Genomic DNA, 55,686 nt, shown 5'->3' on the forward strand with positions numbered 1-55,686 from the left:
AGAAGGCCGTCGCCGCCTACTACGTCATCGCCATGTCCGAAGCGTCTTCGAACCTCGCACGCTTCGACGGCGTCCGCTACGGCAAATCCGGCGGCTACGAGGGCAACTGGAACGAGGCGTTCGCCCGCGCCCGCGAGGAAGGCTTCGGCTCCGAGGTCAAACGGCGCGTCCTCCTCGGCACCTACGCCCTCTCCGCTGGCTACCACGACAAGTACTACGCGAAGGCGCAGGACGCCCGCGCGTGGGTTAAACAGGACTTCGACGCCGCTTTCGAGGACGTCGACGTGCTCGCATCACCGACGATGCCCGTGCCGCCGTTCAAACTCGGCGAGAGCCTCGACGACCCGCTACAGATGTATCTCGCCGACGCCAACACCGTTCCGGTGAACCTTGCAAACCTCCCCGCTATTTCCGTCCCAGCGGGCGAGACCGAGGGCCTGCCGGTCGGTCTCCAACTCATCGGTCCGAAGTTCGGCGAAGAGACTATCGTCCGCGCCGCCTCGGCGGTCGAAAACTGAGCGACCTCGGCTATTTTTCGCGGGGGTTTACGACGGTGGTTCGACCGATAGCTCGACCGACTTCGAACCATCGCGCCAGTCGAAGTAGTACTGCATCCCGCCCGCGTGCTCCGGGTCGTCGAGGGTGGGCGTGTACGTGTGGGTCCACGTCTCCGACTCTCCGGGCGCGAGGTCGATTGAAATTGCTTTGACCGGCGTGTGTGCGACGTACGGCCCCGACCGGTTGAGCGCACCCACGAACGTCCCCTCGACCGACCCGGTGTTTTCGATGGTTACGGAGAGAGTCAACTCCGTGCCGCTTTCGACGCTTTCCGGCACGTCGAGTCCGCCGACTCGGAAGTCGGTCGGCGGGCGTGTAAGGGCCGAGACAACGTCGTTTTCGAACTCGTATTCGCCGCCGGGCCACCGGAGGCTCACTGAGTCGGTCTCCAGCGGGTTCGAAAGCGAGTAGAGCAGGTAGCCAGTACCTGCGCCTTCGTATGGATTAGTGCGGTCGAACGGATTCCCGTGCGAAGCTATATCTCGGATATCCTTTGGAGCGGTAGTCCCGGCGTCGGTCGAGAGCGTGAAATCAGCGGACGCGGGGCTGGGCTGCCCGGACGGCGCGACGTTCAAAATGAGAAACTGCTCGTCGCGGTCGCCGAACACGGCGACGGAGTCCGGCGTGTTGGGCGCGACTATCCCGGGAACGACAGTGACGTTCGAGACGCTCACGTCGACTGGTTCGCTCGTCGTCGTGCTCGTCGGGGACGAGTCGGACGTGTCGGACGTGTTGGACGAGGTGGTTGGGTCTTTCCCGTTCGCCTGCTTCCGTTGGTCGAGACACCCGGCGAGGAGTGCGAGCGTCCCGCCACCGAGACGGAGCACGTCGCGGCGGGAGGTAGTTGCTTTGGAGGTCCACATAGTTCAGACAGTTATCACGTCTGTAATAAGCCTTCAGGTGGGCAGTGGGGAGCCGAATAGCTCAGCGGAAGGCCGGACAGAGAGTTCCACACTCACGAAGCAGGCTCATCAGGTTGTCCGAAACACTCTGCGCCAGAGTTGGACGGATAGTCACCTCTGTTATCGAATACGAAATATTGTGCGCCTCTATTCGTCATTCAGCAGAATTCTGTTCAGCAATTCAGGCTTCGAAAGACCGACCGAGATGCCGATAGTTTTTCCACGAACCGACGCGCACGGCGGAACGTCATGTATATCATCGTCGTCGGCGCCGGCAACATCGGGACGCCGCTCATCGAAATCGCCACGGAGGGCGGTAACGAGGTGGTCGTCGTCGAGCGCGACGAGGCAAAAGCCGAGGCCGCAGCGGCAACGTTCGACTGCCTCGTGCTCAACGACGACGCCACGGTCAAACAGACGCTCGAAGAGGCCGGCGCGGACCGCGCCGACGCCATCATCACGACGACCGACAAGGACGCGACCAACATCATGGTCTGTCTCTTGGCGAAGGAACTCGAAATTCCGGACATCGTCTCTGTCGTCCACAACCCCGAGCACATGAGCCTCTACCGGCAAATCGGCGTCAACACGATGGAAAACCCCCAGCGACTCATCGCGGAGTACCTCTACCGGGCGGTCAAACGCCCCTCTATCGTCGACTACATGCGCATCGGCGACCGCGCCGAGGTGTTCGAAATTCGCGTCGACGAAGAGGCACCAATCGTGGGGCGGACTATTCAGGAAACCGCACAGGATGGCCTCCTCGACGACGATACACTCATCGTCGCCATCGAGCGCGAGCCTAACGACGACCCCGTCACGCCGCGCGGCAACACGACCGTCGGCGCGGGCGACCTCTTGACCGTCTACTCCGCGAAAGGTGCGACACCTGAAGTGACAGACGTGTTCGGCCATTACGAGGACCACTGATGCCGCGCCGCGGACGGATGGTTGCGGGGTGGCCCGCCGACCTTGCGGTCATCGGTCGCGACGTCGGGTCGCTCCTCGCCATGGAATCACTGTTGATGGCCGTCTCAGTCCTCGTTGCGATTGGATTCGGCGAGTGGTACGCCGCACTCGCATTCTTCATCGCCGCGGGCGCGACTGCTGGTGTCGGCTTGGGTGCGCGGAAGGCGTTCGACGAAGCGCCCGCACCGCGCATGAAACACGGGATGATAATCGCCGCTGCGGGATGGTTTGCAACAGCCGCCTTCGGGTCGCTGCCGTTTTTCCTCACGGCGCATTTCGCTCCTGATTCGGTGTTCACGGCGCTCGTCCCCGCTGGTGTCGAGTACACCCAGTCGAGTCTCGTCTACTTCCGCAACCCGCTGCACGCCCTCTTCGAGAGCATGAGCGGCTGGACCGGAAGCGGCCTCACGATGGGGATTCACGAACCGTCGCTTCCGCGGACGATTCAGTGGTGGCGCTCTCTCATCCAATGGGTCGGCGGCGTGGGCGTCATCGTCCTCACCGTCTCGATTCTCTCGCGGCCAGGAAGCGGTAGTTACGCGCTCTACCGCGGTGAGGCCCGTGAGGAGAAGATTCATCCGAGCGTCGTCTCGACGGTTCGGACAGTCTGGAAGATTTTCGTCGGCTACACGGTGCTTTCGGTAGTCGTGCTCTTCGTCGCCATCCGCGCGAGCAATTACGGCTCGGCCCTTCCCCTCTGGGAGGCTGGCTGGCAGGCGCTCAATCACGCGATGACTGGTCTCTCGACCGGCGGGTTCGCCGTCACCGACAACTCAATCGGGACGTACAACTCGCCGCTCATCGAGACGGTACTGCTGCCCATCATGGCGCTCGGCGCAATCGCCTTCCCCATCCACTACACTATCCTCCGGAACCGCGAGGTCGACAAGTTGTGGACGGACCTCCAGACCCGGTGGTTGCTCGCCATATTTGCCGTCGGCGTGGCAGGACTCACAATCCAGAATCTCGTCTCTCTCCCGACGACTGCGGGGTCTGCATTCGTCGAAACAGCGGACTACTTCGGTCTCTCGGGCATTATCGGCGGCCCGGAGACCGATGCCATCCGCGACTCGGCGTTCCACTGGGTGAGTGCGCTCTCGTGTACTGGCTTTCAGGCCGCGCCGCTCGGCCAGTGGTCCGACGGCGGAAAACTGCTGCTCTCCGGCGCGATGACCCTCGGCGGCGCTGCCGGGTCGACCGTCGGCGGCATCAAAATCATCCGCGGGTACACGATTTCCCGTGGCATCCAGTGGCAGTTCTCCCGCGTCTTCCTGCCCGAAAGCACCGTCGTGAACATCGAAATGAACGGTCGCCGTCTCTCCCGGAGCGAGATGGACCGCGAGTTCTCCGAGGCAGCCATCGTCTCGATGCTCTGGGTGCTCTTGCTCGTCGCGTCGAGCGTCCTCCTCGTGAACCTCGCCGGACCGGAGTTCACCTATGCGGACGCACTGTTCGAAGTCGCGAGCGCGCAGGGGAACGTCGGCATCTCGACGGGCATCACCGGACCGTCGATGAACCCCTACGCGGAGGCGATGTTTCTCTTCAACATGTGGATTGGACGGCTCGAAATTATCCCCGTGTTAGTGTTCTTCCGGTCGGTTCTCTACGGGCTGAATCCGTAGCGTTCCGACACTCCTTCGCCCAATTTTCCGTTCACCGCCGCCAGTACTCCGGCGTGAAGATGACGAGCACCGGTAGAATCTCCAGACGGCCGACCCACATCAGGAGGACCATGTACAGTTTCGAACTGTTGGAGAAGTCGAGATAACTCCCCATCGGGCCGACGACGCCGAAGCCCGGGCCAACGTTCCCGAGGGTCGCAGCGACGGCGCTCATCGTTTCGAGGATACTCACGTCGAAGCCGGCGCGCGCGGCATCGAGGTGGAGCAGGCCCGTCGAGACGAAGAACAACACGAGATACAGGAGCGTGAAGGCGTAGATGCCGCGGATGGCGCGTTCATCGACCGTGCGGCCGGCGAGTCTGACGGGGCGAACTGCCTCGGGGTGGGCCGTCGTAAATAGCTCGCGGCGGAGCGATTTCAGGATGACGTACCAGCGAACGATTTTAATCGCACCGCCGGTCGAACCGCCGGAGCCACCGATGAACATCGCGAACAGGAGGCCGTACTGCGTCGGCGCGCTCCACGCGTTGAAGTCCATGCTCGCATAGCCCGTCGTCGTGACGATGGAGACGACCTGAAACACCGACTGGCGAATCGCCGGTTCGACGTTACCGATGATGGCTGTCCGAATGCCTTCGAGGTACACTTGGTCGTAGGTCTCGCCCGCTGGCGCGACGGACATCAGGCCGTCGCCGAAAAAGAGGACGCCCGCAAGGATGGCCGAGATGACGCCCATAATTCCGAGGTAGGATTTGAACTCGGTGTCGCGGACGAGTCGCTTCGGCTCGCCCGTGAGGACGTGCCAGAAGAGCGCGAAGTTGGTCCCCGCAGCGACCATGAAGGGGATAATCACCCACTGCGCCGCGGCGGAAAACGCCTCGATACTCTTTGCTTCCGGCGAGAACCCGCCGGTCGGCATCGTCGTCAACCCGTGGGCGATGGCGTTGTAGACGCCCATCCCTGGGGCGTGGCCGGTGACGTTGAGTCCGTGGAGAAGGACGATTTCGAGGACCGTGAGGCCGAGGTACGCGCCCCAGAGCGCGCGCGCCGTCTCGGCGATTCGGGGGGTGAGCTTTTCGATGCCGGGACCGGGCGCTTCCGCGTCCATCAGTTGTGCGCCACCGACCGACAGTTCAGGAAGAATCGCTACCGCGAGGACGACGATACCCATCCCCCCGAGCCACTGGGTGAGTTGTCGCCACATCATGATGCCGCGGGTGTGCGAGTCGAAAGAAATGTCGCCGAGGACCGTCGCTCCGGTCGTGGTAAACCCGCTCATCGTCTCGAAGAGGGCGTTCGCCGGATTTCCGAGGGTTGATTCGGGGTGAATCGGCTGCGCAATGAAGGGGATACCGTGCGCCTCGATAAGGTACGGAATCGCACCGACGAAAGCCACAGCCAGCCACGTCATCGCGACCATCAGGAATCCCTCGCGGGCCCCGATGTCGGGTTCTTCTGCGAGGCGTTCGAGCCCCGTCCCGATGAGAACCGTGACGGCCATCGTGACGACGAACGGGAGCACCGACTCACCGTAGTACAGCGCGACGACGAGCGGGAACAAAAGCGGGACTGTGAGATATTTCAGTACTGTCCCGACGAGACGAAGGCTGGCTCTATAGTCGACCCGCAATTTCATCCGTGGACTAACGTACCGCGCGCCGGGTTCTTCCGTGTTCGGGTTCGCTCGCGTGTGCGAGAATCAGTGGCGCGGTGGCTGTTCGCTCGTGGCGCGTGCGGTTAGGACCCTCAGAACAGCAGTTCCGAACGCTGTAGCTGACTACAGTTTGGGAGACACGTCGTCGATGGCGCAGCTATCGACGAAGACGACCACGTGGTCCCCCGGTTTGATGACGGTGTCACCTCGCGGCGTGATGAACTCGCGCCGTCGCGTGATGGCACCGATGACGACGCCTTCGGGGAGAGATGCAATCGACTCCTGAATGGGTTTGCCGGCGAGGACGCTGTCGGCGTCGACTTCGATTTCGAGGACTTCGGCCTTGTCCGACTCGATGAGCGCGACGTTCTCCGCGCCGCCATCACGAGTGAATCGCGTGATTTCTTCGGCGACGACCTCGCGCGGACTCACGCCAACGTCGACGCCGACGGCCTCGAAGAGGTCGACGTACGGCGTCGTGTCGATGACGGCGACGGTTCGTTCGACGCCGAGGCGCGCCGCGAGCAACGAGACGAGCAGGTTCTTCTCGTCGGAGTCGAGTGCAGAGACGAGCAGGTCGGCGTCGCCGATGTACTCGCGTTCGAGGAAGTCGATATCGGTCGCGTCGCTCTCCATGACGATTGTTCCGGGCAACTCCTCTGCGAGTTCACGGGCGCGGTCGGCGTCTTGCTCGATGAGTCGCGGTTTGAAGCCGCGTTCTTCGAGCAGTCGGGCGACGTGGTAGCCGATTTCGCTCCCGCCGACGATGACCACCTCTTCAGCGGTTCCCGGCGGTTCGTCGGGCGAGACCGAACTCGCAAATCCCTGAACGCTCTGGGGACTGCCGATAACGACAATCCGGTCTCCCGGTCCGATAACCGTATCACCGCGAGGAATCGTCACCTCGCCGTCGCGGAGGATGGCCGCGAACGTGAGCGAGTCGAATCGGTCCGCTTCGCTTACGGTCTGGTTCGCAACGGGACTTTCCGCGTCGACTTCGAACTCGGCCATCTGGACCTTCCCGCCCGCGAAGGAGTCAACGTCCCGCGCGGCAGGAAGCCCGACGACGCGGACGATAGACTCCGCGGCGAGCAGGTTCGTACAGACCATGAAGTCGATGCCGAAGGCTTTCTCGGAGCGCTGCCACGTTCGAAGGTACTCCGTGTTCTTCACGCGGGCGATGGTGAACGCCTCAGAGATGGCCTTGGCCGTCGCGCACGTGACGATATTCGTCTCGTCGTTGTCGGTCGAAGCGATGACCATGTCCGCACGCTCGACGCCTGCCTCTTCGAGCGTCTCGACGGAGGTGCCGTCGCCGTGGAGTGCCAACACGTCGAGCGAGTAGTTCAGTTCGTCCACTCGCTCTGGGTCGCAGTCGATAATGACGACTTCGTGGGTGTCGTCCAGGTCGGCCGCGATGGACGACCCGACCTGCCCGGCGCCGATGATAATCACGCGCACGAGGAACCAGCCCCTATCATACCTCTTCGTTGGACCGCCTGCGCGTATGTGCATTTCCCTTCGGCGCTCGTGTACGCTTCGGTCGGGAATGCGGTTCTGAGTACTGAAAGCGTCACGACGCGGCCCTGTGTGCGGTCAGAGTCACGACGTGGGCTTCGTGTGTATCGTGAGGTCGACCTTCCGGGGCCGCCCTTCGATGTCGGCGACGATGCGCTCGACGATACGCTCTGCTTCCTTCTGGAGGACGGGTTTTACCTTGTCGACGACCCAGCCGAGAGAGACGAAGCGTGGAAGGTCGATATCACCGGCCGAAACGGTTTGTGTGTCGTATTCGACTTCGAAAAAGACGTTGCAGGCAGTGTCGGCATCCGAGGGCGCGTCGTCCGGTAGGTCATCGAGTGCTTCGACGCGCCAGCGACCCACTGCGTGGATGTCCTTGGTGATTGTCCAGTCGATGCGCGTCGGTGGCGTCACGTCTGTTACCTTCGATTCCGCGGTGTAGGTGAGCTTCCACCAAGCGAAGTTGAGGGCGTATTTCGTTCCCGGCGACCCGTCGCCGAACTGCTGTACATCCTGGAGATGTTTCGAGTAGTTGGCGTACCGCGGGAAGTCCACGAGGAACTCGTAGACCTCCTCGGGTGGTAGGTAGACGACGGTGCTGACGGCTATCTCGTCCACGAACCAGCATTCACCCGGTGGAAACTAAGCCTTGTGGGCTGGCGTCCCGCGACACTTGGAGAGCGCCATCGCAATCGCAACCTATAATCGCCCCGTGTCGAGACCTACTGCTGAATGGTTGGGGGGACGCTGCGGGACATTAGAGCTGAGATTCGGTCTCTCTCGTGTCCCAGTGGCGATTACGTAGTGGTGTGTGGCCGGACAGGGGTCGAACCCGGGGCGGTGCTTGGACAACAGTTTCCTGACCGGCACGCCGCCGGTGAGGCCGCGGAACTCGTGAGCGAGTACCGGTCTGTACTCCGGCGATACGACCCGGGCGTACCGTACTACGACCCGCTGGTCCACGAGTTATCGGAGCGACCGATGCAACCGCTCGCAACCGAGCCCGAAGATAACCACACGCGGTATCGCGCCTTCTGTCACGACGTTTCCGGGTCGCTGTTCGAAGCACTGGCGGAGACGGGCCACCGAGTAGTCGAAACGGCAGTCATGGAGACGTATCTCACGCTGGCCGAAGTCGTCGAGGACCACGACGACTTCTGTCTCACTCTGCTGTGGAGCATGATGAGCGAACTCGATGTTCGTCTGTCGCCGTCGGAACAGAACACTATCGTGGAGACGGCTGCGGAACTGTTCTCTCCGACAACGACACCGAATCCCGTAGGCTCGACGCTCCGAACGCTCGAAGCGGTCGCGTTCATCGACGGGTACTCGCTGCGCCCGATTTGTGACCCCGAGTCCGGGTGTTCCGATGGACACACACCCAAAAATGCCATTCGGACGTGGGAACTCACGTTCGGAGACTACGCGCTCGCGGAGCGAACCGGTCGCATTCCGACGCTCCCCATCGCGGTCGACCTCCTTCGACGCACGCCCGAGCGGGCCGTTCGGTTCATCGACGGCGAGGCGCTGTCGGATGGCCGGTGGCGTGTTCGACTCCAGACTATCCCCGACGGCGAATCGAGGGGACTCGTCAGCGTCGAAGCAGTCGAAAACCGGTGGCTCAACGATTCATAAGGACTGTTGTAGTCTCTTACCGGTGTCACCGGAACCGGGACGGCGGTTCCCGGTAAATAGTTACAACAGTCCTTATCAGGCGCGTCGACTCACCTGTGACGAGAACGCGGGAGCACCCGGTTCCGGCACCGCGTCATCGGTGATTTGGTTCGCTCGAAATCCGGCGGTTTTGACCATCAGCAGCTATCCGTACGCCTTTACTGACTGCTTGGCTACCGTCCAGTATGAGCGAGCCAAATTCGTGGGACGCCCTCGTCGTCGGTGGCGGCGTCGCGGGTCTCACCGCAGCGACCTTCCTCGCACGCGCCGGACTCGACACCCTCGTCGTGAACGAAGGCGAGTCCATCGTCCGCCGAAACGCACACCTCGAAAACGTCCCCGGGTTTCCGGCGGGCGTCAACAGTCGACTGTTTACCGACCTCTTGACCGAACAGGCGGAGCGAAGCGGTGCGGACAGACGGACTGGCCGAGTTATCGCCCTCGATGTACTCGGTGACGAGGACGACCCCCTGTTCTGGGCGACTGTCGAGACCGAAGACGGCGAAGAGACGATTCCCACCGCTCGGGTCGTCGCAGCCTCTTGGGCCGACGCGTCGTATCTCGAAGGTACCGGCGTCGAACGCAGAGACGCCGGGTCGAAAACGTACGTCGAGGTCGACGACCTCGGTCGAACCGCCGTCCCCGGACTGTACGCCGCGGGACGACTCACCGAAATCTACCACCAGGCGGTCGTCGCCGCCGGTGACGCCGCGGAGACGGCTATCACGCTCGTACACGACTCCGGAACGCCGTTTTACAACGACTGGGTCGCGCCGACCGGTTACTTCACAGACCGGGGACGCGAGGTCCCACCGGCGTGTGAGGAAATCGACGCTGACGAGCGCGAACGCCGCGAGGCAGAATCCCGGGCGGTCATGCAGGAGTTCTTCGCCGAGCCACACGAGGAACCACAGCGCACGCATCCGAGTCTCGTCGACGACGACCTCGGGCGACTGGACGAGTAGTTCGGCGGACCTGCCGACCCCGCCGAATCGCCTCCGAAGACGCGAATCCTTTTAACCGATAGCGGGCGCAGAGACGAGTGAATGCTCGAAGGTGTGAACGTCGCGCTCGGGGTGACGGGAAGTATCGCGGCCGTGAAAGTCGTCGAGTTGGCGCACGAACTTCGCCGACAGGGAGCCTCCGTACGCGCGGTGATGACCGGCGCGTCGACGGGAATCATCCACCCGTGGGCCGTCGAATTCGCCACCGAACACGACGTGGTCACGGAGATAACCGGCCGCGTCGAACACGTCGAACTCTGCGGCCGCGACGGCTGGGCAGACGTGTTTCTCGTCGCACCCGCGACGGCCAACACGGTCGGAAAGATAGCCGCCGCTATCGACGACTCCCCCGTCACGACCTGTGCGACGACCGCTCTCGGTGCCGGAGTGCCGGTCGTCGTCACACCTGCAATGCACGAACCCATGTACGACCATCCGGGTGTCATGGATGCCATCGAGCGCGTAAAGTCGTGGGGCGTCGAATTCGTCGACCCGCGAATCGAAGAGGGGAAGGCAAAAATCGCGACCGAGGAGGCCATCATCACCGGCGTGGCGACGGCCACGACGGCGCAGACGCTCGCCGGGAAATCTATCGTCGTCACCTCCGGAGCGACGACCGAGTCGGTCGACCCGATTCGAACCCTCTCGAACCGCGCATCGGGTCGGACGGGACGCGCCGTCGCCCGCGCGCTCGCTATCCGCGGTGCGGACGTAACGCTCGTCCACGACGACGGAGACGTTCACTACGCGGACGTACTGCCCGTCGAATCGGCGGCAGAGATGCTCGAAGCCGTCGAGGCGGCGGTCGACGCCGGTGCCGACGCACTCGTCTCCGCGGCGGCAATCTCGGATTTCACCGTCGACGCCGCCGACCAGAAGATTCGCTCCGGCGAGGCCCGGACGCTCGACCTCGAACCGACTCCGAAGCTTATCGATACGGTCCGCGAGTCGAACCCGGACCTCCCTATCGTCGGGTTCAAAGCGGAGACGACGGGCGACGACGAAGCGATGGTCGATGAGGCGAGACGTATCATGGACCGCGTCGGTCTCGCGTTCGTCGTCGCCAACGACGCCTCGGTCATGGGTGCCGACGAGACGCGCGCACTGGTCGTCCGCGACGACGAAGCGAGCGAGTTCGTCGGGTCGAAAGACGGACTCGGCGCTCGCGTGGCCGACGAACTCGAAACAGAACTGCAGTGAATGAGGAGACGGCGGTTAGTCGTCGCCGTCGTTTGCGGTCATAATGTCCTCTCCCTCATCCGGCCATGTGACGCCATCGACGAACGGGACACCCATCTGCTGGGCGGCCTGCGAAATCATGTGGGCACCAGTCGGTGCGGTGAGGAACAAAAACAGCACCGTCACGAGTGCCATCAGTCCGTCACCGTGCGGTAGATAGTACACCGACCCGGCGAGGGCGATAGACGCCGCACCGAGGGTGGTCGCCTTCGACGTGGCGTGCATCCGGTTGTAGATGGTGGGGAATCGGAGCAGGCCGATGGTCCCGACGAGGAGGAAGAAACTCCCGACGAGCGTCAACAGGATGACGAGGGCCGCGCGGACGGGTCCGACCGTCACGGCGGCCGCGCTCTCGGCACTCATTCGATGATGTCCCCCTCCGTGACGTACCGAGCCACGGTAATCGTGCTGATGAAGCCGATGATGGCGAGAACGAGGCTCACGCCGACGAAATAGCCCTGATTCGACCAGATAGCGTACAGGGCGGCGATGGCGACGACGTTCGTCCCGATGGTGTCGAGTGCGACGACGCGGTCCGGGACCGTCGGCCCGCGAATGACGCGATAGCTCACGAGGAGCGTCAGGCCGGCCGCGAGGACGAGCCCGGCGAAGAGCACGTCGTTCATCCACGTGAGGTACGCCGGGTCAGCCATGCCGCTCACCTCCCGCGACGGCCGCGGTCTTACTGTCCTCCCCGTTGGCCTGCGCTTGCGGTGCGGGGTCGCCGGGCTTCAGTTCTTCGTCGAAGATGACGAGTGCGTAGTCCTCCCACCGGCGAATCGGTTCGAGAATGCCGTCGAGGTCGCTCCCGTCGATGCTGTGCACGTACAGCGTGTTCGTGTCGTCGTCGTAGTCCATTGTCAACGTCCCCGGAGTGAGGGTGATACTGTTCGCAATCGTCGTGATAGCGGCGGGAGACCGAACCCGGAGTGGCACCTCCACGACAGCCGGGTCGATAGGCATCGACGGAGCCAGCGTCCGCCGCGCCACGTCGATGTTGGCCGTGAGGAGTTCCCAGAGGAACGTCAGGAGGTACAGCGTCGCGTAGGGTGCGACGCGGACGCTCCCGACGATAGACGCCTTGTCGCTGTAGAAACGGCGGAAGAAGTACGCGATTCCCATTCCGACGCCGAGGCCGATGATGAACTCTTCGAGGAGTCGCTGCGGCGTGAGTTCGACGCCGCGAACGAACAGCCAGAGGATGGCCATGACGAGACCGGAAACGGGCCAGCGGCGACTCATGCGTGGCCACCTCCCGATTCGAGGCCGACACCCGGTCCGTGCATCACGGCGTCGATGTAGCCGTTCGTATCCAGTGCAGCGTGGGCCGCCGCATCGGCCGTGGCGAACAGGGCTTCGAACCCGATACCGAAGCCGATGGCGGCGATTGCGAGCGCAACCACGACGGTCACCTGCGTGGTGAGTTCGAGTCGTTTCAGACCGCCGCTGCCACCGTCGGTCATCGCTACGTCACCGCCTCCAACTGACCAGCGGTCGGGTAGTGCGGCGTTGACCGCGTCGCTCGGGCGACCCCAGAACACCGCGTTCCACGCGCGGGTGTAGTACGCGATGGTCAGAATCGCACCGGCGAGGGCGACCGCGAGGGCGAGTCCGGCACCGGCAGCGCCGGCGGCGAACGCCTTCGCGGCGGCTTGGAAGACGAGGAACTTGCCGAAGAAGCCCGAAAGCGGCGGGACGCCGATGAGCGTCAGCGCGCCGAGGAGGAACCCGGCGGCGAGCACCGGCGCGCGGTCGGCGAGACCGCCGAGGTCCGAGAGCCGGTCGCTTCCGACGACATCCTGAATGGTCCCACTCGCAAGGAAGAGCAGGCTCTTGGCCAGCCCGTGATTGAACGCGTAGACGAGCGCGGCGGTTACGCCGAGGTCCCGGACGGTCTCGGACGGCGCGGTCGCGGCCACCGCCAGCGGGAGGACGATGAAGCCCACCTGACTGATAGAGGAGTACGCGAGGATGCCGTCCACGTCGTCGCGGCCGACGGCACCGATGCCGCCGAGGATGATGCTGACCGCGGCCATGGCGAACATGACCGGGCCGAAGAATCCGAGGAAGGAGTCGCCGCTGATGCCGAGGAACGAGAGGTCGATAGACGCCGCGGCGAAGATGGTGAAGTAGAGTCGGATGATGGCGTAGACGCCGACCTTCTTTACGACGCCGGCGAGCATCGCGGTCACCGGCGACGGTGCGGCACGGTAAGCCGCGGGTACCCAGAACTGGAACGGTGCGAGACCGGCCTTCAGCGCGAAGACCGAAAACAGCACCGCGGAGAGTCCGAGCACCGGAAGGACGGCGACGTTGTGTGGCTCCGGGTTCGACAGTAGCTGAGCCATGTGAGCCATGTTGAGCGTCCCGGTCGTGCTGTACAGTCCACCGATAGCGATGAGCATCACTGCGCTGCCGATGAGGTTGAGCACGACGTAGTTGAGCGCCGCGCGGGTGTGCTCGCGTCCGGAGTAGAACAGCACGAGGATGTAGCTCGACATGAGCATCACCTCGAACCAGACGAACAGGTTGAAGATGTCGCCTGTGAGGAACGACCCCGTTACGCCGACCAGCATGAAGTGGTACAGCGGGTGGTAGCTGAGTCGCTGGCCGAACGCGTCGATAGACGCGACGGAGTACACGAGCACCAGAAGCGACACGAAACTGGCGAGCGCCAGCATGAACACCGAGAGCGCGTCGGCGACGAGCGTGATGCCGAACGGCGCGGCCCAGTTGGACACCTGGTAGACCAGCGTGGTCGATTCGCCTCCGAGCGGAAGTATCACCGCGTCGAACAGGGCGGCGACGGCGACGAGGTAGCCGACGCCCCCGAGCAGACTGACCGTCCGCTGGAGTAGGTCGCTCGGGCGCGTGAGCAGTGTCAAGATGGCTGTCACGAGGGCCACGAGGAGCGGTGCGATGACGAGCGTGCTCATCTGCTACCTCCGAGTTCGTACATGTCGATGGTTCCGTGTTCCTCGTACACCCGGTAGGTCAAGACGAGGGCCAGTGCCGTCGTCCCGAAGCCGATGACGATGGCGGTGAGCACCAGCGCCTGCACGATTGGGTCCGAAGGCGCGGGGCCGCCGCCACCGTGACCGGAGAGGATGGGTGCGAGTCCGTCGAACCCACCCATGGTGACGAGGTAGACGTTCGCCGATTGGCTGATGATGCTGATACCCCAGACGACGCGTACGACGTCGCGGCGAAGGACGAGGTACGTGCCGATCATAAAGAGGATGCCGAGGATGGCGGCGAGGAAAACTTGGGTCATTCGTTACCGACCTCCGCGACGATAGTGAGGAGTCCCCCGACGACGGCAAAGAAGACGCCGAGGTCGAAGGCGAACGCGCTCGCGACTTCGAGTTCGCCGTAAATCGGGACGTGCTCCAAAAAGAGCACACCCTGCGTGAGGAACGGCGCGTCGAACGCGAGCGGCGCGAGACTGGATGCGACCGCGATGGCGAGACCGAGCGATGCCATCCAGCGGTAGTTTTCGACGAGTCGGTGTTGCTCCGACCCGTCGGGTGCGATGTCGAGAATCTCGCGCTGGATGAAATCCAGCCCGAAGATGACGTACACGAGCGCGAAGGCGGCGGCGGCGAGGACGGCCCCGATGAAGCCGCCGCCCGGCAGGTTGTGCCCGCGGAACAGGAGCGCAATCGCCGTCACCAGAATGATGGGGACGACGATGCGCGCGACAGTCCGCGAGATGACCGTCGTGCGGCCGGATGACCCGCTCATTGCGTCTCACCCTGCCCTCGCATGCGAATCAGCGTCAGGATGGCAAGCGACGCCATCACGACGACCGAAATCTCTCCCATCGTATCGAATCCGCGGAAGTCGACGAGGATGACGTTGACGATGTTCGACCCGCCACCGAAGTCCGCGAAGAACGTCCCGTGTTCGGCGGGGACGCCCGCGTGGTGGATGAAGAATTCCTTCAAGCTCCCATCAGGGTCTGCATTCGTCGAGAACAGGACGGTGAGGAACACCGTCCCACCGACGGCAAACGAGAGGAGACCATCGCGGATGAAGACGAGTCGGTCGGGTGCGTCGCCGTAGAACGCCGGGAGGCGGTCCAAGACGAGCAGGAAGATGACCAACACGAGCGTCTCGACGACGAGTTGCGTCAACGCGAGGTCGGGTGCATCCGCGAGGATGTAGAAGATGGCGACCATGAAGCCGACGATAGAGAGCGTCAACACACCGGCGACGTGCGAGGGTGCGACATCGACGGCGAACGCGCCGACGAGCGCGACCAAGAGGACGAGTACGATGGGAATCGAGACGCTGAGTCCCTCGATATTCGGCATCGGAACCCCGGCGGCCGCGTAGCCGCCGAGTGCGAGCGCGACGAAGCCGAAGAGACCCCACGTCGCGTACGTGCGGAGGAGTCCCGTCTGAATCTTCGGCGTAACGGCGACGCTCGTGGTCGTCAGTCCTTCGACGAAGTTGTCGTACCACCAGTTCGCGCGGACCGGGCCGCGCAGGGCCGCATTGATAGCGTCGTGGATTCGGTCGTAGAACGGGAAGGCCGCCGCACCGACGACGATAGTGATGATACTCATGATGACGTACGGCGTCAGTTTCGTCGGGAAGTGCACCGAAAAGGAGTGCGCTTCCCCGGGGACGACGCTCCCGTAGACCTGTCCGACCAAGCCCTCGATGAAGAGGTTCGGGTCGGCGGAGATGGCGAGCACGAGCGCGCCGAGAATGGCCGGCGGAACGAGCATCGCCACCGGCGGGCGGTGGACGTGTCCCAGTCCATCGGGTTCGTCGCCGAAGAACAGCGAGGCGAATTTGATGGAGTAGAGGAACGTGAAGACGCTCCCGAACACCGCGACGACCGGGAAGGCCCACGCGATACCGCCCATGTGTTCGGCGGCGTGGTAGGACGCCTCGAACAGCAGTTCTTTCGAGTAGAAGCCGTTGAACGGCGGGAAGCCGGCCATCGAAAGCGACGCGACGACGGCGATGACCGCCGTAATCGGAAGATGCTTTCGGAGGCCGCCGAGGCGGTCAATGTTCCGTGTTCCGGCCTCGTGGGCGATGATGCCCGCGACCATGAACAGCGCCGCCTTGAAGCTCGCGTGGTTCAGGATGTGGAACGCGCCGGCTTCGGCACCGTAGCTGTTTGCGAAGCCGAAGGCGGCGATGATGAGTCCCAGATGGGACGCAGTAGAGTACGCGAGTAGTTCCTTGATGTCGGTCGCACTCACCGCGAGCATGGCCGCGACAGTCATCGTCAGCAGGCCGAGCACGGCGAAGATAAGCGTCCAATCGCCGAGGACCGCGGCCTCTTTGGGGAGGAACAGCGGTCGGAAGCGACCGACGAGGTAGACGCCGGCTTTGACCATCGTCGCGGAGTGGAGGAACGCCGAAACCGGTGTGGGTGCCTCCATCGCGTTCGGAAGCCACACGTGGAACGGGACCTGTGCGGACTTCGTGGCTGCGCCGAGACCGATGAGGACGAGCACGGGAACGAGCAGCCCGGCGGACGAAAGCTCCGCACGGAGTACGTCCGCGTGCTCGACGAGCAGTTGGATGCTGTAGGTCGTGCCCTCGATTGCAGTCGTCTGGCCGGATGCCCAGACGAGAAGCAAGAATCCGACGAGCATGAACAGCCCTCCGGAGACGGTGATGAGCATCGACTTCCGAGCGGCGTACTGGGAGGACTTCTCTCCGGTGTAGTGACCGATGAGAATGAACGACGAGAGACTCGTCAGTTCCCAGAAGACGAACAGGGCGATGAGGTCGCCCGCGAGGGCCACCCCGAGCATCGACCCCATGAACGCCAACAGCGTCGCGTAGTATTTCGCCTGGCCCGGCTCGCCGTGCATGTAGCCTCCCGAGTAGGTGAGGATAAGCACGCCGACACCGCTGGCGAGGAAGGCGATGAGAAGCGCCAACCCATCTACGTGGAATGCCAGCGAGACGCCGAGCGAGGGAATCCAGTCGAACGCAACGGTTCCATGCGCCCCCGCGAGATATTGGTCCGTCACGAGGCCAAGAGTGACCAACGCGACAGTGGCCGCGAAGTACGCCGTGCGCTCCCCGAGAAGCCGATAAACGGCAGGGGTGAACGCCGCGGCGAGAAACGGCAGGAAGACGACCGCGAGGACGACTTCCGGTGTGGGTTGCACGGGCGAAGTTGTGAATAGCGCGGACTTAGGTGTTGTCAAACCTATCGGGCCTTCAGTATCGAACCAACCCACAAGACTACCTGAATTTCAAATAAAACCAGCATATTGGTTGGGATTCGAACTCGAACCCACCCGATTAGGCGGCTCACTTCGTGATTGTGAACTGTCTCAATTCTGTTCGTCTTGCAGTGTCACACGTCTGGGCATCGTGGCTCTGTACGTCTGAAAGAAACCCGTGACTCACGGTTCCAACCGACCGCTAGTGGTCTATTTTCGCCCGCATCTCTGACCAGTCACTGGTGGTCTGTCTCCGACTCGGGATACCGACACCTCCGAATCCGGGGGAAACGAATTCTCGTGTGGGTGAATGTCATGGTTGCGCAACTACTTTATACACACATTCGGACGCTTTCATCAGGATGGACGGAAGTGTGGCGAGTGACGAACTCCTCAACGTACTCGGAGATACCGAGTCGAGGGCGCTCCTCGTTGCCCTCTGTCGAGAACCACGGTCTGCAAAAGAACTCGGTGAGACGCTCGACCGTTCACTTCCGACCGTATACCGACGACTCGACCGACTGTGTGAGTGCGGTCTCGTGGCATCGACCACGGAGGTACGCAACGATGGGACACACTATCGCCGGTATGAATGTACGTTCGACCGGACGCTTGTCTCGCTGTCGGAAGACGGATTCCTCGTCGAGGTCGGTTCGGAAGGAGAGACACCCGAGAGCGAACGATAGGTGGGTTCGGTCGGCAGTTGTAGCACCCCAGTAGACCCGAGACAGCGGAGTTGATTCGTATATTAGTCAGTCTGCAACAAAATCCGCATGGATGATATGTTTCTGTCGATGTTCAGGATTGATTCGGTTTCCGCACCCGATTGTTAGTCATGGTACATACTATTGCTTGGTGAGTGGCTATTTTTCAGCGAGCGAAAGTCCACCTTCACATTTATAGCAACAAGTGACTATCTGGAATTCATGAACAGTCCAGGCGCGCGCTCCGGGCAGGGAGACGCGCAGCGTCAGGGCATGGGGGGAAACGAATGATAATCGACCCGGCACGGATGGCATCCGTGAACGGACCGGGACCCGACAGTGATGTCGCAATGGATGCGATTCGAGAGACAGCGGAGGGGGCTGTCTCGCTGGTCGCCGTCTACGGCGCGACAGCGTTCGACCTGTTTCACGTCGGGGAAACGGTCCGTGAGGCGTTCGGGAGTCGCGACGAACTCGTTGCACACCTGAGCTCGCTCGCCGAAGAGACTCGACGCGAGTTCATGGAACGTGGGTTGTTCTCCGGACTCAGTCCGGTCCAAAACAGCGTCGAATACCGGTTCGAAGAGCGTGACGACTACGGCGTCCTGCAGGTGTACTGCGGCGGCCGTGGTATGTTGCTCTTCGTCGAACCGGACGAACCCGTCGAACCACTTGTTCGGACGGCGTCACAACTTCTCGGCGGAATGTAACTGCACTCGGGACCTGCTATAGTAGCGTTTGCAAGTCATTGCACACTCGATCGGCCGCTGTCGTGCGGTCGGATGTGTAACCAGTTGCAAACGCTACTATAGTCCCGAGGACAGACTACTCGATACCTGAGTGGCGACACGGACCGCCAGTAGTGAAATCACATCAACCGGCTGTAACGAAGGTACTACTCCTCGGCAGTCGATACCGCGCATCGTGGGTCGGCGTGTCCGACAGCCTTCGAACCGCCACATTTTATGCCTAACCCGGGGAACGGGCGTCATGGACCAGTTGCGGCAGTCCCTTCTCGACGCGCCAATCATCCAAAAAGGAGACTACGAGTACTTCGTACACCCCATCAGCGACGGTGTTCCGATGCTGGAGCCGGGGCTCCTTCGCGAAATTGTCATCAAAATCATCCGCAAGGCGGACCTCGAAGATGTCGACAAAATCGTCACGCCCGCGGCCATGGGCATCCACATCTCCACCGCGGTTTCGCTCATGACGGACATCCCGCTTGTCGTTATCCGCAAGCGCGAGTACGGCCTCGACGGCGAGGTCTCGCTCCACCAGCAGACCGGCTACTCCGAGGGCGACATGTTCATCAACGACGTAGACGAGGGTGACCGCGTGCTCGTTCTCGACGACGTGCTCTCGACCGGTGGCACGATGAAGGCCGTTCTCGACGCCCTCGACCACATCGGTGCAGACGTGGTCGACACCGTCGCTATCATCAAGAAGGCCGGCCCGACCGAACTCGATGACTCGGAACACAACGTCAAGACGCTCATCAACGTGACCGTCGAAGACGGCGAAGTCGTCATCGTCGACGAACACGGCGACGACTAACTACGGTCGATACCGACCAACGATTTTTCTGGGGTACACACCTCACGTGTGTACTTCCGACCCACTCAGTCAGAGCAACGCTGCGCGCGTCCCCGAGACCCTTTATTAGTGAGTGAGACTCCCTGTTGGGCACTAACTTCAGGTAAATCGTTCATTCATTTTCGTATACGGAAGGGAGTTTGATTTTTGACAATATCAAGTAGCCGAAACATATTTATATACATGGTTGTTCACACCATTCATGGTTCGCGGTAACATTATCCATCCAAATCGACGAACGCTTTTGAAGACACTCGGTGCCGGCGGTCTCGCCGGGCTTGCAGGGTGTACCGGCGAGGACGGCGACGGTACGCCCACCGAAGATGGTGGTGGGGGCGGCGACGCGACGCCCGAGGACGACCTCGGTGACACGCTCGTCGGCCCCGATGGCGAGCAGGTGACGCTCAGTATGGTCTACTCCACAGGGGGCCAGACGACCAAGACCATCGCGCAGTTCGTCCAACAGGAGTATGGGAAATTAGGAATCGGCGTCGAGTTGACGGGGGTCCCGTTCAACACGATGCTCTCGAAGTACGCCCAGAACACGTACAAGCCGGAAGGCGGCGAAGAGCGCTCGTCGTTCAACGCCGGTCCCCGCGACGAGGCGACGAGTCAGGAACAGTGGGACCTCATGCTCGGTATCGGGTTTAACTCCTATCCGCGAACGCCGACCTCAATCCGCCCGTTCTGGACGAGCGAGGAGAAACGCGAACAAGCGACGACTAATTTCTACGGCTATCGCCCGAGCGAGAATATTGCCGGGATGCTCGACGAGGCGTCGAAAGAGACCGACGAGGCGAAGCGGCAAGAACTCCTCGCGGACGTATTCGGCATTCTCAGCCACGACCAACCCGTCAACTTCTACGAGTTCTCGGTCGACCTCAACGGCTTCCAGAAGGACATTGAAGGTATCAACCCCGGGCCGAGTATCGGCTATAACTCCCAGCAGTATTTCCGCGGTGAGTCCGGTAGCACGCCGTCCGTTACGGGCGCGTACAGTGTCGGTTCGGCCACTGACGCAAAAACGCTCAACCCAATTCGAATCAACGACGTATCGTCCTCGAATCGACTCGAACTCACACTCGATACTGCGTACACGCTCGACAATAACGATGAAGTCGTCTACCGATGGGTCGAGTCAATCGACACTGACGACAAGCAGAACTACGAGTTCACGCTCCGTGACAACCTCCAGTGGGGTGCGGGCTACGGGCAGATGACCGCCGACGACTGGGTGTACTACATCGAGGAAGTCCACCAAGCCGAGGACAACTGGGCGGGCGACGTGAACCAGTCGGACTGGTTCCGCGGCGGAGAGCCCATCCCGGTCGAGAAGACGGGGAAACTGAGCTTCGAAGTCCAACTGCCCGAAGTGGACCCAGCGTTCATCAAGAAGCCCATCATGTGGGAGTCGTTCTGCCTGCCGAAGGGACTCGTCGAGAAGTACCGCGACATGGACGACGGCGGCAACAAACTCAACCAGTCGAAGGCGATTCAGGAGATTACGTACTCCGGAAACCTCGGCCCGTACACGTTCGACCGCTGGGACCGCGAATCGGTGTTCGTGGCGAAGCGTAACGAGGACTACTACCTGCGCGACGTGGAGGGCTACGACGGCGTACCCTACTTCGAGGAGAAGAAGTATCAGGTGTTCGGCGAGCAGTCGACTCGTCTGTCGGCGTTCGAGACCGGAGAGGTCGACCAGGTGGGAGTGCCCTCCTCGAAAGCGAAGAAGTTCAAAGACCTCGACTCCACGAAAGTCATTCAGACGCCAAACGCATTCTGTTCGATTCTCGCGTACAACCAGCGCGCCAACGGCTGGGACCAACTGCGCACCCGCGAAGTCCGGTACGCACTCTCGATGGGTGTAAACAAAGAAACCATCGTCGAGAGCATCGACCGCGGCTACGCCAAGGTCGCCCACACCCACCAACCCGAGTACTCCGACTGGTTCGACGACTCGAAGGTCGAAAAGACAGGCGTCGGTGAGAACTACGGCGCTGCGAAAGCCAAACGGATGCTCGCCGACAACCTGTCCGGCGACTACTCGTTCAAATGAACGTGGAGGCTCTCCGATGAGCATGCAATGGTACGTCGCTCGCCGCGTCGCGTGGGCAGTGGTTGCGACGTATCTCATCTTGAGTATCACGTTCGGACTCCTCGTGGTTGCCCCGGGCGACGGCCAAACGGCCTTCGCATTCAAAGCCGCGACGCAGGGCGGCGATGTCGATGAGGCGAGAGAAACGTTCGACGAGATAACCGGCCGCGACGAACCGATGTTGACCAGATACAAGAACTACATGGTGAACATGGCGACACTCAACTGGGGGTGGTCGTACACCCGGAATCAACCGGTGTTGACGGCGATAACGGAGGCGTACCCCTACTCACTTATGTACGCCCTCCCGGCGACGCTCATCTCTATCGTCTTCGGGTACGCAATCGGGTTGTACTCGGCGACACACCAGTACACGCTGACCGACTACTTCGGGACGTTCACGGCCTTCTTCGGCATCAGCATCCCGAATTTCTGGTTCGGTATCATGCTTATACTGGTGTTCGCTGTCGACTTGAACTGGCTCCCGAGTTACTACCAGACTGGTAGGGGGATATGGACGTTCGCCAACGTGAAACAGCTCATCTTACCGATTATCGTCCTTTCGACGGGGGCCATCGCCGGGAACATGCGTTACTCACGGGCTGAAGCCCTCGAATACGTCCATGCGGACTTCGTGAAGACGGCGCGTGCAAAGGGTGCAGACGACTGGCGCGTCCTCGTCCGGCACATCTTCAGACCGGCGCTCGTGCCGCTTATGACCATTCTCGTCGCCGACATCCTCGGCTTGCTGTTCGCCGGGGCGTACATCACGGAGGTGGTCTTCCAGATACCCGGACTCGGGCTGTTGAGCTACAAAGCTATCGTCCAACAGGACACGGCGCTCGTCATGGCGACGACGCTCATTCCGGTGTTCATCGCAATCATCGGGAACCTGCTACAGGACATCGCCTACACCGTGTTGGACCCGCGCATCGACTACGGAGGTCGGTGATGGCGGCCGACACCCCTCCCGGTTCGACTTCGGCCACTGGTTCGGCCTCGACCGACCGATTCGAAGACGTTGACTGGGACGAACTCGGCGGACTGGGGCTCCCGCGACGGACGCGCTACCTCGTCGTGAGCGCGCTGGTCTACACCGCGGCCGTCGGATACGACGTGTTTCTCACCGAGGATGCACTCATCTCGGGGACGAACTGGTTGTTCCTCTTGACGCTCCTCGCGGGGACGTTCTTCGTGGCGTGGCCGCTCGCGGAGAACAAACGACTCACGGCCTACTACTGGCGGCGATTCAAGAAGAACCGCGCCGCTGTGGTGAGTGCCCTGTATCTCCTCGTGGTGTTCGTTCTCGGGACATTTGGGCCATTGTTCATCGCAAAGCCCGAACTGAACGTTCTTGCGGCGTACCAACCGCCGATGTTCCTCGGCGTCGACTCCAGTGTTCCCTCCACGTGCGTCGGGACCGTCGCCGACGGCGTGTGCCAAGGAACCTGGAAATACCCACTTGGAACGACGAGCGACGGCAAAGGAATCGCGAGACTCGTCGTCTTCGGCATGCGCGTGAGTATGCAGGTCGGTCTCATCACGATGCTCATCGTCATCAGCATCGGAACCGTCGTCGGTACGTCAGCAGCGTACTTCGGCGACCTCGTCGACGAACTTCTGATGCGCTATGTCGACATTCAGCAGACCTTCCCGACGTTCTTCCTGTTCCTCATCGTGACCTACCTGTTCAAACCGAGCCTCTTCTTGCTCATCACGATATTCGGGTTCCTCGGGTGGGGCGGTATCGCCCGTCTCGTCCGGTCTGAGGCGCTTCAACGCCGCGAAGAGGAGTACATCCGTGCTGCGGAGAACGCCGGAGCGTCGGACGGGTGGATTATCCGCCGACATCTCATGCCGAACGTGTCGAACACGGTTATCACGGCGGCGACGCTGCTAATTCCGTCGTTCATCCTCTTCGAAGCGACGTTCGCGTTCCTCGGGCTGACGGACCCCGCGACGCCGTCGTGGGGACAGGTCATCGCGTCGGGCCGTGGCGACCTCGACAGCGCGTGGTGGATTGCCACCATCCCCGGCGTCTTCCTGTTCTGTACCGTCCTGGCGTTCAACTTCGTCGGCGACGCACTGCGTGATGCGCTCGACCCGCGTTCGGAGGGAGACGCATGATCGACCCGCTTCTCTCTGTCCGCGACCTTCACGTCCAGTTCCGAACCGACGAGGGGGTCGTTCGGGCTGTCGATGGTATCTCGTTCGACGTCGCTCCCGGCGAAACGGTCTGTGTCGTCGGGGAATCCGGTTCCGGCAAGACCGTGGCCTGCGAGTCGATTACGAAACTCATCCCGATGCCACCCGGCGAAATCGCCGGCGGCGAGGTCGTCTTCGACGGCGAAGACCTCACGGATGCGACCGAAAAACAACTGCAGTCGATTCGGGGCGACCGCATCGCGCACATCTTCCAAGACCCGCAGGGGGCGCTCAACCCGGTCTACCCGGTCGGCGCGCAAATCGTCGAGGCGGTTCGACTCCACAGCGACGTGTCGAAGGAGGCCGCGCGCGACCGCGCAATCGACCTCCTCGACCGCGTCGGCATCCCGGAGGCGACGAACCGCGTCGACGACTACCCACACGAGTTCTCCGGCGGTATGAAACAGCGAGTCGTCATCGCCATGGCGCTCGCGGCCGACCCGGACCTGCTCATCGCCGACGAACCGACGACGGCACTCGACGTGACTATCCAGTCGCAGATTCTCAGCCTCCTGCGCGACCTGCAAGCTGAGTTCGGCATGAGCATCATCTTCGTCACGCACAACCTCGGCGTCGTCGCCGAAATCGCCGACCGCGTCGTCGTCATGTACGCGGGGAAGGTGATGGAGACCGGAAGCGTCCACGACGTGTTCGAGCGACCCTCACACCCGTACACGAAGGCGCTTCTCGAATGCCTCCCGGGAGTCGGTCACTCGATGGAACCCATCGGCGGAACGCTTCCGGACCTGACTGCGCCACCGGAGGGATGTCGATTCAATCCACGGTGTCCGTACGCGACGGACGACTGTCGAAGCGGGGACCACCCGGAACTTCTCGAAGCGGCACCCGACCACCGTGCGGCGTGTGTCTACTACGGTCCCGGCTACGACGCGTCGGTCATTCGCGGCGAGAGCGACTCGGAGGCACGCGCCACCGATGGCGGCCACAGCGGTTCCGACGCAACCGGCGGTGATGCACGATGAGTTCCGACCCACTACTTTCGGTTCGAAACCTGAAGAAACACTACCCGATCACTGAAGGCGTCCTCAAGAAGGAAGTCGGTCGCGTGCGGGCGGTCGACGGTATCTCGTTCGAGGTCGAACGCGGCGAGACGCTCGGACTCGTCGGGGAGTCGGGGTGCGGAAAGTCGACGGCTGCGACGTCGCTTCTCCGACTGGAAGAGCCGACTGACGGCGAGGTCGTCTTCGACGGCGCGGACATCACAGCGCACGGCGACGCCGAACTCAAGGCGTTCCGTCGCCGGGCGCAGATGATGTTTCAGGACCCGTCGTCGAGTTTCGGCCCCCGGATGAGCGTCGGCGAATCCGTCGCCGAACCGCTCGCCATCCACGGGATGCGCGACCGAAAACGACGGCGACGCATCGTGGAAAACCTGCTGGAGCGCGTTGGGCTGTCAGCAGCCGCTTTCGACCGCTACCCGCACGAGTTCTCCGGTGGGCAGAAACAACGAATCGCACTCGCGCGGGCGCTGGTCCTCAACCCGGAACTCATCGTCGCCGACGAACCGGTGTCGGCGCTCGACGTGTCCATCCAGGCCGAAATCATCTCGCTGATGCGCGACTTACAGGCCGAGTTCGGCCTCGCTATCGTGTTTATCAGCCACGACCTCGGCGTCGTCCGCGAAGTCTGTGACCGCGTCGCCGTCATGTATCTCGGCGAAATCGTCGAGATAGCCGATACGGAGACGCTCTTCGACGACCCACAGCACCCCTACACGAAGGCGCTTCTCTCGTCGATTCCGACGCCGGACCCCTCGCGCCGAAACGAGGGTATCGAACTCACCGGTGACGTTCCTAGTCCGTCGAACCCGCCATCCGGGTGCCGGTTCCACACTCGCTGTCCGGTGGTTATCCAACCGGACGAATTTAGCCTCGAACAGTCGGAGTGGCGGCACGTACTCGACCTCCGGCTCCGCGTCGAGCGCGGTATCGATGTCCAGGACGTTCGCGAGTTCCTCGTCGCCGAGGGCGAAGCGGATGCGCCCGAGGATGTCCCGGGTGACGCAGTCGCGCGCGAACTCCGCCGGGAGTTCGACGTTCCACAGACGCTTTCGGACCCGAACGCGGAAACGATTCTCTCGAACGCGATTTCGGACCTCACCGACGGTGAACACGACGCGGCCCGGCGAACCCTCAACGAGTCGTTCACAACCGTCTGCGAGCGCGACCATCCCGAATTGGAGGCAACCGGAGTGGGAACAACGGCGGCGTGTCTTCGAGTCGGAAACGACCGACAGGTCGACCCGCCGACGCCCGACTGATAAGGACTGTTGTAACTATTCACCGGTGACCGCCCTCCCGGTGCTGGCGACACCGGTAAGAGACTACAACAGTCCTTATGTATCGCTCGCGACCGCTCCGTCGCGCGCGGAGAACCCACCTGGATTTCCGCGTCCACGGGTCCTTTTTGTAGTCGGGGCATACTCGGGACTGATGACAGCAGCGCTTTTCATCGTCAGCGAGGAAGGATACTGGGGCGAGGAGTGTATCGAACCGCTCACCACACTGAGCGACGCCGGTGTCGACGTAACGGTGGCGACGCCGACGGGCGCGCCGCCGGTCATCGACGAGCGCTCTGTCGACCCCGACTCAGTCGGCAAGGAATTCGCCGAGCACATTCTCGACGTACACGAAACCGACGAGCGACTACAGAACCCCGAGAAAATCGCGCAGGTCGACGCCAACGACTACGACGCCGTGGTCTTTCCCGGCGGTCACGGAACCGCGTGGGATATCAATCAGGACCGACACGCTCGACAGGCGCTCTTGCAGGCCGTCGCCGGTGACGGGAGCAAAGCGCTCGTCGTCTGTCACGCCGTCGGTATCCTCGGATTCACTCGCGAAGCAGACGGGTCGTTCCTCGTCGACGGCCGCGAGGTGACGGGCTTCCCGAACGAATGGGAGGAAGACATTCTCGACGACGACGACCTGATGCCCGACGGTCGGAAACTCCCGTACTGGGTCGAAGACGAAGTCAAGGCCGCAGGCGGTATCTGGGACGCCGAACTCGACAGCGAGACGAGCGTCACCGTCGACGGCGACCTCATCACTGCACGCGGTCCCGGGTCGTCAGCTGCGGCTGCGCAGACGCTGTTGGACGAGTTGGACGCGATATAAGCAAGCGGGACAAACGGAGAGACAGCGCGGGGTGGGACGCTGCCCCCGCGGAACTACTCGATTTTAAACACGGCTTCTTCGATACCTTCGCTCCGACACTCCGGACAGCGCGAGGGGTAGTTCACGGGGTCGTCGAAGGCGCTGAACCCGCAGTTCCGGCACTCTGGTGGAGCGACGAGGAACTGCTCGCCGTCCTGACCGTGGACGGAACGGGCGACGTGTTGGAGGTGACCGTAGACGGAGGACACCGAGACGCCGACGTTCGCCGAGAGTTCGGACGCGGTTGCGGGGTCGGCACGGAGGGCATCAGCGATGCGCTGGCGTGTCGTCGTGGTGGTCTCCTGGTCTGTCATACTGCTCGCTTAGATGGCGAACGGAAAATTCCTTCCGCCGTCTCAGTGTTACACACCTTCCGTCATCCCCTTGCCGAACCCCCGCGACTATCCCATCGTCGAAATGTCAAGAGTATAGAGAAGATGCAAAAAGGCCTTGACCACGTGGTGGGATTTCAGAGTATGAAGGCAGTCGTCCTTGCTGGTGGTTACGCGACCCGTCTGTGGCCTATCACCAAACACCGACCGAAGATGTTCTTGCCCGTCGGTGACCAGACCGTTATCGACACTATCTTTGAAGACCTCGAAGCCGACGACCGCGTCTCTGAGGTGTTCGTGAGTACGAACGAGCGATTCGCCGACTCGTTCGAGGAGTACATCGCCGACTCGTCGTTCGAAAAGCCGACGCTCTCTGTCGAAGACACCAGTGCCGAAGACGAGAAGTTCGGCGTCGTCGGGGCGCTCGAACAACTCATCGACCGTGAGGAAGTCGACGAGGACCTCGTCGTCATCGCGGGTGACAACCTCATCAGCTTCGACGTTGCGGACTTCGTGGACTTCTTCTACGAAAAAGACGAGCCGTGTCTCGCCGCCTACGACGTACAGGACCGAGAGCGCGCGAAGTCCTACGGTCTCGTCGAACTCGACGGCGACCGCGTCGTCAACTTCCAGGAAAAGCCCGACGACCCGAAGAGCACGCTCGTTTCTATCGCGTGCTACGCGTTCCCGGCTGAGGACCTGCCCAAGTTCGACGAGTACCTCGCGGGCGACAACAATCCCGACGAACCCGGCTGGTTCATGCAGTGGCTTCAGCAGAACGGCGACGTGTTCGCGTACACGTTCGACGGCGCGTGGTTCGACATCGGTACGCCCCAGAGTTACCTCGATGCAGTCGCGTGGTATCTCGACGGCGAGAACTACATCCACGATACCGCGACGCTGAACAACACCGAACTCGGAACGAACGTGCACGTCATGGCCGACGCCGTAGTCGAAGACTCCACGCTCGACGAGTCGGTGGTCTTCCCCGGCGCGATTGTCCGTAACGCGGAACTCAAGAACTCCATCGTCGACGAAGAGACGCACATCGAGAACCTCGACCTCTCGAACGCGCTTATCGGTGCGCATTCGAAGCTGACGAACGGACAGTAACTTCCGTTTTCAGCGTCTCTCGCGTTTTTAGAAATGGCCGTCAAATAAGTGACTTCAGCCGAGATAGGCGTCAGTAATCCGGAGTCGACCGTGGGTTCCCTCCCACACCTTCTCGTACTCCAGTTCGATAGGGCGGTCCATGTGCGGAGCGTCGGTAACGAGCGTCTCGAACTCGCCGCCTTCGCCGAGGATGTGGACGCCGTACTGTTCGTTGAGTTCCTCTAATTCGTCGAGCGCGTCGGCGTCGAGCGTCCGGCCGAGCCACGATTCGTCGAGACCGTGAGCCGCGACTTGGATGAGCGTAATTTCGAAGCCGGCGTCGAGCATCGCCTCGCCGAGTTCCCGCGGATTTTCCTGCCACAGCGGGGCGAACAGGTCGATGCCGAGACGGTCGCACATCCCTTCGATTCGGTTCGTCTGGAACTCGCTTTCGATTGCGCCCGCGGTGACGCCCGCGAGGTCGATTTCGGATTGCAGGTCCGACAGGGCGGCTTCGAGCGGTTCGAGTTCCGCGTCGCCCTGCGCGCCGGAGTCCTCGACATCTGTCGCTTCGAGGTCGCCGGGGTGGACCTCGACGAGTTCGATTCCGGTGCTCTCCGCGGCGAGAGAGGCGAGGTCGGTCGCGGGGACGTGGTACATGTACGAGTCGTCGCTCGGGTGGACGGTCAAGAGTCGGGTGACGTTCAATCCCTCTTCGAGCGCGCGGTAAAGCGCCCACGAGGAGTCCTTTCCGCCGGAAAAGAGGCTAACCCACTCGGATGTCATGGAGGCGATAGCGGGTTGGGGGAGATAGGCGCTACGGTGTGGACGCTACTCGATGGGAGTTACTCGGGAACCCGCGGCGCGATTGCGATGTATCGCTCGCCCGTGGGGTCTCGGAACATCACCGGGCGAGGTGCTTCTTCGGGGTGGACCCGCACGTTCGACAGTTCTTCGCTTGGGTCGTATCCGAAGATACGTTTGACGTTGGTGACGAGCGCTTCTGACACCGCTGACGTACCCCCGTTGGCGTTTTCGTAGCTGTACACTGGCTCGTCGTACTCGTCTTCTTCGAGGGTGATATCGACCGGCTCAGCCGTTATCTCTTCTTTGAATGGGAATTGCTCCTCAGCGTCTTGGTCGAACTCGAAGCGGGCGACGTTCTTGTGGTCGATGAGGTATCCCTCAGTCCAATCGACGTCGGAGAGACCGACGGTGTCTGAACGAACGCCGTCGTCGTCCGTCGTTACGTCGGCGTCCTCAGTCAAGAACGAGCGGTCGATTCCGAACAGTCGAACGAACAGCATTCCTTGACGCTCGTGTTCTTCCATCGGCCGGTCGCCGATAACCTGTTGGAGGCCAACCGCGTCAGATTGCTCCTCTGTGGATTCGGCCACGACGATTTCGACGACTCGGCCAGCGTACTGAACGCCGAGATTGACCCGACCTTGGCTGTCTGCTCGTAGCGTTTCGTGCTTCTCGGGGTCTCGAATCGTTGTCTCAATCATTGGTTGCTTGCACCAACAATAGGTTGTTTGTGACTACTGCTACTAAATTGTTCCTGCTAGAACCAACATGGCCCAATAATAGTCTATACTCACCAAGTGACCCCACAGCAGCATCGCTGGATGCGGTCTCACCCACACCGGATTCCGAATCGAGCGTGCGGGGAAGTCAGTCGATTCGGCCGGCCCAATAACAGAGACCAACCCCGATAGAAAGGAGGGCCATCCGAACCACGAACCGCGCGCCGTTCATACTCTCACGGTCTGTAGCTACATAATCTCGATAGTACGAGCCGTCGTACGAGACGACGGCGTCGGTACGTTTCCAGAATTCGGTCCCGACGAGCGGACGGCCCGTTCGAACGGTCCCTTCTCGAACGATTCGCTGGACACCTCGCGGGAATTCTCTGGCCGGAGTAGACGCAAGTTCGAGCGCCGTGGCGTTCGAGACTGGAGTGAGTGCAACACGAACCGTGCCGTTCTCGTAGTGCGTGGCGTTCGGTCGGTAGAACGCGTGGTCGTCGTTCGGAAACACGACGAGCGTCTTCTCCCTGTCGAACGCGTTCGCACCCTCGTAGGTCGGAGCGGAGACGACTCGCGGACCGCCGTCTCGGACGGTTGGTGCGAGCGTACAGGACCCGGCGCACATGGCGGTTTTCTCGGGCCAGCTTAACCATCCGTCGAGTCCCGCAGTAGTTGGTTCGACGGGTTCGGCGGTGTACTCGTAGGTCCACAAGGCGGTCCCGAGGGGCGCGAATACGGCCGCGAGGAGTACCGTGGTACCGAGCGAGAGGAGAACGAGGCGTTGCTGTGGAGGGTCAAGCGAGGGCACGGGTGTGTCTCGTGAGCGACTTTGTATATTTATTTCTACATGTATCCCGAGTCCCGAAGTCGCTCCATCAGATTCTCTTTGTCCTGCACTCTGCTCTCGCGTTCCTTACTCGCGCCGATATCCTGCACCCACGCGGGTCGGTCGTCGGATTTGGCAGAGCCGGATTCCGTACCGAGCGAGCGGTAGCCCTCGAAGTATTTTGGTGACACGGGGAGGTCGGATGGAGCGATTCCCTCCGGGAGTCGTCACTGGACTCGGGGAGCCGAGAAGTCACAGAGAGAGTACGTTGGCCGTGGATATCGCTGTTTCCGCTGCGAGACAGTCGCAGTCACTACCACGATAGAAAACAGCCTCACGATAGAAGACGGTCGGCACTCGGCGTCGAGAGGCTCGCCTGTCGACAGCGAGACCGCGAAAAAGTGGTCGCGTAGTGTGTTGTGTTAGTTGTCGGCCGACGTTACATGTAGCCGAGGTCGCGCAGGCGCTCCATCAGGTCCTCTTTGTCCTGGGCGCGGCCAGCGCGCTCGGTCGTGTTCTCCATGTCCTGCAGCCACGCCGGTTCCTCGGCGGACTTGTCGGTCGAGACTTCGCTGCCGAGACTGCGGAAGCCAGCGAAGTACTTCGGCGAGACGGGCACGTCTTCCTGCGTGACACCCTCGGGGAGGTCCTCGTCGTTTTCGGGGACGTAGCCGTCTTCGGGGTAGTTTTCGACGGTGTCCGGGACTGCGAAGTACCAGAAGGCGTCCCAGACGGCGCTCTCTTCGAACTGGAGGATGGGTTGAACGCGGTCGTGCGGCGGGTAGATGTCCGGGTCGTGACGGGGACTGATGAACGTCTCGTCGGCACGAGCTTCCTGTTCGTCCCAGCGGACGCCGGAGATGACGCCGTCGATGTCGTGCTCTTCGAGCGTGTCGTTGAGCGCGACAGTCTTCAGCAGGTGGTTGCCCACGTAGGTGTCGAGGAGGAAGGGGAACGTGTCCTCTTCGTATTCGAGAATCTCGCGGACGTGGTGCTGGTTGTGTTCGGAGAGTTCCGAAATCGGGATGTCGTCACCGGGTTCGAGACCGTTCTCGTCGACGTACGCACCTACGTCCTCGTTGCGGGCCCAGATGACGTCGAGGTCCCACTCGTCGGCCCAGTGCTTGACGAAGTCCATGATTTCGTCGAAGTGCTGGTAGTGGTCGATGAAGACCGCCGGCGGGACTTCGAGGTCGTAGCGCTCGGCGACTTCCTTGATGAAGTAGAGCGTAAGCGTCGAGTCCTTGCCGCCGGTCCACATCACGGCGGGGTTGTCGTACTGTTCGAGACCCGTTCTGGTAACCTCGATGGCCTTCTCGATTTTGTCCTCGATACTCGGGTAATCGTCCGGCGTTTCACCTTCGCCGTCGGTGTAGTCGACGTCGAGATAGTCTGGGAAGGCTTTCGACATTGTTCGTAATTACATCTAATTAGGTGGTGTAAATGCTTTTTGCCCGAGGAATAGGGTGGCCCGTGATACCTCCAAACACGATGTTGGCCGCAGACTCACGTCGTTCGGCGGGCGGGGATGGGGAGATAAGACGGGTTCAGGAGATGAACTTGTTATCGCGCCAGTTGACTCCGCTGTCGGACGAACCGTTCTGTTGTGGGTTCTCGACAACCTCGACGGAGGCGGCACGGACTTCGCCTTCGACGATGCGCGTTGCCTGTAGTTCGTCGTCCTCCTCCGTAATCGCGGTCAGCGTCCCTTTCTCCGAAAGCATCGCAATCTCGCGGAGTACGAGGAACATCGGGTACTGGAGCGCCGTGTTCTGGAGGACGGTTTCGAGGTCGCCCTTAAAACAGGCGAATTCGACGAGTTCCGACGGAATCTCCTCTTCTTCTTCTTCTCCCCAGTTTGGCGCGCCCGCACGGGGCGGCTCTTCTTCGTAGACACGGTTTTCGGTCACGCTTGCCTTCAGTTGTGCCGTCGGCGTGTACTTGCTGAGGTTATCGTCAGCAGAGACGGCTTTGATGATAAGCGTGTTATTACGGCGCGTGATGTCTACGTTTTCGACCTCTGGTGGGAGGTCGGGGTCATCCTCGAAGTAGTCCATTACGTCTTCGAGTGGCAGTTCCAACGTCGAATGGAGTCGATATACGCGGCCTGACATTGTTGGCTTCGGTATCGACGAGAGCCACGGTGCGGGCGCACGCGGTTGGCGATACCTGTGTGCATCTACGTGTTGAAGGCTTAAATGGCCTCCCCTTCTCGTTAGGTCGTAGATATAAAATCAGGTCCGGCCGCAGTCGGGCGATTAGTTCGCGCCAGTCAGCGTCGCTTCGAGTTCGTCCCGCTCGTCGAGTTCTTCGAGAATGTCGCTGCCGCCGATGAACTCGCCGTCGACGAACGTCTGGGGAATCGTCTCCCAACCGCTCTTTTCGTTGAGCGCCTCGCGGAAGTGCGGAAGTGCGGGCAGCACGTCAATCGTCTCGAACTCATCGACATATTGCGAGATGTGTTCGAGCGCCTTCGCGGAGTAGCCACACTGAGGCATGAGGCGGTTACCCTTCATGAACAACACGACGTGGTTGTTCTCGATGGCCTCGTCGACGCGGGCCTGTACTTCCTCGGGGTCGAAGCTCTCCGGTTGGAATGTCATGCACGCAGGTAACGCCCGGGTGGACAAAGGAGTTGCGTCGCAAAACGTTCGATGCGAGCGGGAACGATACCGAGTCCCGCCGAGTGACAAGAAGTGCTGCTTACTGCTCGCCGACGCGGACGACGTTGATGAGCGAGTAGACCGGGACGCCGTCGATTTCTTCGACGCCCTGTTTGTCCACGATAACCACGCATGCGAGCGGTTCGCCGCCTTCGGAGCGAATCGACTCGATGGTTTCGCGGAGCGTCGTGCCGCTCGTCACCGTGTCGTCGACGATGAAGCAATCGCGGTCTTCGACGGGTGCGAAGTTCCGGGAGAAGCCGCCGCCGAGGTCTTCGATATCTCCTTCGTCCCACTGGTGCTTTGCGGGCGCGTACGCGCCGAGGGTCGTTTCGAGTTCGCGCGAGACTGCTGTTGCGAGCGGGACACCCGCCTTCTCGATACCGATGGTGACATCGGCCGTCTCGCCGGTCTCCATCAGAAGGTCCGCGAGCGCGCGGCCGATGTAGGTGAGGCGTTTGCCGCCGCTCCCGATTGCATTCCAGTCAACGTGGATGTCGTCGGGGCCTTCGGGTTTCGTGTCGGGTTCGGGTTTCGCCGCCGCACCGCTTCGTTCGACCAGCCAACTAGCGGTCTCACGGGAGACGTTCAGCTCGTCGGCAATCTCGCCTTTCGAGAGTCCACGGTCCGCGAGCTCCGCCGCGCTGGCGATGAGGTCGTCGACGTTCTTCATACAGTACTGAATTCGATGGCGGTTTTTATAGTGGTGTCGTCGTCATCGAATGCTGCTTCAAACTCCGAAAGCGGGTGGACTCCGGTGACGAGGTCTTCGAGGAACCACTTCGGAAGTTTGGTGAACGTCACGGTTGCGGCCTCGAAGTGCTCGACGTGGGAGTTGACGCTCCCGACGAGCGCCTTATTGTGCAGCACCATCTCGCGGTGGAACGCTCCGGCATCGACCTCGAACGCCCAGTCGCTCGGAACACCGAGGAGCGCACCGACACCGTTCGGTGCGAGGGCTTGTACCGACTGGATGGCGTGTTTCGGGAAGCCGGTGGCCTCATAGATGAAGTCCATCTGCTCGTACACGTCCGGCACGTCCTCGACGGGTGTCTGTCGGGAGTCGACGTATGTCGCGTCGAGTTCCTCGATGATGTCGATTGTCGGGTCCGGGCGGTCGCGACGGCCGAGACAGTAGAGGTTCTCGTAGCCCTTGTCGTCTACCTTCAGCATGGCGAGCGTCAGGAGTCCGAGACTGCCGTTTCCGAGGACGAATGCCGACGACGGGTCCCAGTCGAACGCCGACCGACTCGCGTAGGCGTGTTCGAGAGCCTTTTCGGTGATAGAGATAGGTTCGATGAGAAATCCGAGTTCCGCCTGCGAGCGCGGGATGCGGACGAGATACTTCTCCGGACTGGTGAAGAACTCGGACATGTACCCGTGTGCGCCGACGATACCGCGCTCGAAGTACATCCCGTCGGGGGCCATGTCCGGTTGGTCGCGCTCAAAATATTCGTTCGTGCCCGACGCCGGCGGTCGTCGAACCGTCGGAACGACGATGTCGCCTTCCTCCAGTTCCGTGTCGTTCGGGTCGACGACGACGCCGACCGCCTCGTGGCCGAGCACGAGATGGTCTTCGCCCTCTGGGAATCCCCCGTGCCCACCGGCGATGACCTCGTGGTCGGTCCCGTCGACGCCGACCCGAAGCGTCCGAACGAGCGCCTCCCCGGACTCGGGTTCCGGTCGTGGCTTTTCGATGACGACCGGTCTATCTTCCCCGCGCTTGACGGCGATTGCTTTCATACGTTTACCAATGCACCACCCCACCAAAAGACTTATTCTATGATGAGTAAATAATTCAGTACGGTGAGCGCCCAGCGTCGTCTTACCAGCCCATGACGCACCGCCACGTGCGGACCAGCCTATCCAGCCCACCCGTGTCGGCGTTCACCGGCCCGTGCCCAACCCGCGCGGAGACCGATATCCCGTGCCCATCGGTCTCCGGCGGCGGTTCATCTCCTGACGAACCGCTCATTCTTCGAGCAACGCGTCTCGAAGGCTACAATAGAATAACGCCGGGAAAACTGTTATAACCCTCGTTCAGCCGTCGATATCGTCAGACTTCGTCTGACGGACCGACGAACGAAGTTAGTCGATATCGTCGACGAGTTCGTCCGCCAGTCCGACGTACGTCGCGGGCGTGAGCGCGAGGAGTTCGTCGCGAGTCGATTCGTTCACATCGAGGTCCGAAAAGAGGTCGTGGAAGTCTTCGAGGGTCACATCGCGCCCGCGAGTGAGTTCCTTCACACGCTCGTACGCCTGCGTATCGCCCTCGCGGCGGAGAATCGTCTGGACGGCCTCGCCGATGATAGCCGGCATGTCGTCGAGTTCGTCGCGCATGACGTGCTCGTTCGGGACGACCTTTCCAAGTCCGGTCTGGGTCTTCTTGTAGCCGATAAGACAGTGCGCGAACGCAGCACCGATATTGCGTTTGACGGTCGAATCCGAGAGGTCGCGCTGGAGACGCGAGGTCGTGACGTAGTCCGCGAGGAACGTCAGGTCGGCGTTCGCCTTCGAGAGGTTTCCTTCGGAGTTCTCGAAGTCGATGGGGTTGACCTTGTGCGGCATCGTCGACGACCCGGTTTCACCCTCAACGGCCTCTTGGCCGAGGTAGCGGTCGGAGACGTAGAGCCACGCGTCGCGGTCGAGGTCGACGACGACGTTGTTGACGCCGCGGAAGGCGTCGAACAGCGCCGCGAGGTCGTCACACGGGTTGACCTGCGTGGCGAGCGAGGTGTGTTCGAGGCCGAGCGACCCGACGAACTCGCGGGAGAACGCGCGCCAGTCGACGTCGGGGTAGGCGGCGACGTGTGCTGCGTAGGTGCCGGACGCGCCAGCGAGTTTCCCGGAAAGGTCGTCGTTCGCGGCCTCGACGCGGGCCAGCGTGCGACCCAGACGGGAGGCGTAGACGGCCATCTCCTTGCCGAACGTCGTCGGTGTGGCGGGTTGGCCGTGGGTTCGCGCGAGCATGGGCACGTCGCGGTACTCCTGTGCGAGGCTGACGAGTTCGTCGCGCATCTCACGGAGTTCGGGGACGAGCACGTCTTCGACTGCGCCCTTGACCATCAGGCGCTGTGCGAGATTGTTCACGTCCTCGGAGGTCAGACCGAAGTGAATCCACGGGTGGATTTCGTCGTCCGTCTCGGTGCGGATGAAGTACTCGACGGCCTTCACGTCGTGGTTCGTCGCGGAGAAGCCCTCCGCACCCTCGACTTCGAGCCGTTTCACGAGGTCCGCGTCATCGTTGTCGAACTCCTCGTAGAGTGCCCGCAGAGACTCGCGTTCCGAATTAGAGAGTGAAAGCGGCGTCGCGTCGAGGTCCGAAAGCGCGACGAGGTACTCCACTTCGACTTGCACGCGGGCGCGCATGAGCGCGGCTTCACTCACGTGCTTCGCGAGCGGTGCGGTTCGGGAGGCGTAGCGCCCGTCGAGCGGTGACACCGCATAGAGCGGGTCGTTCCGGTCGGCGTCGGTCATATCTGACTCGTCTCGGTCGGGTAGGTTAAACGGCGGGGGTTCGCGCCCATCGGGGGAACCGATGTTGAGCACATGTGTGGGTACTAAAAAGCGATAGTCGGCCACTTCAGACAGCACCTATACACAAACATGACCACATCGGACGCTATGGACCGCAACCACTTTGAGGACTGCGACACGCTCTCACCACATGGTCACCATCGCCGGTCTCGCGAGCAACCGTGGACGAAACCTGCGCAACATCGCCGACCGCGCCCCTGGCGGGGCGGAACTCGGCGTCGTCGTTTCGAACCACGCCGACGCACCCATTCTCGACGCCGCCGCAGAGCGCGGCATCCCGACCGAAGTCGTCGAGCGCGACGACGACGAGTCCCGCGAGGCGCACGAAGAGCGCATCCTCGACGCACTCGCCGACTACGACTTCGACCTCGTCTGTCTCGACGGCTACATGCGCGTGCTCACATCCACGTTCCTCGACGCCGCGCCGACGACGCTCAACGTTCACCCGTCGCTTCTCCCCGCGTTCCCCGGCATGGACGCCCACGAACAAGTTCTCGAAGCGGGCGTGAAGACGACCGGCTGTACGGTTCACGTCGTCAACGAGGAAGTCGACGACGGACCCATCGTCACGCAGGAGGCCGTCCCGGTCTACGGCGACGACGACGTGGACGACCTCAAGTCGCGCGTCCTCTACGAGGCCGAATTCAAGGCCTACCCGCGCGCAGTCCGCTGGTTCGCCGAGGACCGCGTGACGGTCGAAGACGACACCGTCACCATCGAGGGCGATGTCGACGCCGGGCTTCCCGAGCGCCGCGTCACCTCCGAAGACCGCTACGACACGCTCCGCTACGGCGAGAACCCGCACCAAGACGCCGCCGTCTACGTGGACGAGACGTGCGAGGAAGCCTCCGTGGTCGGTGCGCCCCAACTCAACGAGGGCGCGAAAGGCCTCTCGTACAACAACTACAACGACGCCGACGGCGCGCTGAATATCATCAAGGAGTTCGACGAACCCGCCGCGGCGGTCATCAAGCACACGAACCCCGCCGGCTGTGCGACCGCCGACACGCTCGCTGAAGCCTACGCCGACGCCCTCGCAACCGACCCGATGAGCGCCTTCGGCGGCATCGTCGCGCTCAACCGCGAGTGCGACGCCGAGACGGCCGAACTCATCATCGACTCGTTCAAGGAAGTCGTCGTCGCGCCCGGCTACACCGACGACGCGCTCGACGTGCTCACGGAGAAGAAGAACCTCCGTGTACTGGACGTGGGCGAACTTAGCGACCGAACCGAGACCTACACCGAAAAGGCGCTCGTCGGCGGGCGACTCGTCCAAGAGCGCGACCTCTGGACCCCGACGCTCGACGACCTCGAAGTCGCCACCGAGACGGAGCCGACCGACGAGCAGTTAGAGACGATGCTCTTTGCGTGGAAGGTCCTGAAGCACGTGAAGTCAAACGGGATTCTCTTCGCCAAGGGTACCGAGACGGTCGGCGTCGGCATGGGACAGGTCTCCCGCGTTGACGCGGTCGAACTCGCCGCGATGAAGGCCGAGGAGCACGCCGAGGGCAAGGACGCACAGGGAGCCGTCATGGCCTCCGACGCGTTCTTCCCGTTCCCGGACGGCGTCGAGAAGGCGGCCGACGCGGGTATCGAGGCGGTCATTCAGCCCGGTGGGTCGGTGAACGACGACAAGGTCATCGAGGCGTGCAACGAGCGCGGGATTGCGATGGTGTTCACTGGGGAGCGGTGCTTCCGCCACGACTGAGCGGAGCGAAGGAGTGGCGGAAGTCAGTGAGACGAGCGAAGCGAGTCTCACGCGATTTCAGACACGATTGAGCACAGCGAAATCGTGTCTGAAACTCGTGGCCGCGTGTAACGAGGACACGGGACTTTAGGTGCGAGCGAGCAACGCGAGCGAGTGCCTAAAGCTAATCTACCCAACCGCTAGTCTCACAACTGCTCTGACCAACCGCTACTGCTCTGACCAACCGCTAGTCTCACAACTGCTCTGACCAACCGCTACTGCTCTGACCAACCGCTAGTCTCACAACTGCTCTGACCAACCGCTAGTCTCACAGCCCCCAACCACCACTTATTCCCACAAACTAACACCGACGGGTTCCTTCAAGTGCTGACGAGTCGAACACAGATGCATGTACGAGGATATTCTGGTGCCGACAGACGGGAGCCGTGGGACGATGCAGGCAATCGAGCACGCGCTCGAACTCGCGGGCGCGAACTCGACGGTACACGTGCTTTCGGTCGTCGACCAGCGCATCTATCTCGCGGCCGGGGGCGACCAGCAGGACGCGGTCATCCAGTCGCTTCGAGACGACGCCATCGACGCCGTCGAGAAGTGCGCCGACGAGTGCGAAGGAGCGTGTGACACGACCACGGCAATCCGCGAGGGCGTTCCGCACCGAGTCATCCTCGAATATGCGGACGAACACGACATCGACGTGGTCGTGATGGGAACCCACGGTCGGACGGGCCGCGACAAACTCGCATCGCTCGGAAGCGTCACAGAGCGCGTCGTAGAGAACGCCCACCGACCGGTCCTCGTCGTCCATATCGACGAGTAGTCCGTCCGCGCCCGATGAGTGAGGAGCGTTAGGCCTAAGCCCACCGTCCGGGTTTTCTCGCGTATGGAGTACCACGAGGCGGTGAACTTCCTTTTCGACCTCCGGCGATTCCAGGTCAAGCCGGGGACCGAGTCGATTCAGCGGTTGCTCTCTCACCTCGGCGACCCACACGAGGGAGTCTCGTTCGTGCAGGTCGCAGGGTCAAACGGAAAAGGAAGCACCGCCCGGATGCTCGACTCGACGCTCCGCGAAGCGGGACAGAGCGTCGGGTTGTACACCTCGCCGCACTTCGACAACGTGCGCGAGCGCGTCCGCGTCGACGGGCGGAAGATTCCCGAATCCGCGCTGTCGGCGTTCGTGGCCGAAGCGAAACCGTATCTTGTCGAGCGTGCCGCCGACGGCGAACCGCTCACGTTCTTCGAAACCGTGACCGCCCTCGCAATCTGGTACTTCGACCAGGCCGACGTCGACGTGGCGGTCCTCGAAGTCGGGATGGGTGGCGAACTCGATGCGACGAGCGCCGTCGACCCCGTCGCCAGCGCCGTCACGAACGTCTCGCTCGAACACACGGCGGTCCTCGGCGATACCATCGAAGAGATTGCCCGGACGAAGGCTGCCGTCGCGCCCGCAGACAACCCACTCGTGACGGGTGCTGCGGGCGACGCACTCGATGTCATCCGCGAGGAGGTCGGCGACGTACTGACGGTCGGCGGCGCGGACGCCGATACCGACGTTCGAACCGCGTACGGCGGTCGCGTGAACCACCAAGAGGCCGCCGTCACCGTCGAAACCGACGACGAGACGCTCGACCTTCGAATCCCGCTTTTAGGTGCGTATCAGGCTCGAAACGCCGGTATCGCAGTCGCGCTCTCCCGACAGGTCCGGCCAGATATTTCCGACGACGAGATTCACCGCGGCCTTCGAAACGCGCACTGGCCGGGTCGCTTCGAAGTCATGGGAACCGACCCGATGGTCGTCTTAGACGGGGCACACAACCCCGACGCCTGCGCACAGGTCGCTACCGTCCTCGACGAGTTCGAGTACGACGACCTGCATCTCGTCTACGGTGCGATGCACGACAAGGACCACGGTGAGATGGTCGAAGCGCTGCCCGACGTCGCCTCCGTCGTCACCTGTCACGCGGACATCTCGCGGGCCGAAGACCCCGAGATTCTTGCATCGGTGTTCGAACGAATCGACGTTCCGGAAGTCGAGACGGGTGACGTGGTTGCATCGGCGCTGGAGCGCGCACGAGAACGCGCCGACCCGGACGACTGCGTGCTCGTCGTCGGGTCGTTGTACGTCGTCGCCGAGGCGCGAACGACGTGGACACGAGCGATAATTCCGAAGACGCACCGTACTCTCGATGACGCTCGCGAGACGCTCGAACGGGCCAACGTGGCAGACGAAGGGAGTCGGGACGAGCGAGCAGCGAAGGCGGTTCATCAGACGGTTCACACGCGCGTCCAGCGACGACAGGCCAGACACCTCAGAGAAGAACTGTTCTCTATCGGCGGCGACTGCGCCGTTTCCGGCCACGAGTCCGGCGGCGAACTCGTCGACGTGGTGTTGATGGGGACGCTCGACCAGTTCGACCGCTTGACGGAAAATCTCCGAGACCGTCCCTACGCGCTCCCGGAACTCGCCGACGAGATCGAAGCGAGTCTCGGACGCGACCCCTCCGCCGAGACTCACGGCTACCCGTGGGAAGACGGTCCATCCGTCATGGGCATCCTCAACGTCACGCCGGACAGTTTCCACGACGGCGGCGAGTTCTACGACATCGAAGACGCCGTCGAACAGGCGGAAGCGATGGTCGAAGCCGGTGTCGGCATTATCGACGTCGGTGGTGAGAGCACCCGTCCCGGTGCCGAAGAAGTCCCAGTAGACGAAGAGATTCGCCGAGTTACGCCCGTCATCGAGGCACTTTCGGACCTCGACGCACTCGTCTCCGTGGACACCCGGAAAGCGGCGGTTGCTGAGGCCGCACTGGACGCAGGGGCCGATATCCTCAACGACGTGACCGGCCTCGAAGACCCCGAAATGCGGTTCCTCGCGGCCGAGCGCGACGTCCCGGTTATCGTGATGCACAGCATCGACGCGCCGGTGATTCCGGACAAGGACATCGACTACGACGACGTGGTCGAAGACGTAATCGACGAACTCACAGAGCGCGTCCTGCTCGCCGAAAAGGCGGGAATCCCGCGTCGAAACATCATCGTCGACCCCGGTCTCGGATTCGGGAAATCGAAGGCCGAGAACTTCGAACTCCTCGGACGCGTCGACGAGTTCCGTGCGCTCGGGTGTCCCGTTCTCATCGGCCACTCTCACAAGTCGATGTTCTCACTCGTCGGCGAGAAAACCGGGGACAACCTCGCGGCAACCATCGCGGGAACGGCTATCGCTGCGGACCGCGGCGCTGACATCATTCGCGTCCACGACGTACCGGAGAACGTCGCGGCCGTGAACGTCGCGCTCGCTTCGCAGGACTCGAGTCGGTTTACCGACGAGTAGCCAGACAACAAATTTTTGACACGTCGGGCGCTCGTCCCCGTATGTACCTGTCGACAGATTTTCCGGGGATTCTCGTCGTTCTCGTTCCATCCGTCCTCATTTTTCTCTTCGTCGGCGGCCTGCTGTTGAAATCACTCATCGCCGTCGTGGGCAGGCGGCGACGTGAACTCGAACAGCGCGTCGAGGAGTTGGAAGACGACGTTGCACGACTGGAAACGCGAATCGAAGAACAGTCCGACGAGTAAACTACCACGGCGTGACGCCCGCGGCATTGCGGTGTGATGGCATTTTTGCACTCCGGGTCCGTACCCCCTCCCGTGTGCACACTCATCCTCGCGTGGCAGGTGTTCGAAGACGCGCCGGTCGTCGTCGCCGCTAATCGTGACGAACTCCTCGACAGGCCTGCTGAGCCACCCCAACGCTGGACCAACGGTGAGGGACCCGCAATCGTCGCCCCGCGCGATGCCGAGGCGGGCGGGACGTGGGTCGGCTACAACGAGGCTGGCGTCTTCGTCGGTATCACCAATCGTTGGGTCGACGTCGAGGGCGGCGGTGAGCAGTCGCGTGGACATCTCGTCCGCGATGCGTTACGTCGCGAGACGGCCGAAGACGCCGCCCGGTTCGTCGAGCACGCGGTCGACAAACACACCTACGACGGATTCAATCTCGTCATCGCCGACGAGAGCGCCGCGCTCTTCTACGAGTGGGACGGCGGACTCTCCGTTCGGAATTTCGACCCCGGCATCCACGTCGTCGTGAACGTCGGCACGCCCGATTCGTGGTTCGTCCCGGCGCAACGCCCCGAGGTGGGTGAGGAGCAAGCAGACAACGCCCGGCGACTCTGGGAGACACTCCAACCCGAGGCGAGCGAGGCGATGACCGACTGGCGCGAGCGTGCACGGACCGCGCTCGGAGACCACGATTTCGGCGTCTGCGTCCACGACCCGGAGGGTCGATTCGGCACGCGCTCGTCGTCGCTCATCACGCTCGGCGCGGAGGAATTCGCGTACGAATTCGCCGACGGACCGCCGTGTCAGACCGCCTTCGAACCGGTCGAACGTCAGGATTAAACCACTCGCCCGACGTGTACGTGGTATGAGCGCGAGCGAAGCCGAAGCCGATCTTTCTTCCGATGAGCGCGCGGGACTGGAACTCATCCGCGAGGCGGGCGGCATCCATCAGAGCGATTTCTGGAAAGAACTCGATATCTCGTCCCGGAAGGGAAGCCGCATCGCCGAAGTGCTGGAGTCGCTCGGTCTCATCAAACGGACCCAGACCGTCTACAGCGGCCACACGACGTACTACCTCGAACCCGCCGCACGCGACCTCGAATTTTCGCTGCTCATGGCCGGCGACATGCTCTCGCCGCTCATCGGCGAAGAGGAGATTAACGCGAACAGCAACGCCTTCTCACAGTGGCTGATGAACCTCGCGTACGAGGAATACTGAACTGCGACTGGAGCGGTCGCATCGTGTTGTCCCACAACTGAATCCGTTTCTGGGCTTTTTCGGCGGTCACACGAGAACTGACTGAAATACTGACTCGCCAGTAGCGACGGGAGTCTCGAGAAGAAAACGTGGAACCGCGGGACGCGGCTTACTCTTCTGGCTCTTCGTCTTCCTCGGTCGCCAACAGGTCGTTGGCTTCGAGGTACGACTCGATTTCGTCGTTCGACAGTTCGACGAACTCCTCCGACTCGGCGGAGATGGTCCCAACGTCGACGCCATCAGGCGACGTTCCCTCGTCGTTCGTGGAGGTGATGGTTTCGAGCGCCAGCTCGATACCTTCCTCGAGGGTCAGGTCGTCGCTGTAGTTTTCTTCGAGGTGCGCCTGGTGGTCGCCGCGGTCGGCACCGATAGAGACAGCCTTCCACTCGTAGGGCGTCCCCGAGGGGTCCGTCTCGTAGAGGCGGGGCGTGCCGTTTTCGACGCCGCCGATGAGGAGTGCGACACCGAACGGACGGGCACCGCCGACCTGCGTGTACTGCTGGATGTGGTCGGTAACTTCCTTGGTCAGCGTCTCGATACCGATGGGTTCGCCGTAGCGGAGGCGGTTGACCTGCGACTGTCGGCGGGCGAAGTCGATAAGCTGACGGGCGTCAGCGACGTGACCGGCGCTTGCGATGCCGATGTGGTCGTCCGACTTGTGAATCTTCTCGACGCTCGTCGGCTCCATCAGTGGCGAGCGAGAGCGCTTGTCCGCCGCGAGGACGACGCCCTCGGGCGTTCGCACACCGATGCTCGCGGTGCCGCGCTTGACGGCCTCGCGAGCGTATTCGACCTGATAGAGTCGACCATCCGGCGAGAAGATCGTAATCCCGCGGTCGTACGCCTGTTGTTGCGCTTGTCCCTGCATGGAATATCACTCGAAATCGAGTTGCGTCGCGCCCGTGAACCCGTCCGGACCGCGAACGTCCAAGAGGGAATTGCGGACAACGGCGGTCCGGGATTCGTTCTCGAACACGACGTCTCTCTCCTGAGAAATTCCGGCCCGGCCGTGTAAATACCTTTCCGAACAGGCACGCACCGTCCCGGAGACGCCTCGCACTCTCACTCCGACTGGGTCGCTTCCGACCTCGTCGATGCAGGCGAGTGCGGCACGGGTTTCGTCAACGTAGCCGCGACGGGCGCGAACGATGGTTTCCGCGATGCCATCCGCAGAGTCGAACCCGAGAACTGTCAGGTCGGCGTCGGCGCTCCCCGAATCGCCGAAGAGGTTCTGGGCGGCGTACCAGAGTTCGCGCTGGAACGCGCCGCGGTTGAGACTCGCGTCGGGCCACGTCTCGATTTCGACCGCGAGGTATCGCCACCGCGGCCGCAGGTGTTTTGGCAGGTGTTTCATCGAGCTTATTCGTCGATGTCGGGTGCTCGTTCAGCCACGAGAACGCCGACCTGTTCGTGGACGGATTCGACGGCCGTGAGGACGAATCCGGCGTCGGTGAGCGCGTCAGCGAGGAAGCCGACCGTCGCGGGGTCGTCGACTTCGGGGGAGTAGTACGGTTCCTCGGGGTCGGGTTCGCCGAAGAACATCACGTCACCGAGGACGAATCGCTGCGGTTCGAGGTCGGAGATGACCTCGATAGTCTCGCGCTTTTCTTCGTCCGAGAGGTGGTGCATGGCGAAGTTGGAGACGACGATGTCGACCTGTTCTCCGTCATCTACGTTCGGGTCACGGAATCGCCCCTCGTCGAATTCGACGTTCTCGATGCCGACTTCGGCGGCCTTCTCGCGGGCCTGTTCGAGCATTCCCTCGCTGATGTCGCGGCCGACGACGCGCTTTGCGTCAGGTGCGAGTGCGAGTGCGATGGCTCCCGTGCCAGTGCCGAGGTCGAGAACGACGTCGTCGTCGGACGGGTCAGCGTAGTGGACGACAAGCGAGACGCACGCACGGTACTCTTCGCTGTCCTGTGACTCGTCGTAGTCGGTGGCGATATCGGAGAAGCGAGCGGCGTGTTCCTCAATTGTCTTCTTCATATCGGCCACATTCGACGCCCGGGGCTATGAACGACTCGGACATCCGCTCGCGGTTCCGCTCGGCGAGTCGTCCCCACTCCCGGAGTCCGTCGAGAATTTGCTCCTCGTCGAAGCCGATGACCTCTCCGAGTCCGGCCAGTTCTCTGGGCGCGCGAAGTTCGAGGTGCGAGTGCGGCCCGGCGGAGACGACGTAGGGCACGTCGTAGTATTCGACGAGTTCGCGGAGTTTTCGGAGGTCGGAAATCGCCTGCACGCGGGTACCGCCGTCACTTCTGAGCACCGGTCCGAGGTCGAATTCGACGCGGACGCCGTTGTTTCGGGCGGCCTTGGCGAGGACGTGATTGAAGTTCCCGCGGTCGGCCATCGGACGCGAAAGCACGTCCACTCGTGGCTGTTCGACGGCGAAGCGATTGAGCGCGTTCGTCCCGCCGCGGAGGATGACGAGTTCGCGCTGCGGTCGGTAGTTTCCGACCGCGCCGCTGGCGTGTTCCGGGTCCGGTGCGTCGATTTCCACGGCGTCGACGAGGTCAACATCGAGCGCGTCACGGAGGCGGTCGTAATCGGGACGTGCGTCGAGGCCGCGGATGACGACGCCGTCGTAACCGTATCGACCGGCGGCGGTCGCGACGCGACTAGCCGTGCTCTCGCCGTCGGGGTGTGCGTAGACCGCCTCGTACATACGCCGACGATAGGTGTGGTGGAAAAAGGGCGTTGCGTTCCGACTTCGCGGTGGGCTACTTCCGTGTGCGAGCGAGCAACACAACCGATAACAGGGAGATAATGGCTGTTCCGACGCCGAATCCGGGGATTTCGAACCCCGACATCGAGTCGGTTGTCGAACGTATCGTCGTGGTCCGCTCGGTCGTCGTTGTCGTTTCGTCCGCTCCGGGTATCGGCGTAAACGTCGAATCCTCAGGCATATTACCTGTCACGACCGTTCCATTTAGCTCGTAGATAGCTGTCTCGTTGTGCCGAACCGTGATTTGTACTGCTCCTCCTCGAAGTGGTGCTAACTCCGAAAGGTCGAACGATACGTCGAAGGTTCCGTTTTCACCGACACGAACCGGCTTCGATACGAGAAACGGGTGTGTCCCACCGACCGATTTGATTCGGATGCCGATGACGGCCCCGGCTTCGAACGGCGTCGTTCCGCTGATGTGTTGGTCTGTATCCGCGTCGAGGACGAGGGAGTCACCCTGATAGTTGATGACGGTGGAACCGTCAGCAACGACGGCCCCGGGTGTCGAGAGGAGGAGGAGGAAGACAAAGACGACGGTGAGCGACTGGAGGGGACGCATCGTCCAAGATATATCTTTGGACGAACAAGTACGTTTTGATTAATCGACAGTTGCTGTTCCAATAAGCTCGGAAACAGCAGTTTTGAGCGATGTAGCCGCGGTTCGAACGTCGTCTATCGTCACGTACTCTCGGTCGGCATGTGCGACTGCGCCCTCGTCGTCGGCGAGTTCGCCGGGACCGAAGACGACCACTGGTGACGGAGAGAAATACGACGCTTCGGTCGCCGCCGTGAATGGACGAACAGCACCTCGTCCACCGGCCTCCCGCGACGCCCGTGCGAGCGTCGTCACGAGTTCGTAGTCGGGGTCGGTCGCGAATGCTTCGAGGAACGGCGTCGGCCGCTCGGTGAGTTCGAAGTCGACGCCAACTTCGTCGGGTGCGGCGTCTCGAAGCGTCGATTCGAGCGCCTCGCGAAAGCCGCCAGCCGTCTCCGGCGGGACGCTCCGGCGGTCGACGACGAGTCGACAGGCTGCCGGAACCTGGTTCGAGTTCTCGCCGCCGTTGACCATCGTCGGCGTCAGCGTCGCCGCGCCGAGGTCGGGGTGTTCGTCACGGTCGTCGTCGAACGACCGAATCGCGTCGAGGACTGGCGCGAGCGCGTCGATAGCGTTGCTACCCGAATCCGGCTCTGCGGCGTGTGCAGCGATGCCAGCCAATGTGACCGTTCCCTCGAAGCGGCCTTTCGCGGCCGTACACACGTCGAGACCGGTTGGCTCGCCGACGATGTAGCAGTCGCCGTCCACGTCGAGGGCGGCCGCGCCGGTCGAAAGGAGTTCTTCGTCGGGCGTAATCGCCAGCGTCACCCGAGCGTCGGGAGCAGGGTCGACCGCGAAAAACGCCGCGAGAAGTGCTGCGAGCGGTCCCTTCGCATCGCACGAACCTCGTCCGTGGATAATTCCCTCCTCGCGGGCGTACGGGATGTGTGGAGAGACGGTATCGATGTGCGTGTTGAGGACGAGGTGCGTCTCGGGGTCGGAGACACCTTTCGCGGCGAGTGTGTTCCCCGCGTCGTCGACAGTCGCGTCGGTACCGTGGGATTCGAGCGTTTCGACCAGCAGGTCACGCATCTCGTCCACGTCATCGTTCGAGGCTACGGGGACGGCCCGTTCGAGGAACGCGATGGGGTCGAACCCCTCGTCGTTCATCGTTGGCGGAAGACGATGTCGGCTTCGCCGTTCCCCTCGCGGACGGCCGGGCCGCCGAGAAGCGCCGTTCCTTCGTCGGGAACGGTCACGGAGAGCGCACCACCCGGTGGTGAGACGGAAACCGGGTCGTCGCCGGAGACGAGTCCGAGTCGCTTGGCGACGGCAACGACGGCGACTGCGCCGGTTCCGCAAGACTGCGTCTCACCTTCGATACCGCGCTCGAAGGTGCGCTGGCGGAAGCCGCCTTCGCCGTCCGGCGAGGCGATGGTGACGTTCGCTCCCTCGGAGAACAGCGGTGCGTGTCGAATAGACGGCGCGACCGATTCGAGGTCCACGTCGTCCACGTCGTCGACGAACGCGACGGCGTGTGGAACGCCCGTGTTGACGGCCGTGACGGTTAGTCCTTCGACCTCACCCTCGACGAGTTCGTCGTCGCTTTCGAGCGGGACATCCCGCGGGTCGAACGAGGGGATACCCATCTCGACGTTTACTTCGTTTCCGTCGACGGTCGCGCGGCGGGTTCCGGCGGGCGTGTCAATCATGATTTCGTCCGTGTTGGCTCGCTCGGCGGCCCATGCAGCGGCCACGCGAGCGCCGTTTCCGCACATGGCGGCCACGGAGCCGTCCGGTTGGACGAGAGTCATGACGACCCGCGGCGGGTCGTAGCGCGATTCGAGTGCGAGAAAGAGGACGCCGTCCGCGCCGCGTCGGTCGCTTCCAGTCAGGACGATACCTGCGTCTCGGTCGCAGTGGGTTCGTGCGAATGCGGGGCGGTCGGGAACCGGGTCTTCGGCGTCGACGACGAAGAATTCGTTTCCGGTGCCGTGGTACTTTTCGAATGGAACGGAGTTGAGTACGCTCATTGGTTTGTGTAGGTGCTTGGTCAGTTGGGGATGTGTTCGGATGCGGTGCGTTCGAGAGTGGTGATGTCGTCGAGGGTTTCTCGGCGGCGGGCCAGTCGGGACTCGTCGCCGTCGAGGACGACTTCGGCAGGGCGCGGACGGGAGTTGTAGGTGCTCGCCATCTCGTATCCGTATGCGCCCGCGTTACCGAGTGCAAGGAGGTCGCCGCGTTCGGGACGGGCGAGTAATCGGCCGTCGGCGAACACGTCGCTCGTCTCGCAGACGGGTCCTGCGATGATAGTCGAAACCGCCTCGGCATCGGGCCGAGAGAGGTTCGAAATCGCGTGGTACGCGTCGTACATCGCCGGTCGGAGCAACGTCGTCATACCAGCGTCGATGCCGACAACGGTCGTTTCGGGCACGTCCTTCACGGTGTTGACTCGCGAGAGGAGGACGCCCGCGTCGGCGACGACGTAGCGCCCGGGTTCGATTGCGAGTCGGGCGTCGGTGTCGCCGAGTGCCTCGCGGGTCGCGTCGGCCACGGCGTCGAGGGAAAGCGGCGGTTCGTCCTCGCGGTACGGGACGCCGAAGCCGCCGCCCACGTCGACGAATTCGAGGCCGTCGATGGAGCGGGCGAGGTCGCCCATTCGGCGGACCAGTTCGCGGTGCGCCGAGAGGTCGTCGCCGGAGATACCGCTTCCCGCGTGGGCGTGGACGCCGACGAGGGCAACGTCGTCGCGCACGTCCTCGGCGAGGTCGGGAACGCGGTCGATTGGAATACCGAACTTCGCGTGCGCGCCGGTTCGGACCTTCTCGTGGTGGCCCGCGCCGATGCCGGGGTTCGCCCGGAGACAGAGTCGTCCGTCGAAGCCGCGTTCGCGCAGGCGGTCGATAGTGTCCGCCGCACCGACGGTGATGGTCATCTCTGGATTCTCCTCCCACCGTGAGACCACGTGGTCGAGGTCCGCGGCCGGCGGGTTGACGGCGGTGTAGCGGACGCGGTCGCCGGGGAAGCCAGCTTCGAGGGCGCGCTCGACTTCGCCCGCGGAGGCGCACTCGGCGTCGATTCCGGCGTCGCGGACGGTTTCGAGAACCGCACGTCCGGCGTGCGCCTTGACAGCGTAGCTGATGTGTGCGTCGGGGAATGCTTCGCGGAGGCGGTGACAGTTCTCGCGGACGCGCTGGAGGTCGGTCACGTACAGCGGCGAGCCGAACTCGTCGGCGAGCGAGCGGAGGTGCTCGCGGTCCCAGTCGGCCAGTCGCCGGACGGCCGGACCTCCCTCGCTCATTCGCGGAGTGCCTCCTCCCGACGGGTCGCATCGAGGGTGTCGTCTTCGATGTCGAGGGCGACGACAGCGGGCTTGTACGCGCCGCCGGCGAACAGGTCGTGGTCGCCGAGCGATGATTCGACGAAGCGGGTGAATGCCCGACGGTTCGCCGGTAGGTGCCCGTAGTAGATTTCCTCGTCGACAAGGTCGTAGACGGGGATACGAGGCGTGAGAAGCGTGTTCTCGCCGACGATGGAGTTCTCACCGACGACGAAGCCGGAAGTGACGCGACAGCCAGCGCCGAGGGCTGCACCGTCTTCGACGACGACCGGCGCGTCTTCGACGGGTTCGAGAACGCCCCCGATGAGGGTGTTTGCCCCGAGCTTTACGTCCGCGCCGATTTGGGCGCACGAGCCGACGGTGTCACAGGAGTCCACGAGCGTACCGTCACCGACGGACGCGCCGATGTTGACGAACGAGGGACTCATCATGATACAGTCGGAGCCGAGGTGTGCACCACGGCGGATAACGGTCCCATCGGGCGTGTTGCGGGTGCCGCGGTCGCCAAGGTCGTCGGTGTCGCGAAGGGGAAGCACGTCGTGGTAGCGAACGTCGCCGTACTCGCGGGTGAGCGTCTCGCGCAGGCCGAAATTGAGGAGGATGCCCCGCTTGACCCACTCGTTGGCCTCCCACGAGGTCACGTCGGTCCCCGTCTTCTCGGCGGCGCGAACCTCGCCCGCTTCGAGGGCGTCGAGGAACGCGTCGAGCGTGTCGAGTTCGTCGACGGTTGCAGACGCGGCGTCTACGTCGCCGTCGTCGTATCGCTGCCACAGGGTTCGTACGTCAGATTCCAGACTCATTCCAGCACCTCGGTGAAATCGTACCACCCGGCGTCGCGGTCTGATACCCACGCCGCGGCGTCGAGCGCGCCGGCGGCGAAGACACCCCGCGACCCCGCGCGGTGCGTTAGTAATAGTGACTCGTGATTGCCAGCCAGTAATACCTCGTGCTCACCGGCAATATCCCCCGCTCTTCGAGCGTGGACGCCGATTTCTTCTTCGCTTCGCGGGGCTTCGCCCTCACGGCCGTGGACACGTGGGGAGTCGCCGCGGGCTTCGTCTATATCTTCCAGAAGTGTCAGTGCCGTCCCGCTCGGCGCGTCTCGCTTGGCGTTGTGGTGCGTTTCGGTGAGTTCGATATCGTAGCCGTCGAGCGCGGGAACCGCCTCGCGGACCGCCCGGCGGAGCGCCGCGATACCGCGCGAGAAGTTCGAGGCGTAGAGCACCGGAACCTCTTCGGCTGCCTCGCGGAGTGCATCGAAGCCACCCTCACTCAGTCCGGTCGTCCCCGAGACGAAGGCGACGCCCGCTTCGGCGCAGGCGGTCGCGACTTCGATGCAGGCCGACGGGCCGGTGAAGTCCACGAGCACATCAGGACGGTTCTCCGCGAGCAGGTCGGGGAGGTCGGCGGCGTCTTCGACGGTGACGCCCTCGACTTCCGCACCCGGCGAGCGACTGACCGCAAACGCGACATCGAGGTCGTCACGGTCGGCGGCCGCGGCGAGGACTTCCTCACCCATTCGTCCGGTTGCGCCCGTGACGCCGACGGTGACCGTCACGCGTCGTTCCCTCCGTCGGGGACCGCCGACTCTGCGGTGAGTTCGTCGAGGATGCGGCGGAGTTCTTCTGTGTGTTCGTCGGTGAGTCGCGTCAGCGGCGGGCGCAGGCGCGCCGGGCCGTAGCCGCGGATTTCCATGGCTTCCTTGACCGGAATCGGATTCGTTTCCACGAACAGGTATCGACAGAGCGGCCCGAGTTCGTGGTGGATGTCGCGGGCGCGTTCGTAATCACCTTGCAGCGCCGAGTGAACCATCGCGCCCGTGCGTGCGGGTTCGATGTTCCCAACGACCGAAATCGTCCCGACGCCACCGACGGCGAGCGTCTGGAGCGTGAGTCCATCGTCACCTGAGAGGACCGCGAAGTCTTCTTCGCGGGTGTACTCGACGACCTGTGAAATCTGTCCGAGGTCGCCGCTTGCGGCCTTGTAGCCGACGATATTCGGGTGCTCGGCGAGCGTCGCAACCGTCTCGGGGAGGATGTTGCTTCCGGTGCGGCCGGGGACGTTGTAGACGATTTGTGGCAGGTCGACCTCGTCGGCGATGGTCCGGTAGTGTTCGATGAGTCCCGCCTGTTCGGGCTTGTTGTAATACGGCGAGATGAGAAGGAGCGCGTCGGCACCGGCGTCGGCAGAGCGCCGCGAGAGTTCGAGCGCCTCGCGGGTCGAGTTCGAACCGGACCCGGCGATGACGGGGATGTCTTCGACCGCCTCGACGACTGCCTCGACCACTTCGACGTGTTCGTCGTGGGTCAAGGTCGCCGATTCGCCGGTCGAACCGACCGGGACAAGCCCGTCGACGCCGGCGGCTTCCAGTCGCCGAACGTCGGATTGTAGTTGTTGGAAGTCGATACTCCCGTCCTCGTCGAACGGGGTGGTCATCGCGGGATAGACGCCGCGAAGGTCAAATGTTGTCATGTGTCGTTGTGTTGTGTGGAGACGGTTGTGGTGATGTGTGAGAAACGGTCGTGGAACCGAGTGCGTGTCAACCAAAGGCCGCCCGAGACGGGGTCGCTACTCCCGCAACGAGCGATTCAATACACGCGTTTTTTCGAAAAGAAAGCGGCACGCGACGCTGTCGACCGTGTTGTGGCCGGCGAAGGTCGCGTCGCGTCGTTCACACCAGATGTGGGTACTGGAAGTATAATATAACTTGCGCAGCCTGCAGGTCCTGCCGCGCGGGCGCTGGCACTGACGGTTCCGTTCATCCAGGTCTACATTCCGTTCATCCAAGTCTACACTTCTACTTCTTCGAGGACGGAACGACCGCCTCCGGGTTTCGACTCCCACTCCCACTCGTCTTCGATTCGGACGCGGCCGTCGACCAACTCTTCGGCGATTCCAACCAAGTGACCCGTCGAAGTCTCGTGGTCCTCGTTGAGCTGTACGTACCGTATGTTCAGGATGCGTCCGTCGAACGTGCCGGTCAGGAATCCTTCGATGATTGTTCCTCCAGCGTAGTGAGCGGTGACGACGTTGCCGTCCTGTTCAAAACGAAACCGGGTGTCACCGCCGACTTCCCCACCGTCGTTTTCGACGCCTACGAGTGTTCGGCCGTCGAGGGATAGCGTCTGGGCCATGCTTGGACCTAGCACGGTACTGAGTTACGTGTTTCTACGACGACCGAACGTACCCGATGGGAGTCTGTCTGAGTTCCGCTCCCGGACGGTTATTAGTCCGGGCCGTCCAATCGACACACGAATGACTGAGATTCACCCCGGTCAGCGCGTCGCCATTCTGGCTGACGCGCAGAACCTTTACCATACGGCACAGAGCCTTTATTCGAGAAATATCGACTATTCGTCGCTGTTGAAGAAAGGAACCGCAGGGCGGGACTTAACCCGGGCTATCGCCTACGTCATCCGCGCGGATTCGCCGGACGAAGACCGTTTTTTCGATGCACTCGTCGACATCGGGTTCGAGACGAAAATAAAGGACATCAAGACGTTCGGTGACGGGTCGAAGAAAGCCGACTGGGACCTGGGTATCGCGCTGGACGCGGTCAGTCTCGCGAACCACGTCGACACCGTCGTCCTCTGTTCGGGCGATGGTGACTTCGAACGACTCTGTACGCACCTCCGCCACGAGGGTGTTCGAGTCGAGGTGATGGCCTTCAAGGAGTCGACAGCAGACGAACTCGTCGAGGCCGCAGACACCTTCATCGACCTCTCAGAGCGAAAAGAGACGTTCTTGTTGTAAGTTTCAGCGCGTTACTGTCCTACTCGAATTGTGGAATCACCGAATCGCCGTCGATGTCTGGACCGGTAGGTTCGGCAGGGCTTGATTGGTGTTCCTCGAAGAAAGCGACCGCGTAGGTGGTCTTGAACGCCGTCAGTAACATCTGCATCGCCAGTGAAAGGAGCGTAATGGCGGCGATTTCGACCGCCGAAAAACCCATCCCGGCAGGCATGCCTGCGGTCGCAGCCCCGCCCGTGCTCTGTATCGTTTGGAAGTCCTGAATCGTCCGGAAGAACACGAATCCCAAAACAGGCAGTGCAGTGATGATTCCGGCGACCACTTGGATAACCGAGTAGCCGAGCGTCGGCACGATATTCGACCAGACGAAGCGATAGCTTTGTTGGAACGACTCGATTGCACCGGCGTCGTTGACAACGACAGCGACCGGGAAGAACTGGATGAAGAACATGATGATGATGTATGCCAACACGAGCAGCCCGGCGAAGAGGAGAAGGACGATGACGCCGCCATTGAGGGCAAGGCCGCTGCCAGTGGCGGCAGCACTGATGCCGAGTGTAAACACGCCTGCGATAGCGAGGAAGATGAAGATGATGACGAAGGGGAGGGTGATACCCAACTCGACAACGTTCGCCAGCAAGAGCGGCACGTACTTCTCACGACCGACGTCGGTCAGTGTGGACAGCGAGGTCCGCGACGTGTCGCTTTCGACTGCCTCGTCGGCCATGCCGTAGATTCCAGCGATGATGAACGGCGTGATAAAGAACGTCAGCGCCTGCAACGCCAGCGGGAGGAGGGGGATTTGCGCCAACTGTGCGGCGGTCTGCGGGAGTACGACGAGACCGAGAATGAGTCCGCCGAGGAACAAGACCGGGTTCGTTCTGATACCTCGGAGGGCGGTTTGGAGGGACTTGATAGCAGCCATCATTCGACGTGTCGATGCGATAATACGTAAATGGGAGGGTTGTCATCGGTGAAAATCGGAATAAGCGTCGTCGAGTCCCGCGGTTAGCGGTCACGGAGTGGGACGGATACGAGAAACAAATCAATTAGATGACACACCGATGGGAGAGAAATAACTGACCAATATCAAATGGATAACGAACCGAGAGCAGAAACAGAGCAGAGAGAGGATAGAAAGACGACGGGGAGACGGACAGTCAAGCCGTCGGCGAAGATACCCGGAAAGCGGTGGCGAGTGCACCGAGCATGGCAATAGCGGCGAGGAACATCGAAAGCCGCCCGTCGATGGCTGTCTGCGTGAGAAGCCCGCTGCTCACGAGGAGCAAGACGGTTCCCACGCCGGCGAGCCGAACGTCCGCAGTCATACTCCGACGGCGGTCGTTCCGGTACTTATGACTTTTCGTCTGGGCCTGTAGTGACAACATGCCTCACCCCATCGTCCGCGACCGCGACCCACTTTAGCCGGCAGGGAGAACGACCGGGTATGACCGAAGCCGACGCGGCCGACCTGGCAGACCTCCGGGTCGTCGCAGACTACCAGTTTGGGGGCGGTGCGGGTGACGCGCTGTTCCCTGCCGACGCGGATATCGAACTCTCACGCTCGCGGAGCGGCCGCCCGCGACAGGTGTACGTCGAGGGCGACCGCGTCACCTCCTACGGAACCGACGGCCGCTTCACCCTCGGCATTGCCGGCGGGCGGCGACTCCGTGCCGAACTCGACGATGCGTACGTCGTCCGCGTG

General features: G+C 62.4%; 60 protein-coding genes (2 of these 60 running past the window's edge). 24 read left to right on the forward strand and 36 right to left on the reverse strand.

Annotated elements, in window-relative coordinates:
- Positions 1 to 518, forward strand: the 3' portion of a protein-coding gene (gene gatA / locus HFX_RS05130; RefSeq protein WP_004572619.1) for an Asp-tRNA(Asn)/Glu-tRNA(Gln) amidotransferase subunit GatA. It extends 754 nt beyond the left edge of the window; only the last 518 of its 1,272 coding nucleotides appear in the window; its start codon lies off the left edge, out of view; the stop codon is at positions 516 to 518.
- Positions 519 to 545: 27 nt separating this feature from the next.
- Here gatA and HFX_RS05135 read toward each other — a convergent pair whose 3' ends face one another.
- Positions 546 to 1,421 carry a hypothetical protein gene (locus tag HFX_RS05135; protein ID WP_004572618.1) on the reverse strand — a complete coding sequence of 292 codons (876 nt, stop codon included), beginning with the start codon at positions 1,419 to 1,421 and terminating at the stop codon, positions 546 to 548.
- Positions 1,422 to 1,709: 288 nt separating this feature from the next.
- On the opposite strand from HFX_RS05135, the gene HFX_RS05140 reads away from it, so the two are divergent.
- Positions 1,710 to 2,390, forward strand: coding sequence for a potassium channel family protein (locus tag HFX_RS05140; protein ID WP_004572617.1), 681 nt, complete (start codon positions 1,710 to 1,712; stop codon positions 2,388 to 2,390).
- The gene (locus tag HFX_RS05145) at positions 2,390 to 4,051 is read left to right on the forward strand and encodes a TrkH family potassium uptake protein (RefSeq protein ID WP_004572616.1); all 1,662 of its coding nucleotides are present in this window, start codon (positions 2,390 to 2,392) and stop codon (positions 4,049 to 4,051) included. Before HFX_RS05140 ends, HFX_RS05145 begins: the two co-directional genes overlap by 1 nt.
- Before the next feature lie 31 nt (positions 4,052 to 4,082).
- On the opposite strand, the gene HFX_RS05150 is transcribed toward HFX_RS05145, so the two are convergent.
- The 3 genes from HFX_RS05150 to HFX_RS05160 all read right to left on the reverse strand — a co-directional run bounded on the left by HFX_RS05150 (position 4,083) and on the right by HFX_RS05160 (position 7,844).
- On the reverse strand, positions 4,083 to 5,687 hold the full coding sequence (locus HFX_RS05150; protein ID WP_004572615.1) for a TrkH family potassium uptake protein: 1,605 nt from the start codon (positions 5,685 to 5,687) through the stop codon (positions 4,083 to 4,085).
- A gap of 141 nt (positions 5,688 to 5,828) precedes the next feature.
- The gene (gene trkA, locus HFX_RS05155) at positions 5,829 to 7,166 is read right to left on the reverse strand and encodes a Trk system potassium transporter TrkA (RefSeq protein WP_004572614.1); all 1,338 of its coding nucleotides are present in this window, start codon (positions 7,164 to 7,166) and stop codon (positions 5,829 to 5,831) included.
- Positions 7,167 to 7,307: 141 nt separating this feature from the next.
- Entirely contained in the window at positions 7,308 to 7,844 is a 537-nt protein-coding gene (locus tag HFX_RS05160; protein ID WP_004572613.1) for an SRPBCC family protein, read from the reverse strand.
- A gap of 114 nt (positions 7,845 to 7,958) precedes the next feature.
- Between HFX_RS05160 and HFX_RS05165 the strand changes: the two genes are divergently transcribed.
- The 3 genes from HFX_RS05165 to coaBC all read left to right on the forward strand — a co-directional run bounded on the left by HFX_RS05165 (position 7,959) and on the right by coaBC (position 11,104).
- Complete coding sequence (locus tag HFX_RS05165) at positions 7,959 to 8,861, forward strand: DUF7551 domain-containing protein (RefSeq protein ID WP_049917419.1); 903 nt, start codon at positions 7,959 to 7,961, stop codon at positions 8,859 to 8,861.
- Between the two features lie 224 nt (positions 8,862 to 9,085).
- Positions 9,086 to 9,865 (forward strand): FAD-dependent oxidoreductase, encoded by a 780-nt coding sequence (locus HFX_RS05170; RefSeq protein WP_004572611.1) that lies wholly within the window; start codon positions 9,086 to 9,088, stop codon positions 9,863 to 9,865.
- 81 nt (positions 9,866 to 9,946) lie between these two features.
- Entirely contained in the window at positions 9,947 to 11,104 is a 1,158-nt protein-coding gene (gene coaBC, locus HFX_RS05175; protein WP_004572610.1) for a bifunctional phosphopantothenoylcysteine decarboxylase/phosphopantothenate--cysteine ligase CoaBC, read from the forward strand.
- 15 nt (positions 11,105 to 11,119) lie between these two features.
- Here the strand turns inward: coaBC and mnhG are convergent, their stop codons facing one another.
- From mnhG to mbhE, 7 genes are read right to left on the reverse strand one after another with little or no spacing between them, the layout of a single operon-like run.
- Entirely contained in the window at positions 11,120 to 11,506 is a 387-nt protein-coding gene (mnhG, locus tag HFX_RS05180) for a monovalent cation/H(+) antiporter subunit G (RefSeq protein WP_004572609.1), read from the reverse strand.
- Positions 11,503 to 11,796 (reverse strand): monovalent cation/H+ antiporter complex subunit F, encoded by a 294-nt coding sequence (locus tag HFX_RS05185; RefSeq protein ID WP_004572608.1) that lies wholly within the window; start codon positions 11,794 to 11,796, stop codon positions 11,503 to 11,505. The genes mnhG and HFX_RS05185 overlap by 4 nt, the downstream gene beginning before the upstream one ends.
- Positions 11,789 to 12,385 (reverse strand): Na+/H+ antiporter subunit E, encoded by a 597-nt coding sequence (locus tag HFX_RS05190; protein WP_004572607.1) that lies wholly within the window; start codon positions 12,383 to 12,385, stop codon positions 11,789 to 11,791. Before HFX_RS05190 ends, HFX_RS05185 begins: the two co-directional genes overlap by 8 nt.
- Positions 12,382 to 14,079, reverse strand: a complete 1,698-nt coding sequence (locus HFX_RS05195; protein WP_004572606.1) for a Na+/H+ antiporter subunit D — start codon at positions 14,077 to 14,079, stop codon at positions 12,382 to 12,384. The genes HFX_RS05190 and HFX_RS05195 overlap by 4 nt, the downstream gene beginning before the upstream one ends.
- A complete protein-coding gene (locus tag HFX_RS05200; RefSeq protein WP_004572605.1) occupies positions 14,076 to 14,417 on the reverse strand; it encodes a sodium:proton antiporter in 342 nt (113 codons plus the stop codon). Before HFX_RS05200 ends, HFX_RS05195 begins: the two co-directional genes overlap by 4 nt.
- Complete coding sequence (locus tag HFX_RS05205; RefSeq protein ID WP_004572604.1) at positions 14,414 to 14,887, reverse strand: MnhB domain-containing protein; 474 nt, start codon at positions 14,885 to 14,887, stop codon at positions 14,414 to 14,416. The genes HFX_RS05200 and HFX_RS05205 overlap by 4 nt, the downstream gene beginning before the upstream one ends.
- Positions 14,884 to 17,289, reverse strand: a complete 2,406-nt coding sequence (mbhE, locus tag HFX_RS05210; RefSeq protein ID WP_004572603.1) for a hydrogen gas-evolving membrane-bound hydrogenase subunit E — start codon at positions 17,287 to 17,289, stop codon at positions 14,884 to 14,886. Before mbhE ends, HFX_RS05205 begins: the two co-directional genes overlap by 4 nt.
- A 419-nt stretch (positions 17,290 to 17,708) precedes the next feature.
- On the opposite strand from mbhE, the gene HFX_RS05215 reads away from it, so the two are divergent.
- The 9 genes from HFX_RS05215 to HFX_RS05255 all read left to right on the forward strand — a co-directional run bounded on the left by HFX_RS05215 (position 17,709) and on the right by HFX_RS05255 (position 27,086).
- Positions 17,709 to 18,032: an ArsR/SmtB family transcription factor gene (locus HFX_RS05215; protein ID WP_004572602.1), complete on the forward strand. Its 324-nt coding sequence runs from the start codon at positions 17,709 to 17,711 to the stop codon at positions 18,030 to 18,032.
- 326 nt (positions 18,033 to 18,358) lie between these two features.
- Positions 18,359 to 18,760 carry a hypothetical protein gene (locus HFX_RS05220; protein WP_004572601.1) on the forward strand — a complete coding sequence of 134 codons (402 nt, stop codon included), beginning with the start codon at positions 18,359 to 18,361 and terminating at the stop codon, positions 18,758 to 18,760.
- Between the two features lie 280 nt (positions 18,761 to 19,040).
- Positions 19,041 to 19,607: a hypoxanthine/guanine phosphoribosyltransferase gene (gene hpt / locus HFX_RS05225; protein WP_004572600.1), complete on the forward strand. Its 567-nt coding sequence runs from the start codon at positions 19,041 to 19,043 to the stop codon at positions 19,605 to 19,607.
- 241 nt (positions 19,608 to 19,848) lie between these two features.
- On the forward strand, positions 19,849 to 21,705 hold the full coding sequence (locus tag HFX_RS05230) for an ABC transporter substrate-binding protein (RefSeq protein WP_014732232.1): 1,857 nt from the start codon (positions 19,849 to 19,851) through the stop codon (positions 21,703 to 21,705).
- Between the two features lie 16 nt (positions 21,706 to 21,721).
- On the forward strand, positions 21,722 to 22,696 hold the full coding sequence (locus tag HFX_RS05235) for an ABC transporter permease (RefSeq protein WP_014732233.1): 975 nt from the start codon (positions 21,722 to 21,724) through the stop codon (positions 22,694 to 22,696).
- Positions 22,696 to 23,871 carry an ABC transporter permease gene (locus HFX_RS05240; protein WP_004572597.1) on the forward strand — a complete coding sequence of 392 codons (1,176 nt, stop codon included), beginning with the start codon at positions 22,696 to 22,698 and terminating at the stop codon, positions 23,869 to 23,871. The genes HFX_RS05235 and HFX_RS05240 overlap by 1 nt, the downstream gene beginning before the upstream one ends.
- Positions 23,868 to 24,932 carry an ABC transporter ATP-binding protein gene (locus tag HFX_RS05245; RefSeq protein WP_004572596.1) on the forward strand — a complete coding sequence of 355 codons (1,065 nt, stop codon included), beginning with the start codon at positions 23,868 to 23,870 and terminating at the stop codon, positions 24,930 to 24,932. The genes HFX_RS05240 and HFX_RS05245 overlap by 4 nt, the downstream gene beginning before the upstream one ends.
- Positions 24,929 to 26,230 (forward strand): ABC transporter ATP-binding protein, encoded by a 1,302-nt coding sequence (locus tag HFX_RS05250; protein WP_004572595.1) that lies wholly within the window; start codon positions 24,929 to 24,931, stop codon positions 26,228 to 26,230. The genes HFX_RS05245 and HFX_RS05250 overlap by 4 nt, the downstream gene beginning before the upstream one ends.
- 172 nt (positions 26,231 to 26,402) lie before the next feature.
- Positions 26,403 to 27,086, forward strand: a complete 684-nt coding sequence (locus HFX_RS05255; protein ID WP_004572594.1) for a type 1 glutamine amidotransferase domain-containing protein — start codon at positions 26,403 to 26,405, stop codon at positions 27,084 to 27,086.
- Positions 27,087 to 27,139: 53 nt separating this feature from the next.
- On the opposite strand, the gene HFX_RS05260 is transcribed toward HFX_RS05255, so the two are convergent.
- Positions 27,140 to 27,439 carry a transcriptional regulator gene (locus tag HFX_RS05260; RefSeq protein ID WP_004572593.1) on the reverse strand — a complete coding sequence of 100 codons (300 nt, stop codon included), beginning with the start codon at positions 27,437 to 27,439 and terminating at the stop codon, positions 27,140 to 27,142.
- Positions 27,440 to 27,601: 162 nt separating this feature from the next.
- Between HFX_RS05260 and HFX_RS05265 the strand changes: the two genes are divergently transcribed.
- Complete coding sequence (locus HFX_RS05265) at positions 27,602 to 28,570, forward strand: sugar phosphate nucleotidyltransferase (RefSeq protein ID WP_004572592.1); 969 nt, start codon at positions 27,602 to 27,604, stop codon at positions 28,568 to 28,570.
- A gap of 54 nt (positions 28,571 to 28,624) precedes the next feature.
- Here the strand turns inward: HFX_RS05265 and HFX_RS05270 are convergent, their stop codons facing one another.
- The 10 genes from HFX_RS05270 to purB form a co-directional block, all read right to left on the reverse strand.
- Complete coding sequence (locus HFX_RS05270) at positions 28,625 to 29,335, reverse strand: diphthine--ammonia ligase (protein WP_004572591.1); 711 nt, start codon at positions 29,333 to 29,335, stop codon at positions 28,625 to 28,627.
- Positions 29,336 to 29,394: 59 nt separating this feature from the next.
- Entirely contained in the window at positions 29,395 to 30,057 is a 663-nt protein-coding gene (locus HFX_RS05275; protein ID WP_004572590.1) for a hypothetical protein, read from the reverse strand.
- A 166-nt stretch (positions 30,058 to 30,223) separates the two neighbouring features.
- Positions 30,224 to 30,886 carry a hypothetical protein gene (locus tag HFX_RS05280; RefSeq protein WP_004572589.1) on the reverse strand — a complete coding sequence of 221 codons (663 nt, stop codon included), beginning with the start codon at positions 30,884 to 30,886 and terminating at the stop codon, positions 30,224 to 30,226.
- A gap of 35 nt (positions 30,887 to 30,921) precedes the next feature.
- Positions 30,922 to 31,095 (reverse strand): hypothetical protein, encoded by a 174-nt coding sequence (locus HFX_RS05285; protein ID WP_004572588.1) that lies wholly within the window; start codon positions 31,093 to 31,095, stop codon positions 30,922 to 30,924.
- A gap of 248 nt (positions 31,096 to 31,343) precedes the next feature.
- On the reverse strand, positions 31,344 to 32,315 hold the full coding sequence (locus HFX_RS05290) for a phosphoadenosine phosphosulfate reductase family protein (protein WP_004572587.1): 972 nt from the start codon (positions 32,313 to 32,315) through the stop codon (positions 31,344 to 31,346).
- Between the two features lie 136 nt (positions 32,316 to 32,451).
- Positions 32,452 to 33,018, reverse strand: a complete 567-nt coding sequence (locus HFX_RS05295; protein WP_004572586.1) for a DUF7110 family protein — start codon at positions 33,016 to 33,018, stop codon at positions 32,452 to 32,454.
- A 144-nt stretch (positions 33,019 to 33,162) separates the two neighbouring features.
- Complete coding sequence (locus HFX_RS05300) at positions 33,163 to 33,507, reverse strand: glutaredoxin family protein (protein WP_004572585.1); 345 nt, start codon at positions 33,505 to 33,507, stop codon at positions 33,163 to 33,165.
- Positions 33,508 to 33,607: 100 nt separating this feature from the next.
- Positions 33,608 to 34,240, reverse strand: a complete 633-nt coding sequence (gene gfcR / locus HFX_RS05305) for a transcriptional regulator GfcR (protein ID WP_004572584.1) — start codon at positions 34,238 to 34,240, stop codon at positions 33,608 to 33,610.
- The gene (locus HFX_RS05310) at positions 34,237 to 35,310 is read right to left on the reverse strand and encodes a glucose 1-dehydrogenase (protein WP_004572583.1); all 1,074 of its coding nucleotides are present in this window, start codon (positions 35,308 to 35,310) and stop codon (positions 34,237 to 34,239) included. The genes gfcR and HFX_RS05310 overlap by 4 nt, the downstream gene beginning before the upstream one ends.
- A 345-nt stretch (positions 35,311 to 35,655) precedes the next feature.
- Positions 35,656 to 37,044: an adenylosuccinate lyase gene (gene purB, locus HFX_RS05315; protein WP_004572582.1), complete on the reverse strand. Its 1,389-nt coding sequence runs from the start codon at positions 37,042 to 37,044 to the stop codon at positions 35,656 to 35,658.
- Between the two features lie 190 nt (positions 37,045 to 37,234).
- Here purB and purH point away from each other — a divergent pair, with 190 nt between their 5' ends.
- The 6 genes from purH (at position 37,235) to HFX_RS05345 (ending at position 43,592) form a co-directional block, all read left to right on the forward strand.
- On the forward strand, positions 37,235 to 38,812 hold the full coding sequence (gene purH, locus HFX_RS05320; protein ID WP_004572581.1) for a bifunctional phosphoribosylaminoimidazolecarboxamide formyltransferase/IMP cyclohydrolase: 1,578 nt from the start codon (positions 37,235 to 37,237) through the stop codon (positions 38,810 to 38,812).
- A 388-nt stretch (positions 38,813 to 39,200) separates the two neighbouring features.
- A complete protein-coding gene (locus HFX_RS05325) occupies positions 39,201 to 39,629 on the forward strand; it encodes a universal stress protein (protein WP_004572580.1) in 429 nt (142 codons plus the stop codon).
- Between the two features lie 63 nt (positions 39,630 to 39,692).
- Positions 39,693 to 42,143 (forward strand): dihydropteroate synthase, encoded by a 2,451-nt coding sequence (gene folP / locus HFX_RS05330; RefSeq protein WP_004572579.1) that lies wholly within the window; start codon positions 39,693 to 39,695, stop codon positions 42,141 to 42,143.
- A gap of 41 nt (positions 42,144 to 42,184) precedes the next feature.
- Positions 42,185 to 42,388 carry a hypothetical protein gene (locus tag HFX_RS05335; RefSeq protein WP_004572578.1) on the forward strand — a complete coding sequence of 68 codons (204 nt, stop codon included), beginning with the start codon at positions 42,185 to 42,187 and terminating at the stop codon, positions 42,386 to 42,388.
- A gap of 72 nt (positions 42,389 to 42,460) precedes the next feature.
- A complete protein-coding gene (locus tag HFX_RS05340; RefSeq protein WP_004572577.1) occupies positions 42,461 to 43,213 on the forward strand; it encodes an NRDE family protein in 753 nt (250 codons plus the stop codon).
- A gap of 25 nt (positions 43,214 to 43,238) precedes the next feature.
- Positions 43,239 to 43,592 (forward strand): helix-turn-helix transcriptional regulator, encoded by a 354-nt coding sequence (locus HFX_RS05345; RefSeq protein WP_004572576.1) that lies wholly within the window; start codon positions 43,239 to 43,241, stop codon positions 43,590 to 43,592.
- Between the two features lie 148 nt (positions 43,593 to 43,740).
- Here the strand turns inward: HFX_RS05345 and psmA are convergent, their stop codons facing one another.
- The 12 genes from psmA to HFX_RS05405 all read right to left on the reverse strand — a co-directional run bounded on the left by psmA (position 43,741) and on the right by HFX_RS05405 (position 53,365).
- Positions 43,741 to 44,499, reverse strand: coding sequence for an archaeal proteasome endopeptidase complex subunit alpha (gene psmA / locus HFX_RS05350; RefSeq protein ID WP_004572575.1), 759 nt, complete (start codon positions 44,497 to 44,499; stop codon positions 43,741 to 43,743).
- A 6-nt stretch (positions 44,500 to 44,505) separates the two neighbouring features.
- The gene (locus HFX_RS05355) at positions 44,506 to 44,985 is read right to left on the reverse strand and encodes an Rpp14/Pop5 family protein (protein WP_004572574.1); all 480 of its coding nucleotides are present in this window, start codon (positions 44,983 to 44,985) and stop codon (positions 44,506 to 44,508) included.
- Positions 44,986 to 44,990: 5 nt separating this feature from the next.
- The gene (locus HFX_RS05360; protein WP_004572573.1) at positions 44,991 to 45,617 is read right to left on the reverse strand and encodes a class I SAM-dependent methyltransferase; all 627 of its coding nucleotides are present in this window, start codon (positions 45,615 to 45,617) and stop codon (positions 44,991 to 44,993) included.
- A complete protein-coding gene (locus HFX_RS05365; protein WP_004572572.1) occupies positions 45,601 to 46,296 on the reverse strand; it encodes an RNase P subunit p30 family protein in 696 nt (231 codons plus the stop codon). The genes HFX_RS05360 and HFX_RS05365 overlap by 17 nt, the downstream gene beginning before the upstream one ends.
- A gap of 55 nt (positions 46,297 to 46,351) precedes the next feature.
- The gene (locus HFX_RS05370) at positions 46,352 to 46,915 is read right to left on the reverse strand and encodes a BGTF surface domain-containing protein (protein WP_004572571.1); all 564 of its coding nucleotides are present in this window, start codon (positions 46,913 to 46,915) and stop codon (positions 46,352 to 46,354) included.
- 39 nt (positions 46,916 to 46,954) lie between these two features.
- Entirely contained in the window at positions 46,955 to 48,061 is a 1,107-nt protein-coding gene (locus HFX_RS05375) for a M20 family metallopeptidase (protein WP_004572570.1), read from the reverse strand.
- On the reverse strand, positions 48,058 to 48,924 hold the full coding sequence (gene dapF / locus HFX_RS05380; RefSeq protein ID WP_004572569.1) for a diaminopimelate epimerase: 867 nt from the start codon (positions 48,922 to 48,924) through the stop codon (positions 48,058 to 48,060). Before dapF ends, HFX_RS05375 begins: the two co-directional genes overlap by 4 nt.
- Before the next feature lie 20 nt (positions 48,925 to 48,944).
- A complete protein-coding gene (gene lysA, locus HFX_RS05385) occupies positions 48,945 to 50,192 on the reverse strand; it encodes a diaminopimelate decarboxylase (RefSeq protein ID WP_004572568.1) in 1,248 nt (415 codons plus the stop codon).
- Positions 50,189 to 51,031 (reverse strand): 2,3,4,5-tetrahydropyridine-2,6-dicarboxylate N-succinyltransferase, encoded by an 843-nt coding sequence (locus HFX_RS05390; protein WP_004572567.1) that lies wholly within the window; start codon positions 51,029 to 51,031, stop codon positions 50,189 to 50,191. The genes lysA and HFX_RS05390 overlap by 4 nt, the downstream gene beginning before the upstream one ends.
- Positions 51,028 to 51,789 (reverse strand): 4-hydroxy-tetrahydrodipicolinate reductase, encoded by a 762-nt coding sequence (gene dapB / locus HFX_RS05395; RefSeq protein WP_004572566.1) that lies wholly within the window; start codon positions 51,787 to 51,789, stop codon positions 51,028 to 51,030. Before dapB ends, HFX_RS05390 begins: the two co-directional genes overlap by 4 nt.
- Complete coding sequence (gene dapA / locus HFX_RS05400; RefSeq protein ID WP_004572565.1) at positions 51,786 to 52,703, reverse strand: 4-hydroxy-tetrahydrodipicolinate synthase; 918 nt, start codon at positions 52,701 to 52,703, stop codon at positions 51,786 to 51,788. The genes dapB and dapA overlap by 4 nt, the downstream gene beginning before the upstream one ends.
- A 317-nt stretch (positions 52,704 to 53,020) precedes the next feature.
- Positions 53,021 to 53,365: a hypothetical protein gene (locus tag HFX_RS05405; protein WP_004572564.1), complete on the reverse strand. Its 345-nt coding sequence runs from the start codon at positions 53,363 to 53,365 to the stop codon at positions 53,021 to 53,023.
- Positions 53,366 to 53,486: 121 nt separating this feature from the next.
- On the opposite strand from HFX_RS05405, the gene HFX_RS05410 reads away from it, so the two are divergent.
- Entirely contained in the window at positions 53,487 to 53,984 is a 498-nt protein-coding gene (locus tag HFX_RS05410) for a LabA-like NYN domain-containing protein (RefSeq protein WP_004572563.1), read from the forward strand.
- Positions 53,985 to 54,003: 19 nt separating this feature from the next.
- On the opposite strand, the gene HFX_RS05415 is transcribed toward HFX_RS05410, so the two are convergent.
- Together HFX_RS05415 and HFX_RS19985 are read right to left on the reverse strand one after the other, a co-directional pair.
- On the reverse strand, positions 54,004 to 54,906 hold the full coding sequence (locus HFX_RS05415) for a DUF7847 domain-containing protein (RefSeq protein WP_004572561.1): 903 nt from the start codon (positions 54,904 to 54,906) through the stop codon (positions 54,004 to 54,006).
- A gap of 235 nt (positions 54,907 to 55,141) precedes the next feature.
- The gene (locus HFX_RS19985) at positions 55,142 to 55,309 is read right to left on the reverse strand and encodes a hypothetical protein (protein ID WP_169330952.1); all 168 of its coding nucleotides are present in this window, start codon (positions 55,307 to 55,309) and stop codon (positions 55,142 to 55,144) included.
- 119 nt (positions 55,310 to 55,428) lie between these two features.
- Here HFX_RS19985 and HFX_RS05420 point away from each other — a divergent pair, with 119 nt between their 5' ends.
- Positions 55,429 to 55,686, forward strand: partial view of a PUA domain-containing protein gene (locus HFX_RS05420; RefSeq protein ID WP_004572559.1) — the 5' portion only. 222 nt of this gene lie beyond the right edge of the window; the window shows 258 of its 480 coding nt (coding positions 1–258); it begins with the start codon at positions 55,429 to 55,431; its stop codon lies beyond the right edge, outside the window.

This window comes from Haloferax mediterranei ATCC 33500 (assembly GCF_000306765.2).
Classification (GTDB): Archaea; Halobacteriota; Halobacteria; order Halobacteriales; family Haloferacaceae; genus Haloferax; species Haloferax mediterranei.

Coding starts and splice junctions, on each gene's coding strand:
- HFX_RS05135 (WP_004572618.1), bottom strand. CDS start 1,421: ATGTGGACCTCCAAAGCAACTACCTCCCGCCGCGACGTGCTCCGTCTC.
- HFX_RS05140 (WP_004572617.1), top strand. CDS start 1,710: ATGTATATCATCGTCGTCGGCGCCGGCAACATCGGGACGCCGCTCATC.
- HFX_RS05145 (WP_004572616.1), top strand. CDS start 2,390: ATGCCGCGCCGCGGACGGATGGTTGCGGGGTGGCCCGCCGACCTTGCG.
- HFX_RS05150 (WP_004572615.1), bottom strand. CDS start 5,687: ATGAAATTGCGGGTCGACTATAGAGCCAGCCTTCGTCTCGTCGGGACA.
- HFX_RS05165 (WP_049917419.1), top strand. CDS start 7,959: ATGGTTGGGGGGACGCTGCGGGACATTAGAGCTGAGATTCGGTCTCTC.
- HFX_RS05170 (WP_004572611.1), top strand. CDS start 9,086: ATGAGCGAGCCAAATTCGTGGGACGCCCTCGTCGTCGGTGGCGGCGTC.
- coaBC (WP_004572610.1), top strand. CDS start 9,947: ATGCTCGAAGGTGTGAACGTCGCGCTCGGGGTGACGGGAAGTATCGCG.
- mnhG (WP_004572609.1), bottom strand. CDS start 11,506: ATGAGTGCCGAGAGCGCGGCCGCCGTGACGGTCGGACCCGTCCGCGCG.
- HFX_RS05185 (WP_004572608.1), bottom strand. CDS start 11,796: ATGGCTGACCCGGCGTACCTCACGTGGATGAACGACGTGCTCTTCGCC.
- HFX_RS05190 (WP_004572607.1), bottom strand. CDS start 12,385: ATGAGTCGCCGCTGGCCCGTTTCCGGTCTCGTCATGGCCATCCTCTGG.
- HFX_RS05195 (WP_004572606.1), bottom strand. CDS start 14,079: ATGAGCACGCTCGTCATCGCACCGCTCCTCGTGGCCCTCGTGACAGCC.
- HFX_RS05200 (WP_004572605.1), bottom strand. CDS start 14,417: ATGACCCAAGTTTTCCTCGCCGCCATCCTCGGCATCCTCTTTATGATC.
- HFX_RS05205 (WP_004572604.1), bottom strand. CDS start 14,887: ATGAGCGGGTCATCCGGCCGCACGACGGTCATCTCGCGGACTGTCGCG.
- HFX_RS05215 (WP_004572602.1), top strand. CDS start 17,709: ATGGACGGAAGTGTGGCGAGTGACGAACTCCTCAACGTACTCGGAGAT.
- HFX_RS05220 (WP_004572601.1), top strand. CDS start 18,359: ATGGCATCCGTGAACGGACCGGGACCCGACAGTGATGTCGCAATGGAT.
- hpt (WP_004572600.1), top strand. CDS start 19,041: ATGGACCAGTTGCGGCAGTCCCTTCTCGACGCGCCAATCATCCAAAAA.
- HFX_RS05230 (WP_014732232.1), top strand. CDS start 19,849: ATGGTTCGCGGTAACATTATCCATCCAAATCGACGAACGCTTTTGAAG.
- HFX_RS05235 (WP_014732233.1), top strand. CDS start 21,722: ATGAGCATGCAATGGTACGTCGCTCGCCGCGTCGCGTGGGCAGTGGTT.
- HFX_RS05240 (WP_004572597.1), top strand. CDS start 22,696: ATGGCGGCCGACACCCCTCCCGGTTCGACTTCGGCCACTGGTTCGGCC.
- HFX_RS05245 (WP_004572596.1), top strand. CDS start 23,868: ATGATCGACCCGCTTCTCTCTGTCCGCGACCTTCACGTCCAGTTCCGA.
- HFX_RS05250 (WP_004572595.1), top strand. CDS start 24,929: ATGAGTTCCGACCCACTACTTTCGGTTCGAAACCTGAAGAAACACTAC.
- HFX_RS05255 (WP_004572594.1), top strand. CDS start 26,403: ATGACAGCAGCGCTTTTCATCGTCAGCGAGGAAGGATACTGGGGCGAG.
- HFX_RS05260 (WP_004572593.1), bottom strand. CDS start 27,439: ATGACAGACCAGGAGACCACCACGACGACACGCCAGCGCATCGCTGAT.
- HFX_RS05265 (WP_004572592.1), top strand. CDS start 27,602: ATGAAGGCAGTCGTCCTTGCTGGTGGTTACGCGACCCGTCTGTGGCCT.
- HFX_RS05270 (WP_004572591.1), bottom strand. CDS start 29,335: ATGACATCCGAGTGGGTTAGCCTCTTTTCCGGCGGAAAGGACTCCTCG.
- HFX_RS05275 (WP_004572590.1), bottom strand. CDS start 30,057: ATGATTGAGACAACGATTCGAGACCCCGAGAAGCACGAAACGCTACGA.
- HFX_RS05290 (WP_004572587.1), bottom strand. CDS start 32,315: ATGTCGAAAGCCTTCCCAGACTATCTCGACGTCGACTACACCGACGGC.
- HFX_RS05295 (WP_004572586.1), bottom strand. CDS start 33,018: ATGTCAGGCCGCGTATATCGACTCCATTCGACGTTGGAACTGCCACTC.
- HFX_RS05300 (WP_004572585.1), bottom strand. CDS start 33,507: ATGACATTCCAACCGGAGAGCTTCGACCCCGAGGAAGTACAGGCCCGC.
- gfcR (WP_004572584.1), bottom strand. CDS start 34,240: ATGAAGAACGTCGACGACCTCATCGCCAGCGCGGCGGAGCTCGCGGAC.
- HFX_RS05310 (WP_004572583.1), bottom strand. CDS start 35,310: ATGAAAGCAATCGCCGTCAAGCGCGGGGAAGATAGACCGGTCGTCATC.
- purB (WP_004572582.1), bottom strand. CDS start 37,044: ATGACCGACGCCGACCGGAACGACCCGCTCTATGCGGTGTCACCGCTC.
- purH (WP_004572581.1), top strand. CDS start 37,235: ATGGTCACCATCGCCGGTCTCGCGAGCAACCGTGGACGAAACCTGCGC.
- HFX_RS05325 (WP_004572580.1), top strand. CDS start 39,201: ATGTACGAGGATATTCTGGTGCCGACAGACGGGAGCCGTGGGACGATG.
- folP (WP_004572579.1), top strand. CDS start 39,693: ATGGAGTACCACGAGGCGGTGAACTTCCTTTTCGACCTCCGGCGATTC.
- HFX_RS05335 (WP_004572578.1), top strand. CDS start 42,185: ATGTACCTGTCGACAGATTTTCCGGGGATTCTCGTCGTTCTCGTTCCA.
- HFX_RS05345 (WP_004572576.1), top strand. CDS start 43,239: ATGAGCGCGAGCGAAGCCGAAGCCGATCTTTCTTCCGATGAGCGCGCG.
- psmA (WP_004572575.1), bottom strand. CDS start 44,499: ATGCAGGGACAAGCGCAACAACAGGCGTACGACCGCGGGATTACGATC.
- HFX_RS05355 (WP_004572574.1), bottom strand. CDS start 44,985: ATGAAACACCTGCCAAAACACCTGCGGCCGCGGTGGCGATACCTCGCG.
- HFX_RS05360 (WP_004572573.1), bottom strand. CDS start 45,617: ATGAAGAAGACAATTGAGGAACACGCCGCTCGCTTCTCCGATATCGCC.
- HFX_RS05365 (WP_004572572.1), bottom strand. CDS start 46,296: ATGTACGAGGCGGTCTACGCACACCCCGACGGCGAGAGCACGGCTAGT.
- HFX_RS05370 (WP_004572571.1), bottom strand. CDS start 46,915: ATGCGTCCCCTCCAGTCGCTCACCGTCGTCTTTGTCTTCCTCCTCCTC.
- HFX_RS05375 (WP_004572570.1), bottom strand. CDS start 48,061: ATGAACGACGAGGGGTTCGACCCCATCGCGTTCCTCGAACGGGCCGTC.
- dapF (WP_004572569.1), bottom strand. CDS start 48,924: ATGAGCGTACTCAACTCCGTTCCATTCGAAAAGTACCACGGCACCGGA.
- lysA (WP_004572568.1), bottom strand. CDS start 50,192: ATGAGCGAGGGAGGTCCGGCCGTCCGGCGACTGGCCGACTGGGACCGC.
- HFX_RS05390 (WP_004572567.1), bottom strand. CDS start 51,031: ATGAGTCTGGAATCTGACGTACGAACCCTGTGGCAGCGATACGACGAC.
- dapA (WP_004572565.1), bottom strand. CDS start 52,703: ATGACAACATTTGACCTTCGCGGCGTCTATCCCGCGATGACCACCCCG.
- HFX_RS05405 (WP_004572564.1), bottom strand. CDS start 53,365: ATGGCCCAGACGCTATCCCTCGACGGCCGAACACTCGTAGGCGTCGAA.
- HFX_RS05410 (WP_004572563.1), top strand. CDS start 53,487: ATGACTGAGATTCACCCCGGTCAGCGCGTCGCCATTCTGGCTGACGCG.
- HFX_RS05415 (WP_004572561.1), bottom strand. CDS start 54,906: ATGGCTGCTATCAAGTCCCTCCAAACCGCCCTCCGAGGTATCAGAACG.
- HFX_RS19985 (WP_169330952.1), bottom strand. CDS start 55,309: ATGACTGCGGACGTTCGGCTCGCCGGCGTGGGAACCGTCTTGCTCCTC.